54 protein-coding genes, 7 tRNA genes and 2 pseudogenes (2 of these 63 cut by a window edge) are annotated in these 55125 nt (G+C 72.5%); 22 read left to right on the top strand and 41 right to left on the bottom strand.

Features of this window, described 5'->3' with window-relative positions; translation table 11 throughout:
* The 3 genes from thrS to QHG49_RS28545 form a co-directional block, all read right to left on the bottom strand.
* Positions 1–450, bottom strand: partial view of a threonine--tRNA ligase gene (gene thrS, locus QHG49_RS28555; RefSeq protein WP_301491738.1) — the 5' portion only. It extends 1527 nt beyond the left edge of the window; only the first 450 of its 1977 coding nucleotides appear in the window; the start codon lies at positions 448–450; its stop codon lies beyond the left edge, outside the window.
* Positions 451–563: 113 nt separating this feature from the next.
* Entirely contained in the window at positions 564–1778 is a 1215-nt protein-coding gene (locus QHG49_RS28550) for a hypothetical protein (RefSeq protein ID WP_159699732.1), read from the bottom strand.
* Entirely contained in the window at positions 1775–2341 is a 567-nt protein-coding gene (locus QHG49_RS28545; protein ID WP_037651085.1) for a DUF4365 domain-containing protein, read from the bottom strand. Before QHG49_RS28545 ends, QHG49_RS28550 begins: the two co-directional genes overlap by 4 nt.
* 168 nt (positions 2342–2509) lie before the next feature.
* On the opposite strand from QHG49_RS28545, the gene QHG49_RS28540 reads away from it, so the two are divergent.
* Positions 2510–3235 (top strand): 3'-5' exonuclease, encoded by a 726-nt coding sequence (locus QHG49_RS28540; protein ID WP_145483928.1) that lies wholly within the window; start codon positions 2510–2512, stop codon positions 3233–3235.
* 213 nt (positions 3236–3448) lie between these two features.
* Here QHG49_RS28540 and QHG49_RS28535 read toward each other — a convergent pair.
* The 4 genes from QHG49_RS28535 to QHG49_RS28520 form a co-directional block, all read right to left on the bottom strand.
* A tRNA-Val gene (locus QHG49_RS28535) sits at positions 3449–3520 on the bottom strand.
* Positions 3521–3559: 39 nt separating this feature from the next.
* Entirely contained in the window at positions 3560–4006 is a 447-nt protein-coding gene (locus QHG49_RS28530) for an SRPBCC family protein (RefSeq protein ID WP_301491737.1), read from the bottom strand.
* 267 nt (positions 4007–4273) lie between these two features.
* Positions 4274–4345: transfer RNA gene (locus QHG49_RS28525), tRNA-Val, on the bottom strand.
* Positions 4346–4429: 84 nt separating this feature from the next.
* Complete coding sequence (locus QHG49_RS28520; protein ID WP_145483923.1) at positions 4430–4825, bottom strand: TIGR02611 family protein; 396 nt, start codon at positions 4823–4825, stop codon at positions 4430–4432.
* A 190-nt stretch (positions 4826–5015) separates the two neighbouring features.
* Here QHG49_RS28520 and QHG49_RS28515 point away from each other — a divergent pair, with 190 nt between their 5' ends.
* Together QHG49_RS28515 and QHG49_RS28510 are read left to right on the top strand one after the other, a co-directional pair.
* Entirely contained in the window at positions 5016–5429 is a 414-nt protein-coding gene (locus tag QHG49_RS28515; protein WP_004002642.1) for an SsgA family sporulation/cell division regulator, read from the top strand.
* Positions 5430–5738: 309 nt separating this feature from the next.
* Entirely contained in the window at positions 5739–6299 is a 561-nt protein-coding gene (locus tag QHG49_RS28510) for a CGNR zinc finger domain-containing protein (RefSeq protein ID WP_159699735.1), read from the top strand.
* A gap of 115 nt (positions 6300–6414) precedes the next feature.
* Here QHG49_RS28510 and QHG49_RS28505 read toward each other — a convergent pair whose 3' ends face one another.
* Together QHG49_RS28505 and QHG49_RS28500 are read right to left on the bottom strand one after the other, a co-directional pair.
* The gene (locus QHG49_RS28505; RefSeq protein ID WP_164932512.1) at positions 6415–6567 is read right to left on the bottom strand and encodes a hypothetical protein; all 153 of its coding nucleotides are present in this window, start codon (positions 6565–6567) and stop codon (positions 6415–6417) included.
* 164 nt (positions 6568–6731) lie between these two features.
* A complete protein-coding gene (locus tag QHG49_RS28500; RefSeq protein ID WP_301491736.1) occupies positions 6732–7199 on the bottom strand; it encodes a hypothetical protein in 468 nt (155 codons plus the stop codon).
* Positions 7200–7495: 296 nt separating this feature from the next.
* Between QHG49_RS28500 and QHG49_RS28495 the strand changes: the two genes are divergently transcribed.
* Positions 7496–8020, top strand: coding sequence for a DsbA family protein (locus QHG49_RS28495; RefSeq protein WP_301491735.1), 525 nt, complete (start codon positions 7496–7498; stop codon positions 8018–8020).
* A gap of 228 nt (positions 8021–8248) precedes the next feature.
* Here QHG49_RS28495 and QHG49_RS28490 read toward each other — a convergent pair whose 3' ends face one another.
* The 3 genes from QHG49_RS28490 to QHG49_RS28480 form a co-directional block, all read right to left on the bottom strand.
* Positions 8249–9076, bottom strand: a complete 828-nt coding sequence (locus QHG49_RS28490) for a GNAT family N-acetyltransferase (protein ID WP_301491734.1) — start codon at positions 9074–9076, stop codon at positions 8249–8251.
* Positions 9077–9341: 265 nt separating this feature from the next.
* Positions 9342–10166: an aminotransferase class IV gene (locus QHG49_RS28485; protein WP_145483909.1), complete on the bottom strand. Its 825-nt coding sequence runs from the start codon at positions 10164–10166 to the stop codon at positions 9342–9344.
* Entirely contained in the window at positions 10163–11218 is a 1056-nt protein-coding gene (locus tag QHG49_RS28480; protein WP_301491733.1) for a chorismate-binding protein, read from the bottom strand. The genes QHG49_RS28485 and QHG49_RS28480 overlap by 4 nt, the downstream gene beginning before the upstream one ends.
* Positions 11219–11395: 177 nt before the next feature.
* On the opposite strand from QHG49_RS28480, the gene QHG49_RS28475 reads away from it, so the two are divergent.
* The 5 genes from QHG49_RS28475 (at position 11396) to QHG49_RS28455 (ending at position 11877) form a co-directional block, all read left to right on the top strand.
* A tRNA-Gly gene (locus QHG49_RS28475) sits at positions 11396–11468 on the top strand.
* Between the two features lie 38 nt (positions 11469–11506).
* A tRNA-Cys gene (locus tag QHG49_RS28470) sits at positions 11507–11580 on the top strand.
* Position 11581: 1 nt separating this feature from the next.
* Positions 11582–11653: transfer RNA gene (locus tag QHG49_RS28465), tRNA-Val, on the top strand.
* Between the two features lie 51 nt (positions 11654–11704).
* Positions 11705–11776, top strand: a tRNA-Val gene (locus tag QHG49_RS28460).
* A gap of 29 nt (positions 11777–11805) precedes the next feature.
* Positions 11806–11877, top strand: a tRNA-Val gene (locus tag QHG49_RS28455).
* Positions 11878–11929: 52 nt separating this feature from the next.
* Here the strand turns inward: QHG49_RS28455 and QHG49_RS28450 are convergent.
* Both QHG49_RS28450 and QHG49_RS28445 read right to left on the bottom strand, forming a co-directional pair.
* Positions 11930–12262 carry a zf-TFIIB domain-containing protein gene (locus QHG49_RS28450; protein WP_301491732.1) on the bottom strand — a complete coding sequence of 111 codons (333 nt, stop codon included), beginning with the start codon at positions 12260–12262 and terminating at the stop codon, positions 11930–11932.
* Positions 12263–12364: 102 nt separating this feature from the next.
* Entirely contained in the window at positions 12365–13240 is an 876-nt protein-coding gene (locus QHG49_RS28445) for a phosphotransferase family protein (protein ID WP_301491731.1), read from the bottom strand.
* A gap of 1138 nt (positions 13241–14378) precedes the next feature.
* Between QHG49_RS28445 and QHG49_RS28440 the strand changes: the two genes are divergently transcribed.
* Positions 14379–15833: a protein kinase gene (locus QHG49_RS28440; protein ID WP_301491730.1), complete on the top strand. Its 1455-nt coding sequence runs from the start codon at positions 14379–14381 to the stop codon at positions 15831–15833.
* Here QHG49_RS28440 and QHG49_RS28435 read toward each other — a convergent pair.
* The 9 genes from QHG49_RS28435 to QHG49_RS28395 all read right to left on the bottom strand — a co-directional run bounded on the left by QHG49_RS28435 (position 15800) and on the right by QHG49_RS28395 (position 28418).
* Positions 15800–16618, bottom strand: a complete 819-nt coding sequence (locus QHG49_RS28435; protein ID WP_301491729.1) for an RNA methyltransferase — start codon at positions 16616–16618, stop codon at positions 15800–15802. The two genes, QHG49_RS28440 and QHG49_RS28435, sit on opposite strands and share 34 nt — an antisense overlap.
* Positions 16619–16706: 88 nt before the next feature.
* Complete coding sequence (cobA, locus tag QHG49_RS28430) at positions 16707–17939, bottom strand: uroporphyrinogen-III C-methyltransferase (RefSeq protein ID WP_145483892.1); 1233 nt, start codon at positions 17937–17939, stop codon at positions 16707–16709.
* 224 nt (positions 17940–18163) lie between these two features.
* The gene (gene cobT / locus QHG49_RS28425; protein WP_301491728.1) at positions 18164–22222 is read right to left on the bottom strand and encodes a nicotinate-nucleotide--dimethylbenzimidazole phosphoribosyltransferase; all 4059 of its coding nucleotides are present in this window, start codon (positions 22220–22222) and stop codon (positions 18164–18166) included.
* A 335-nt stretch (positions 22223–22557) separates the two neighbouring features.
* Positions 22558–23781 carry a precorrin-6y C5,15-methyltransferase (decarboxylating) subunit CbiE gene (gene cbiE, locus QHG49_RS28420; protein ID WP_159699759.1) on the bottom strand — a complete coding sequence of 408 codons (1224 nt, stop codon included), beginning with the start codon at positions 23779–23781 and terminating at the stop codon, positions 22558–22560.
* Positions 23782–23887: 106 nt separating this feature from the next.
* Positions 23888–24526 (bottom strand): GNAT family N-acetyltransferase, encoded by a 639-nt coding sequence (locus QHG49_RS28415; protein WP_159699762.1) that lies wholly within the window; start codon positions 24524–24526, stop codon positions 23888–23890.
* Positions 24527–24666: 140 nt separating this feature from the next.
* Complete coding sequence (locus tag QHG49_RS28410; RefSeq protein ID WP_145483879.1) at positions 24667–25497, bottom strand: MetQ/NlpA family ABC transporter substrate-binding protein; 831 nt, start codon at positions 25495–25497, stop codon at positions 24667–24669.
* Positions 25498–25600: 103 nt separating this feature from the next.
* Positions 25601–26347, bottom strand: coding sequence for a methionine ABC transporter permease (locus QHG49_RS28405; protein ID WP_167532151.1), 747 nt, complete (start codon positions 26345–26347; stop codon positions 25601–25603).
* On the bottom strand, positions 26344–27378 hold the full coding sequence (locus tag QHG49_RS28400; protein WP_159699765.1) for a methionine ABC transporter ATP-binding protein: 1035 nt from the start codon (positions 27376–27378) through the stop codon (positions 26344–26346). The genes QHG49_RS28405 and QHG49_RS28400 overlap by 4 nt, the downstream gene beginning before the upstream one ends.
* Positions 27379–27773: 395 nt before the next feature.
* Positions 27774–28418: an HAD-IA family hydrolase gene (locus QHG49_RS28395; protein WP_301491727.1), complete on the bottom strand. Its 645-nt coding sequence runs from the start codon at positions 28416–28418 to the stop codon at positions 27774–27776.
* Positions 28419–28488: 70 nt separating this feature from the next.
* Here QHG49_RS28395 and QHG49_RS28390 point away from each other — a divergent pair, with 70 nt between their 5' ends.
* Together QHG49_RS28390 and QHG49_RS28385 are read left to right on the top strand one after the other, a co-directional pair.
* Entirely contained in the window at positions 28489–28848 is a 360-nt protein-coding gene (locus tag QHG49_RS28390; RefSeq protein ID WP_145483871.1) for a hypothetical protein, read from the top strand.
* Positions 28849–28850: 2 nt separating this feature from the next.
* On the top strand, positions 28851–29270 hold the full coding sequence (locus tag QHG49_RS28385) for a hypothetical protein (protein ID WP_301491726.1): 420 nt from the start codon (positions 28851–28853) through the stop codon (positions 29268–29270).
* Positions 29271–29340: 70 nt separating this feature from the next.
* On the opposite strand, the gene QHG49_RS28380 is transcribed toward QHG49_RS28385, so the two are convergent.
* Together QHG49_RS28380 and QHG49_RS28375 are read right to left on the bottom strand one after the other, a co-directional pair.
* Positions 29341–29838, bottom strand: a complete 498-nt coding sequence (locus QHG49_RS28380) for a GNAT family N-acetyltransferase (RefSeq protein WP_301492950.1) — start codon at positions 29836–29838, stop codon at positions 29341–29343.
* Positions 29839–30016: 178 nt separating this feature from the next.
* On the bottom strand, positions 30017–31198 hold the full coding sequence (locus QHG49_RS28375) for a glycerophosphodiester phosphodiesterase (RefSeq protein WP_301492948.1): 1182 nt from the start codon (positions 31196–31198) through the stop codon (positions 30017–30019).
* Positions 31199–31617: 419 nt separating this feature from the next.
* Here QHG49_RS28375 and QHG49_RS28370 point away from each other — a divergent pair, with 419 nt between their 5' ends.
* Both QHG49_RS28370 and QHG49_RS28365 read left to right on the top strand, forming a co-directional pair.
* Entirely contained in the window at positions 31618–32247 is a 630-nt protein-coding gene (locus QHG49_RS28370) for a 1-acyl-sn-glycerol-3-phosphate acyltransferase (RefSeq protein WP_145484128.1), read from the top strand.
* Between the two features lie 147 nt (positions 32248–32394).
* Positions 32395–34062, top strand: coding sequence for a multicopper oxidase family protein (locus QHG49_RS28365; protein ID WP_159699774.1), 1668 nt, complete (start codon positions 32395–32397; stop codon positions 34060–34062).
* A 22-nt stretch (positions 34063–34084) separates the two neighbouring features.
* Here QHG49_RS28365 and QHG49_RS28360 read toward each other — a convergent pair whose 3' ends face one another.
* The 5 genes from QHG49_RS28360 to QHG49_RS28340 form a co-directional block, all read right to left on the bottom strand.
* Positions 34085–35608: an MFS transporter gene (locus QHG49_RS28360; protein WP_159699777.1), complete on the bottom strand. Its 1524-nt coding sequence runs from the start codon at positions 35606–35608 to the stop codon at positions 34085–34087.
* Positions 35605–36156, bottom strand: coding sequence for a TetR/AcrR family transcriptional regulator (locus QHG49_RS28355; protein WP_301491725.1), 552 nt, complete (start codon positions 36154–36156; stop codon positions 35605–35607). Before QHG49_RS28355 ends, QHG49_RS28360 begins: the two co-directional genes overlap by 4 nt.
* 162 nt (positions 36157–36318) lie before the next feature.
* On the bottom strand, positions 36319–37290 hold the full coding sequence (locus tag QHG49_RS28350) for an aldo/keto reductase (RefSeq protein WP_301491724.1): 972 nt from the start codon (positions 37288–37290) through the stop codon (positions 36319–36321).
* A gap of 196 nt (positions 37291–37486) precedes the next feature.
* Positions 37487–38914, bottom strand: a complete 1428-nt coding sequence (argH, locus tag QHG49_RS28345) for an argininosuccinate lyase (protein ID WP_301491723.1) — start codon at positions 38912–38914, stop codon at positions 37487–37489.
* A gap of 116 nt (positions 38915–39030) precedes the next feature.
* Positions 39031–40233, bottom strand: coding sequence for an argininosuccinate synthase (locus QHG49_RS28340; RefSeq protein WP_145483854.1), 1203 nt, complete (start codon positions 40231–40233; stop codon positions 39031–39033).
* 233 nt (positions 40234–40466) lie between these two features.
* On the opposite strand from QHG49_RS28340, the gene QHG49_RS28335 reads away from it, so the two are divergent.
* Positions 40467–41180 carry a L,D-transpeptidase gene (locus QHG49_RS28335; protein ID WP_301491722.1) on the top strand — a complete coding sequence of 238 codons (714 nt, stop codon included), beginning with the start codon at positions 40467–40469 and terminating at the stop codon, positions 41178–41180.
* Between the two features lie 53 nt (positions 41181–41233).
* Here the strand turns inward: QHG49_RS28335 and QHG49_RS28330 are convergent, their stop codons facing one another.
* Positions 41234–41416, bottom strand: a complete 183-nt coding sequence (locus QHG49_RS28330) for a sensor histidine kinase (protein ID WP_370530590.1) — start codon at positions 41414–41416, stop codon at positions 41234–41236.
* A gap of 32 nt (positions 41417–41448) precedes the next feature.
* Between QHG49_RS28330 and QHG49_RS28325 the strand changes: the two are divergent.
* The 3 genes and pseudogenes from QHG49_RS28325 to QHG49_RS28315 all read left to right on the top strand — a co-directional run bounded on the left by QHG49_RS28325 (position 41449) and on the right by QHG49_RS28315 (position 44380).
* Positions 41449–42157: pseudogene (locus tag QHG49_RS28325) on the top strand (FAD:protein FMN transferase).
* Positions 42158–42252: 95 nt separating this feature from the next.
* A complete protein-coding gene (locus tag QHG49_RS28320) occupies positions 42253–42459 on the top strand; it encodes a hypothetical protein (RefSeq protein WP_301491721.1) in 207 nt (68 codons plus the stop codon).
* A gap of 76 nt (positions 42460–42535) precedes the next feature.
* Entirely contained in the window at positions 42536–44380 is a 1845-nt protein-coding gene (locus QHG49_RS28315; protein ID WP_301491720.1) for an ABC transporter ATP-binding protein, read from the top strand.
* Between the two features lie 22 nt (positions 44381–44402).
* On the opposite strand, the gene QHG49_RS28310 is transcribed toward QHG49_RS28315, so the two are convergent.
* From QHG49_RS28310 to argC, 7 genes are all read right to left on the bottom strand, one after another.
* Complete coding sequence (locus tag QHG49_RS28310; protein ID WP_145483832.1) at positions 44403–45188, bottom strand: zf-HC2 domain-containing protein; 786 nt, start codon at positions 45186–45188, stop codon at positions 44403–44405.
* A complete protein-coding gene (locus QHG49_RS28305; RefSeq protein ID WP_145483829.1) occupies positions 45178–45765 on the bottom strand; it encodes an RNA polymerase sigma factor in 588 nt (195 codons plus the stop codon). The genes QHG49_RS28310 and QHG49_RS28305 overlap by 11 nt, the downstream gene beginning before the upstream one ends.
* An 89-nt stretch (positions 45766–45854) precedes the next feature.
* A complete protein-coding gene (locus tag QHG49_RS28300) occupies positions 45855–46400 on the bottom strand; it encodes an arginine repressor (RefSeq protein ID WP_037651166.1) in 546 nt (181 codons plus the stop codon).
* A gap of 7 nt (positions 46401–46407) precedes the next feature.
* A complete protein-coding gene (locus QHG49_RS28295; protein ID WP_145483825.1) occupies positions 46408–47616 on the bottom strand; it encodes an acetylornithine transaminase in 1209 nt (402 codons plus the stop codon).
* Positions 47613–48521, bottom strand: a complete 909-nt coding sequence (gene argB, locus QHG49_RS28290) for an acetylglutamate kinase (RefSeq protein WP_301491719.1) — start codon at positions 48519–48521, stop codon at positions 47613–47615. Before argB ends, QHG49_RS28295 begins: the two co-directional genes overlap by 4 nt.
* Entirely contained in the window at positions 48518–49669 is a 1152-nt protein-coding gene (gene argJ / locus QHG49_RS28285; RefSeq protein WP_301491718.1) for a bifunctional glutamate N-acetyltransferase/amino-acid acetyltransferase ArgJ, read from the bottom strand. The genes argB and argJ overlap by 4 nt, the downstream gene beginning before the upstream one ends.
* Positions 49666–50694: an N-acetyl-gamma-glutamyl-phosphate reductase gene (argC, locus tag QHG49_RS28280; protein ID WP_145483817.1), complete on the bottom strand. Its 1029-nt coding sequence runs from the start codon at positions 50692–50694 to the stop codon at positions 49666–49668. Before argC ends, argJ begins: the two co-directional genes overlap by 4 nt.
* Positions 50695–50830: 136 nt before the next feature.
* On the opposite strand from argC, the gene QHG49_RS28275 reads away from it, so the two are divergent.
* The 4 genes and pseudogenes from QHG49_RS28275 (at position 50831) to QHG49_RS34190 (ending at position 53572) form a co-directional block, all read left to right on the top strand.
* Complete coding sequence (locus tag QHG49_RS28275) at positions 50831–51985, top strand: epoxide hydrolase family protein (protein ID WP_370530516.1); 1155 nt, start codon at positions 50831–50833, stop codon at positions 51983–51985.
* A gap of 431 nt (positions 51986–52416) precedes the next feature.
* Positions 52417–52794, top strand: coding sequence for a DUF4232 domain-containing protein (locus tag QHG49_RS28270; RefSeq protein ID WP_370530589.1), 378 nt, complete (start codon positions 52417–52419; stop codon positions 52792–52794).
* A gap of 127 nt (positions 52795–52921) precedes the next feature.
* A pseudogene (locus QHG49_RS34195) lies at positions 52922–53128 on the top strand (VOC family protein); the annotation flags it as partial.
* Positions 53129–53260: 132 nt separating this feature from the next.
* Positions 53261–53572 carry a VOC family protein gene (locus tag QHG49_RS34190; protein WP_370530588.1) on the top strand — a complete coding sequence of 104 codons (312 nt, stop codon included), beginning with the start codon at positions 53261–53263 and terminating at the stop codon, positions 53570–53572.
* An 8-nt stretch (positions 53573–53580) separates the two neighbouring features.
* Here QHG49_RS34190 and QHG49_RS28260 read toward each other — a convergent pair whose 3' ends face one another.
* The 3 genes in view from QHG49_RS28260 to QHG49_RS28250 are tightly spaced (at most 35 nt apart) and all read right to left on the bottom strand, a layout consistent with a single transcriptional unit that may run on beyond the window.
* Entirely contained in the window at positions 53581–53973 is a 393-nt protein-coding gene (locus QHG49_RS28260) for a GtrA family protein (protein WP_145483811.1), read from the bottom strand.
* Positions 53970–54920, bottom strand: a complete 951-nt coding sequence (locus QHG49_RS28255; RefSeq protein WP_159699804.1) for a glycosyltransferase family 2 protein — start codon at positions 54918–54920, stop codon at positions 53970–53972. Before QHG49_RS28255 ends, QHG49_RS28260 begins: the two co-directional genes overlap by 4 nt.
* Before the next feature lie 35 nt (positions 54921–54955).
* Positions 54956–55125 carry the 3' end of a YfhO family protein gene (locus tag QHG49_RS28250; RefSeq protein ID WP_301491716.1) on the bottom strand. It continues 2398 nt past the right edge of the window, so only the last 170 of its 2568 coding nucleotides appear in the window; the start codon falls outside the window, past its right edge — the gene reads right to left on this strand; its stop codon occupies positions 54956–54958.

Genomic DNA, 55125 nt, shown 5'->3' with positions numbered 1-55125 from the left:
GTCGGCCAGCTCCTCGCGGGCGGCCTCGTCGGTGACGACGCGACGGGCGAACTTCTGCCCGCGCTTCTGGATCTCCTGCATCTTCTTCTCGATGGCCTTGAGATCCTCGGGCGTGAACGGCTTCTCGACGTCGAAGTCGTAGTAGAAGCCGTCCTTGACCGGCGGGCCGATGCCCAGCTTGGCCTCGGGGAACAGCTCCTGCACGGCCTGCGCCATGACGTGCGCGGTGGAGTGGCGCAGGATGTTCAGGCCGTCCTCGGAGGTGATCTCGACGGCCTCGACCTCGTCGCCGTCGGACAGTTCGTACGCGAGGTCCTTCAGCTCGCCGGCCACGCGCGCGGCGATGATCGAGCGCTCGCCCGCGAAGAGGTCGGCGGCCGTAGTGCCCGTCGTCACCACGCGTTCTTCCCGCTCGGAATCGCGTTGGATGATCACACGGACGTCTGACACCGGTCTCTCCTGACTGAAGGTGGGTGCGGCGCCATACCAGGAGCGCGCGCACAGGCGATCGTACCGACCCGGGGGCACCGACCGCGAAACGGTTACGGTCGGTCCCCGGCCGCTCACGCCTCCCCGCAGGCCTCCTCGAAGAAGTCCAGGTTCTCCTGGAGGGACTTCATCAGCCGGTCCCGCTCGGCGTCGTCCACCTGCACGGGTACGACCCCGGAGGCGCCGGTGAGCCTGCGGAAGCCGCCGCGCCGCTCCAGCCGGCCGTGCACCCGCACCGGGAGGCCGACGAGGTGGGCGTGGCCCGCGATGCGGTAGTCCTCCTCGTCCAGGGTGACGCGGACGTGCGGCACCTCGGCGCCCGCGAGGACGCGCAGCCGTACGGTGCCCTCGCCGCACGGGCCCGAGCGGCGCAGGCGGACCACCGCGCCGGTGATCCGTACGGGCACGGAGGGTTCCTCGTGCAGATAGCGGGCCGCGGCCTCGCGCAGCGCGGGCAGGTCGCCCGGGGAGAACTCGACGGGTTCGGCGCCCGGGGCGCAGCCCTCGGGGACGCCGGCGGCGGGTGCCCAGGCGACGGCGACCCCGGCGCCCTCGGTGCCCCGCACCAGCGCGCCGATCGCCTCGGTCAGCTCGCGGCTGACGCCTGCTTCGACGGCGCCGTCGAAGGCGTCCATGCCGCCGGTGGCGCGCCGGTAGTCGATGGCCTCGCGGGCGGCGTACAGGGCCTGGTGGAGGCGGACGGCGAGGGGGCGGGCGACGGCCACGGGCGCGAAAGCGGTCAGCCGGCCGTCGTCGGCGGCGGGGCCGACGAGGACGTCGTCGAGGAGGGCGGTTGCGGCGCGGCGGTGGCGGGCGCCGTGGTAGCCGGCCCGGGCGCGGGTGGCGAGGGCGGCGGCGAGCAGCAACTGGCGTCCGGCGTCGCGCAGTTGCTCCTCGTGGCCCCAGGAGGCGGCGCCGGCCGGGCCGCTCGGGATGTCGCGCCACCAGCGGATCTCGTCGCTGGGTACGGCGAGGCCGATCAGCACCTCGCGGGCGGCGGGGGTATCGGCGCGGGTGAGGGCGTCCAGGGCCTCGGCGAGGAGATCGTCGCTGTCGGGCCAGGCGCGGCTCTCGGGGACGAGCAGGCTGGTGCCGGCGCCGCCCGGCGCGGGCGGGGTCCAGCGGCCGTAGCGTCCGGCGGCCCCGCCGCGGCGCTGCCAGCCGTGCCGGCGCAGCAGGGCGGCGAGGACGGCGGGGTCGACGTCGGCGGGGTTCGGCGGGCGGTGCCACGGGAGGGGGTCGGGGTGCGGCCGCGGCGGCACCGGCTCCTCGTGGGGACGGATCCTCATGGTCTGCCTCCCGTCCCGACGCGGGTCATGATCTCGCACAGCGCCCGGTCGTCGAAGATGCGTGTGGTCGGTATCCGCACGGTGGTCCGGGTCCGGCCGGTGAGCGGGTGGCCGGCCAGGTTGACCCAGTAGCAGCAGTGCCTCAGGTCGAGCCGGTCGTGGCCGGCGCGCAGCCAGTCGTCCTGGGCGCGCGGTACCAGCATCACGACGAGGATCTTGTGCACCGAGACGGGTGTGCGGGCGAGCTTGCGCAGGTGGTCGTTGTCGAGGGTGAAGGAGAAGGTACGGCCCGGGGGGTGGGGCGGTATCTGGTACGTGGCCTTCAGCTGGACCTTGATGGTGACCTCGTCGTCGACGGTGTGGCCGGGCGCGCTGTGGCTGACGTGCCAGTCGATGCCGTTGTCCGGGAAGGGCTGGGACAGCGAGCAGCCCGCCGCGGCGGCGACGGCGTGCAGATAGCCGACCTGGAGTGTCTCCATGCAGGCGGTGGTGGCGAGCGAGCCGCGGACGGTGCCCGTGCGCTCGGGCAGCAGCCCACCGCGCTCGGGCTGCAGAGTGGCCATGACCAACAGCCTTCCGAGCCAAGAGTTTCCTTGCTGCGGGCTGCTGAACTGCAAAGACCCGTACTCCTGTTGTCTCCGCCCGGCGTACGGCGCAAACGGCCCGGGTATCACCAAACGGGCAGGAGACGGGACGTCATCTGCCGTGGGTGAACGAGGAGTTGGGTTGGCATGACGTACTGGTACGAGGGGCCGCTGGCCGCCTTCGACACGGAGACCACGGGTGTGGACGTCGAGACCGACCGGATCGTGTCGGCCGCCGTCGTCGTCCAGGACGCGCCGGAGACCCTGCCCCGCGTCTCGCGCTGGCTGGTGAACCCGGGGGTCCCGGTGCCGGCGGGGGCGACGGCGGTGCACGGTCTGACGGAGGAGCACCTGCAGCGCAACGGGCGCTGGCCGGCGCCGGTGATGTTCGAGATAGCCGAGCAGCTGGCGGAGCACGCGGCGCGGGGGCGCCCGCTGGTGGTGATGAACGCGCCGTTCGATCTGACGCTGCTGGACCGGGAGTTGCGCCGGCACCGGGCGTCGTCGCTGGAGCGGTGGTTCCCGTCGGTGCCGCTGCGGGTGCTGGATCCGCGGGTGCTGGACAAGCATCTGGACCGCTATCGCAAGGGGCGCCGCACGCTGACGGATCTGTGCGCGCATTACGGCGTGGAGCTGGAGGGTGCGCACGACGCGGCGGCGGACGCGCTGGCCTCGCTGGAGGTGGTGCGCGCGCTGGGCCGCCGCTTCGCCACCCGCCTGGAACGCCTCTCCCCCGCCGAGCTGCACACCCTCCAGGCCAACTGGCATGCCGCCCAGGCCCGCGGCCTCCAGTCCTGGTTCGCGCGCAACGGCTCGGACGAGACCGTCAGCACGGAGTGGCCGCTGCGGCCGGAGATGCCGGCGGCGGCGTAGGGGCGTCGGTGCCTCGACGAGTGCGGCTCTGCGGCTCGCCTGCGCGTCGGCACCGTGGGCGTCGAGTGATCACCGCGGGGGCCGTGCCGCGTCCCGTGCGCGAGGCACCCGGACGAGCGGCCGGACGACGACCCGGCCGGTGCGGAGCGCCCTGCGTCCATGCCCTCGGACAGCAGAAGAGCCGGTCCGCTGTGCGGACCGGCTCTTTCCCGGTGGGCGATACTGGGTTCGAACCAGTGACCTCTTCGGTGTGAACGAAGCGCTCTCCCACTGAGCTAATCGCCCGGGAACGCACTGAACAATACAGGTCCCGACGCCGATCCTTCAAACCGCTTCCAGCCGCCGCCGCAGTCCGCGCCGTCCGGCGCGCATCATCAGGCGGTGGTTGGCGCGGAAGACCGCGCGGCCGGGCACGGCCAGGCGCCGGAGCAGGGGCTTGCGGACGTCGACCTCCTGCTCGTAGACGGCGAGCGTGCCGGGGCCCGCGGCGGTGACCGTCCAGCGGGCCCAGCCCTCGATGTCGCCGCTCATGGCGATCTCCAGGATCCCGGCGGCCGGATCGCGGCGCCGCTCGTGCGCGGTGAAGGTCATGGCGTACGGCAGCGCGGAGCGGATGGTGAGGATGCCGGTGGTGTCGTCGAGCCGGGTCACCGAACGCACCTGGGGCCACCAGTGGGGGTAGTCCTCGGGGCGTTCCAGCACGGCGAAGACGGCGGCCGGTGGCACGGGCAGGCGCCAGGGGCTGTGGAAGCGGTAGTGGTTCCAGTCCATGCGCCGAGTCTGCCCGCACCCGGGCGGCCGTCCCCGCCGGACGCCGAGCGGGGCTCAGATTGCTTACCGTTCACCGGTGTTGGCGCGACGTGGAATTCCCCGTTCCCGGCGCGGCGTGCGGGAAAGTCCGCGGTTTTCCGGAAAACCCGGATGGTTTCGGCCAGTTGCGCGTGACCGGAACTTCTTCCGCCGGGTGACGGTTCGTCACGGCTCATGAATACGACGACGGCCCATCCGCTCTTTCGCGGATGGGCCGTCGGTCCGGGGTGGGCGATACTGGGTTCGAACCAGTGACCTCTTCGGTGTGAACGAAGCGCTCTCCCACTGAGCTAATCGCCCGGGCGCAGGAAGAACATTACCCCATGTCAGGCGGTGCCTTCGACCAGCGGCCCGCCGGTGCGCGCGCGGAGCCGTACGGACGGCTCACCGGCCCTTGACGTTCCAGGGCGCCACGAGCCCGAACCGCCACAGGTAGATCGCGCCCAGCACCGCGATGATCACCGCCCCGGTCACGGTCAACGCGATGTTGCGGCGGCGCACCCGGGGGTCCAGGGCACGCTGTGCCGCCTCGGTGACCTTGCGTTTGGTCCAGCGGAGCACAAGCTGGGCCCAGACGAACTCGGTCGCCCAGATCGCCATGCCCGCGAAGATCACCACCCAGCCCGGTCCGGGCAGCGGGAGCATGGCCACGCCGGCGATCACGACCGCGAGGCCGATCACGAAGACGCCGACCTGCCAGCCGCGGTGCAGCAGCCGGCGCGCCTTGATGAATTCGGGCGCGCGTGATCCGAGCCCAGGTTCGTCACTCCCCGTATTCATAGGGACAACGCTACCCGAGTGATTCACATCACCGGAATGGTCGTAGATCCGGTACGAGTTCTCGGCCGGAAGAGTGCCGTAAAGGCACGCAAAACCCTCAGAGGGGTTTACAACGGCACCGTAGGTGGCATGTCGATTTCGCCGACGTGCGAATCCCCGAGCGCACACTGAGCGAAAGGCCCTGGCGCTTATGAACACCACGGTCAGCTGCGAGCTGCACCTGCGCCTCGTTGTGTCGAGCGAGTCCTCCCTGCCTGTCCCCGCAGGCCTGCGGTACGACACGGCCGACCCCTACGCCGTGCACGCCACCTTCCACACCGGAGCCGAGGAGACCGTCGAGTGGGTGTTCGCCCGCGACCTCCTCGCCGAGGGGCTGCATCGGCCCACCGGAACCGGAGACGTCCGCGTCTGGCCGTCCCGCAGCCATGGTCAGGGCGTTGTCTGCATCGCCCTCAGCTCCCCTGAGGGGGAGGCCCTGCTCGAGGCGCCCGCACGGGCCCTCGAGTCCTTCCTGAAGCGAACCGACGCCGCCGTGCCGCCCGGCACGGAGCACCGGCACTTCGATCTGGACCAGGAGCTCTCCCACATCCTGGCGGAAAGCTAGCCCGCCCCTTGAGCAGCCCGGCGCCGTCCACTCGGGGAGACGGCTCGGGCCAGGACAACCGCATACGGCACGGGCCGGCGCCGTCACCGTGAGCGCTCACGGAACGGCGTCGGTCCGTCCGTGCGCGCGGCCCCGTGTCGCCGTGGCGGCCCGGGGCGGGCGTACGGCGGCTTCCAGGCAGCCCCCGGGGCTCCGGCGGCGTCCCACCGGCGGCTGGGGCCGGATGCGGCCCGTGCGGCGGGCGCGTTGTCGCTACCATCGGCCAGCATCGGCGGGCGCCTGCCCGACCCCCAGGCCAGGGAGCGAAACGTGCTGATCACCCATGACACCCGGTGCGCCCTCGACACCGTGGTGGACCTGGTGAACACCGCGCCGGAGGACGAGACGGCGCCGGAGGGGCTGCCCGACGTCCCGGCCCTCGCGGAGTTCGTACGGAACCACGAGATCAGCGATGTCGGCGTGGTCTCCTCGGCCGACCTCTCGGCCGTGCGGGCGGTGCGGGCGCGGTTCGCGGCGATCTTCGCGGCCCCGGACGCCAGGAGCGCCGCCGGGTTGATCAACGAGCTGGTCGCGGCGGCGAGCACCACCCCGCGGCTGACCGATCACGACGGCTACGACTGGCACGTCCACTACTACGCCCCGGGTTCCTCCGTGGCCGACCACCTCGCCGCCGACTGCGGCATGGCGCTGGCCTTCTTCGTCGTCGCCGGCGAGGAGGAGCGCCTGCGCCGCTGCGAGGCCCCGGACTGCCGCCGCGCCTTCGTGGACCTCTCCCGCAACCGCTCCCGCCGCTACTGCGACAGCCGTACCTGCGGCAACCGTCTGCATGTGGCCGCGTACCGGGCGCGCCGCAAGGAAGCGACCGGCTGACCTGGTCCGGTCCGAGCGGGTGAATCCGAACGGCGCCTCCGTCGACGGTGGTGGTGGCGTTGGTCCTCGGGCGACGTCGGTCCCGGCGGGTGGCGCCGGGACGGACGTGTACGGCTCACAGCAACAGCAGATCGTGCAGCGCAGCCATGAGGATCAGACACCCGATCACCGCAAGGAAGATCATCAGCGGTGGCTGGGAAAGGGCGAAGAGGCACCCGCGCGGCTCGTCCTTCGGCGGCGCGGCCTCGCTCTGTGTCGTATCCAGCATCTCGCGGCCGATGATGGCCTACGCGGAACCCCGTGAGCGATCACGGCGCACGATCTTGCGGGAGTTCGCCGAATCCCATGATCTTGCTTCCGGCTCGCTTCGGCTGGTGAACGATTCCGGACGTCCGCGGACGCACTGTGACGTACCGGCGAGTTATGTGACTGTCATATGCCGTGTTTCTTGAGGATCGCCTCGATGTCGCTGAAGTCGTCGCCGGTCGCCGGGCTCTTGCCCTGGTTCCGGCCCTGCGGCTGTCCCTGCGCCGGTCCGTTGCCCCGGCCCTGGCGCAGGGCCGGGGTGGAGGAGGCGGGCGCCGTGGTGCCCGGGTGTATCGACCCGGTGCCGGCCGCCGCGCCGCGTTCCGTGCTCGCGCCGCTCCTGCGGCGCTCCACCGCGCGGGTGGTGGCGAACAGCAGCCAGGCCGCGCCCAGCACGCCGAAGCCGGCCCAGGCGGTGGGGCTGAGGGCGGTGTCCGAGAGCCAGCCCACGACGCCGGTCATCACCAGGCCGACCGGCACCAGCGAGTAGGCCGCGATGCGGGCCGCCGCCAGGAAACGTCTGCGGTAGGCCGTGACCACCGCGATCCCCAGGCCCGCCGCGGACACGGCGGAGCAGACTGTCTCGGCGATCATCCGGTCCTCCAGGCGGGCTCGGTCGGGTGGCAGGCGGGTTCGGCGGAAGCGGCACCACGGCAACACCATCGCCGGGGACGTGCGCTTCGTCCCTTCCATCCTGCACCGCCGGACCCGTGCGGGGCCACGGTCCCGGTCACAGATCAGGGTGATCTCCGGGTCCCCTCCTCCTCGGGTGCCGGTGGGCGGGGAGGCGGGAGAAGTGGCGGTGCCGGGCCCCTGGGGGGCGCCGCGGGTCCCGGCCCGGTTCAGGTCCGGATTGGGGTGGTCGTGGCCGGCCTGGAAGACTGGGGGGTATGAGCGACTCCTCTCCCGCGCGCACCGAAGCCGTCGTCCTCGACGTCTGGTGCGAACTCCAGTGCCCCGACTGCCGTACCGCCCTCGACGACGTGCGCGCCCTGCGTGCCCGGTACGGCGACCGGCTGGACGTGCGGCTGCGGCACTTCCCGCTGGAGCGGCACAAGCACGCCTTCGCCGCCGCGCAGGCCGCCGAGGAGGCGCTGGCGCAGGGCGACGGCTGGCCGTACGTGGAGGCCGTCCTGGCGCGGGTCGACGAGCTGGGCAGTGCGGGAGAACCCCTCCTGGTCGAGGTGGCCCGTGAACTCGGCCTGGACGCGGAGGAGTTCGACACCGCGCTGATCGACGGCCGGCACATCCTGATCGTCGACGCCGACCAGGCCGAGGGCAAGGCGATCGGCGTGACCGGCACCCCGACGTACGTCATCGGCGGCGAGCGGCTGGACGGCGGCAAGAGCCAGGAGGGGCTGCGCGCCCGGATCGAGGAGATCGCGGACCGGCTGCTGGGCGAGCAGGAGGGCTGAGGGTTTTCCCGAGTCCGGGAAGTCGTCCCGCCCCCACGATCGAGACCGCGAGCGGCATCGGGAGCGGGCGCCGGATGCCGGGCCGGGCGCCGGGGCGCCGGGGCGCCGGGGCGCCGGGGCGCCGGGGCGCCGGGGCGCCGGGGCGCCGGGGCGCCGGGGCGCCGGGGCGCCGGGGCGCCGGACACCCAGGATTCCGAGGCGGGGCGGCACCACTCGGCGCCGTCCCGCCTACAGCAGCGGCTTCGACAAGGAGTACGTCACCGTCTCGTAGCCGAGCGACTCGTACAGCCGCTCCGCCGGGGTGTTGCCCGCGAACACGTTGAGGCCGAGGAGCGGGCGGCCGGACGCAAGCGTCTGGCGTTCCGCGAGGAGCATCAGGGCACGGCCGTACCCCCGGCCGCGTTCGGCCGCGGCGGTCTCGACGTCGTACACATACGCCCTGTCCGCCCGCAGGGCCAGCCACAGGGTGCCGACCCGGGTTCCCGCGCGCTCCAGGACGCTGAGGAGCATGCCGTCGGTCGCGAGGCCGTGCGGCAGCAGCCGGGCCTGGTCGTCGAGGGCCTTGGCGCGGGCGACGGCCTCGGGGACGCCCCGCTCGGCCCAGTTGCGGGCGTAGCGCTCGTGCTCGCGGGCCTGCCATTTCGTGAACTCGGCCTCGGTCATGGGCCGTTCGCCGATCTCCGGCGGCAGCGCGGGCGGGGCGGCGCCGAGGCGTTTCTCCATGCCGCGGTTGCGCAGGGTGTAGCCGAGGGCGTCGAACAGCCGTAGCGCGCCGTCCGCCGAGGCCGCCGGTACGACGGTCTCGATCTGGCGGCAGCCCCAGCCGCGCGCCACCTCCTCGGCGGCGAGCGCGGCGACCGTCCCCCGGCCGCGGCGGCGGTCCCCCTCGGCGATCCGCAGCTCGTCGACGCGGGCCACCGTGTCCCCGAGGGTCGGCGAGGTGCCGAGGCGGATCTCGCCGACGGGACGGCTGTTCACGCACACCTGGTAGCGGCGTGAGCGCGTGCCGTCGGGATGCTGCTGAAGCGGCTCGGCCGGCCGCAGGGTCGTGGTCATCACACCAGTTCTACCCACGCGTTCCGCCCACGGCACGGGCCGGGTCGGCCGGGTCAGCCGGTTCGCCGGGAGCCGGCCCGGGCGGCGAAGCGCGGGGCGCGGCGGAGTACGGCCCGGGCGGCGGAGTGCGCCCCCGGACGACGCGGTGCGCACCGGGGCGGCGACCGGTCTCCGCCCCGGTGCGGCCCGCGACGGCGCGGTGCGGCCCGGCGGCGAACCGGTCGCCGTCGCGGCGCGGCCCGAGGGCGGCGAACCGGTTTCCGCGTCAGCGCGGGTCGAGATCCTCCCCCGACCGCTCCTCGAAGATCCGCATCGCCTTGGTGGTCACCGGGCCCGGCGCGCCCGCGAGTTCGCGGTCGTCCACCCGGTGCACCGCCTGGATGTCGCGCAGGGTGGAGGTCAGGAAGATCTCGTCGGCGCGGTCCAGCACGTCGAGCGGGAGGTCGGTCTCCTGGGCACCGGTCCACTCGACGGCGAGGGCGCGGGTGATGCCGGGGAGGCAGCCCGAGGAGACCGGCGGGGTGTGGATCTCGCCGTTCAGGACGACGAAGACGTTCGAGCCGGTGCCCTCGCACAGCTGGTCGACCGTGTTGGCGAACAGGGCCTCGGAGGCACCCCGTTCGTGGGCGCGGGCGAGGGCGACGACGTTCTCGGCGTACGAGGTGGTCTTCAGGCCGGTCAGCGCGCCGCGCTCGTTGCGGGTCCAGGGGACGGTGATCACGGCCGTGCTGTCCGGGCGGCGGGCGGTCTCGCCGAGGGCGACCACCAGGGTCGGGCCGTGCTCGCCGCGGTCGGAGCCGAGCGGGCCGTGGCCGCCGGTGTAGGTGATCCGCAGCCGGCCGAGCGGCATCGGGTTGGCCGCGAGCACGGCGGCGCACGCCTCGCGGATCTCGTCGTGGTCGGGGTCGGGCAGCCCGAGGCCCCGGGCCGAGCGGGTCAGCCGGTCCAGATGCCGGGTGAGCGCGAACGTGCGCCCCTCGACCGCCTTCACCGTCTCGAAGATGCCGTCGCCGACGGTCAGCCCGTGATCGAACACGGAGACCCGGGCGGCATCCGCGTCCCGCAGCCCGCCGTCCAGCCAGATCCTCATGCGCACGCCTCTCCACTCGCCTCGTACGACCCCGACGCTACCGCGAGCAGCCGGGACGCCTTCAGTTCGGTCTCCCGCCATTCCCCGTCCGGGTCCGACCCCCAGGTGATCCCGGCGCCGGAACCGAAACGCAGCACTCCCTCGGCGCGGTCGATCCAGAAGGTACGGATGCCCACGGCCAGCTCGGCGGTGCCACGGTCGGCGTCCACCCAGCCGATGCCGCCGCAGTAGGGGCCGCGCGGCACAGGTTCCAGGGCCTCGATGATCCGCAGGGCACTGGACTTGGGAGCGCCGGTGACGGAGCCGGGCGGGAAGGCGGCGCCGAGCAGTTCGGGCCAGCCGGTGCCGGCGCGCAGTTCGCCGCGGACGGTGGAGACGAGGTGCACCAGACCGGGGTGCTTCTCCACGACGCACAGGTCGGGGACGGTGACGCTGCCGGTGGCGCAGACGCGGCCGATGTCGTTGCGGACCAGGTCCACGATCATCACGTTCTCGGCGTAGTCCTTCTCCAGCAGGTCCGCCTCGGTGCGGCCGGTGCCCTTGATGGGGCCTGACTCCACGGTGCGGCCGGCACGGCGCAGGAACAGTTCCGGGGAGGCGGTGGCGATCTCCACGCCGTGCGCGGGCAGCCGGATCGTTCCCGCGTACGGCGCCGGGTTGCCGCGGGCCAGCAGGGCGGTCAGGGCGTCCACGTCGGCGTCGGGGGCGATCGGCGCGCTGAGCACCCGGCAGAGGTTGGCCTGGTAGACCTCGCCGGCCGCTATGTGGGCGCGGACGCGGCGGACGGCCGCGGTGTAGGCGGCGCGGTCCAGGGAGGTGGTCCAGTCCCCCACCGCGGGGCCGTGCCAGGCGCCGGGCGCCGGGGCGGGCACCGGGGCGGGCCGTACGTCCGCGAAGCGCGCGCAGGTCAGACGGCCCTCGAAGTCCGCGCACACGGCCCAGAAGCCGGTGGACTCCAGGGCGGCGGGATCGCTGGTGACATCGAGGAGGCCGGTGGCGAGACGGTCGCCGAAGCGGGCCAGCGGGGGAAGGCCGGGAGCATGGTGGAGCACGTGCCCGAGTCTAGGTGGGTGTCCCGGAGGTGACCCGGGGATGTCCCGGCGGGGCCCCTGGCCACCGGGTCCGCCGGGTGCACCGCAGCACGCTGCGCAAACGCGTTTTTGTACTGGCCCGGGAATCCGCTAGAGTTCAACACGTCGCCGGGACGCGGAAGCGGACCGAAACGACAAGCGGACGTAGCTCAGTTGGTAGAGCGCAACCTTGCCAAGGTTGAGGTCGCGAGTTCGAGCCTCGTCGTCCGCTCGAAGGAAGAAGGGGTCGTCCCGATCCCCTACACTCCTGGTGGAGTGGCCGAGAGGCGAGGCAACGGCCTGCAAAGCCGTCTACACGGGTTCAAATCCCGTCTCCACCTCCAAGGACGATTAGCTCAGCGGGAGAGCGCTTCCCTGACACGGAAGAGGTCACTGGTTCAATCCCAGTATCGTCCACTGGATCCCCGGTCCGTCCGGAGATCCCGGGTCTCTCGAAGATCCGACCCCGCGCGATTAGCTCAGCGGGAGAGCGCTTCCCTGACACGGAAGAGGTCACTGGTTCAATCCCAGTATCGCGCACTGACCGTGATCCCCGGATCACTGCCCGCGGACGATTAGCTCAGCGGGAGAGCGCTTCCCTGACACGGAAGAGGTCACTGGTTCAATCCCAGTATCGTCCACACACCGAGAAGCCCCCGGCCGTTTCCACGGCCGGGGGCTTTCCCGTGGGCCTCAGCTGGAGAACAGCATGTGCGTGAAGCTGCGGTGGTGGCGATCGTGGTGGCCGTGATGACCGTGGTGCCCGTGCTCGTAGTGACCACCGCCGTGACCGCCGCCATGGCCGCCGTACGGGGCGCCCCAGGCGGGCGCGGACGGGGCCGGGTAGCCCCCCGGGGCGGCGGGCGGGGCCGGCGGGACGGGCTTGGACCACTGGGACTCGACCTGGGTCAGCGCCTCCAGCTCGCCGTAGTCGAGGAAGATGCCGCGGCACCCGCCGCACTGCTCGATCTGGACGCCGCTGCGGTTGTACGTCTGCATGGGTGCGTGGCACTTCGGACACTGCATCGTCGGCTCAACTCCTCGCCGGTCGGTACTGCTTGGTGTTTCCCCTGCACAGACTCCGTTCCGCCGCGCGTGGTTGCAGCGACTTCGCGGAAGTCCCCGGGGTCACAGGGCGGACATGCGGGCGCAGGCGTCGACGACGGCCTGTTCGATCTCGTCCGGCGGGCGGTGGGCGGCGAGCGCCTTGGTGATCGCCAGGGCGGCCGTCTGGACGGTGAGGGCGCGGGCCGGGACGTCCAGGGCGGGCCAGGGGTCGCCGGTCGCGGGCACGGCCGGGCCGTCCGCCTCCTGGTAGGCGGTCAAAAAGCGGGTCCAGTCGTCGGGCGGCAGGAGTCCGCAGGCGTACCAGGCGGCGGGCCGGGCGAGGTCCCAGGCGGGGACGCCGAGTCCCAGGTCGTCCACGTCGATCAGCCGCCAGGGGCCGTCGGGGGCGGGGTGCCGCACGAGCTGGCCGAGGTGGAGGTCGCCGTGGCACAGGGCGACGGGCCCGGGCATCGGGGCCTCGGCGCGGGCCCAGGCGGGGAGGGCGGCCCAGGCGTCGAGAACGGGGCGGGCGGCGGGGTGCGGGTCCGTGCCGAGGGCGGCGCGGAGCCGGGTGACGGCGCGGGCGGCCTTGGCGGGGCCGCGCATCGGGGGCAGGTCGGGGTCGGGGGTGCTGCTGTGCAGCCGGGCCAGGAGACCGGCCACGGCTTCCCAGGGGGCGGCGGCGGGGGTCTCGGGGTCCACGGGGGTGCCGTACGGCCAGGAGGTGATCAGGCGGTCGTGCAGTTCTTCCGTGGACGCCGTGAGCGGGGGCAGGAGGACGCCGGGGAGTCCGGCCGCCGTTCCGAGGCGGCGGCCCAGGTGGGCGGGGTCGGTGCCGGGGGCATGGGCCTTGACGACGGTGTCCCCGAGGCGGAGGACGGTGGCGTCGGGGCGGTCGGCGAGGGTGGTGGGGGCGGCGGCGCGGAAGTGTGCCGTGAGCGCGGCGAGGATGGTCACGGGGCCTCGGTCGGTCAGGGGTGGGGTGAGGGTTACGACGGTGGGGTGGGGGGTGCTGGTTGCGGTGCGGGAGCGCCCTGAAGGGGCGCGCGGAACGGCGCGACAAGCCACGGCGCACCCGCAGCCGCCCGGCGGCCGTGGCGACAACGGCGGGGCGGCGTCCTCGGCCGAGGCCCCGCAGGGAACGGCGATGCCGGCGCAGCTCCCCAGCTGCGCCGGCATATGTGCCGTCCGCCGCACCCCCGTCCCCACGGGGTTTCATGGATGGATGTCCCCGCCCGAACCGCTCTTTCGGGCCTGGGGTCGCCGCTCAGCGCCCCAGCATCGCACCCACGGACGACGCCTGTGTGGCCACCGTCTCCCAGCCGTCGAAGACGAGCAGGAGCAGGGCCGCCAGGGGAAGGGCCATGAGCGTCGCCACCAAGGGGTGGCGGCGACCCGCGCGGCGGGGTGCGAACGTGGGACGTCGCGGTGCCGGGTGGGTCATGGTCCCTCTCCTGACCGTCTCGTGTTGTCTTGCGGCTTGTTCTTCACAACCGGCTTGTTCTTCACAGCCGGCTTGCTCTTCACAGCGGCGGGTGTCCGACCTCGGGGGACGAGCGCTGCACCCGCCGCTTGACCTCAAATCTAGGCGCGGGCCCCGAACCGGGCGTCATGCCCTCGTACCGATTGGCGGGCCTCCCGGAGGATGAGCCCCCGGCCGCGGTGTACTCCCCAGGGTGGAGAGCCGGTCCTAGGTCTCGGGGTCTTCCCTGAGGGGTCGCCCGCCGTGTCGGGCATGTCGGATGCGGGCGTCGCCCCGCGGCGCGTGACTTCGATCACTCGGGACGGTCATGGTGCGGGGGCCGGGCGCGGTGCGGGCGGCGGTCGCCGACGGGTGGGGCGGGGCGTCCGCGGCGGGGCGCGGGACGGGCGGAGAGGGCGGTGGTCCCTGGTCGCGACGGGGTCAACCTCCCATCGGGACAACCCGGTTGACGGTGACGGCCCATCAAGAGAGCAGCGGGGACTGCTCTCCTGATCATGTCTCACCACACCGGCGCGGCGCGCACAATCCGTCGCGCCGAGAGGGCGCGGCCTCTGCGCGCGGGCGGCCCGGTAAACGTAAGCTGTGCCACGTCAGAGGGACCGGGCAGCGGGGATGAACATGGCGATGATGCGCCTGAGGCGCGAGGACCCGCGCGTCGTCGGCTCGTTCAGGCTTCACCGACGGCTCGGCGCGGGCGGGATGGGCGTGGTCTACCTCGGCTCCGACAAGAAGGGCCAGCGGGTCGCGCTGAAGGTGATCCGGCCCGATCTCGCCGAGGACCAGGAGTTCCGCTCGCGTTTCGCGCGCGAGGTCTCCGCGGCCCGTCGTATCCGGGGTGGCTGCACGGCCCGGCTGGTCGCCGCCGACCTGGAGGCCGAGCGCCCCTGGTTCGCCACCCAGTACGTCCCCGGGCCCTCGCTGCACGACCGGGTCGCCGACGAGGGCGCGCTGCTCGCGGCCGACGCGGCGGCGATCGGCGCGGCGCTGTCCGAGGGCCTGGTCGCGGTGCACGAGGCGGGGGTGGTCCACCGGGACCTGAAGCCCTCCAACATCCTGCTGTCCCCCAAGGGGCCCCGGATCATCGACTTCGGCATCGCCTGGTCCACCGGCGCCTCCACCCTCACCCATGTGGGTACCGCCGTGGGCTCCCCTGGCTTCCTCGCGCCCGAGCAGGTGCGCGGCGCGGCCGTCACCCCGGCCACCGACGTCTTCTCGCTGGGCGCCACGCTCGCCTACGCCTCGACCGGCGACTCCCCCTTCGGACACGGCAGTTCGGAGGTGATGCTGTACCGGGTGGTGCACGAGGAGCCGCATCTGCAGGGCGTGCCCGACGCGCTCGCCCCGCTGATCCGGGCCTGTCTCGCCAAGGACCCGGAGGACCGGCCCAGCACGCTCCAACTGTCGCTGCGGCTCAAGGAGATCGCGGCCCGCGAGGCCCACGGCCTGAACGATGTACGGCCGCCGTCCCCGCGCGCGGCGGAGACGGACCGCCCCACCGGGCGGCTCGTCGACACCTACCCCGAGCCGCAGCGCGCCGCGCGCCGTCAGGCCCCCGGCACCCCGCCGCCGCGCGGCACCGCGCCCCGGGGCGGGGTGCCCTCGCGGGGCGGTGCACGCGTCGGCGGCACTCCCTCGCGTCCGGCGCGGCCCGCTCCTGAACAGCGGGGCACCCGTTCCACCGGTGGCGGCCGTCCCGGTGCCCGCGGCGGCGCCCGGCGCCCGGCGCCGCGCACCACGAAGACCGGGCTGCGTCCCGCCAACCTCCGCCTGCTGCGCCAGCGCCTCACCGTGTTCTTCGTGGTGACCCTGCTCGTGGCCCTCGGGATCGCCCTGGCCCAGGGCTGCCAGGGCCCGGCCCGGGGTCTGGGCGGCGGTTTCGGGGGCGCGCCCGGCGGGGGCGCGGGGAACGGCGTACGGCAGTCGCAGCTGATGCCGGCCCACGGCTGGCGGACGGCCCGGGACGCGAGGTCGTACGACGACCCGTACGGGTCCTCCCCCACGCACCCCGGTGCCGGGGTGCGGGAGAGTGCCGGTCAGGACCGCGGTCGTCCCGTGGCCACCGCGTAGAAGGCGACCGCGGCGGCCGCGCCCACGTTGAGCGAGTCGACGCCGTGGGACATCGGGATGCGGACCCATTCGTCGGCGGCGACCAGGGCCTGCGTGGACAGGCCGCCGCCCTCGGCGCCCAGCATCAGCGCGACCCTGTCCATCGTGTGCGGGGCGGCCTCGTCCAGGCTGCGGGCCTTCTCGTCCGGGGTGAGGGCGAGCAGGGTGAAGCCGGCCTCGCGGACCTGCTCCAGGCCCTTCGGCCAGTTCTCCAGCCGGGCGTACGGCACCGAGAACACCGCGCCCATCGACACCTTGACGCTGCGCCGGTACAGCGGGTCGGCGCAGTCCGGCGAGAGCAGGACCGCGTCCATGCCGAGGGCGGCGGCGGAGCGGAAGATGGCGCCGGTGTTGGTGTGGTCGTTGACCGACTCCATGACCACCACGCGGCGGGCGGAGCCGAGCAGCTCGGCGGCGGTCGGCAGCGGCTTGCGCTGCATGGAGGCGAGGGCGCCGCGGTGCACGTGGTAGCCGGTGACGCGCTCGGCGAGTTCCGGGCTCACGGCGTAGACGGGGGCGGGAAGTTCGTCGATGACGTCGCGCATGACGTCGATCCATTTGGCCGAGAGCAGCATGGAGCGCATCTCGTAGCCGGCTTCCTTGGCCCGGCGGATGACCTTCTCGCCCTCCGCGATGAACAGACCCTCGGCGGGCTCGCGCTTGCGGCGCAGCTCGACGTCGGTCAGGTCCGTGTAGTCGGAGAGGCGCGGGTCGTCGGGGTCCTCGACGGTGATGAGATCGGCCACAGGGTGATACTGCCTTGTCCTGGGTGTGGTGCCAACGGCTGGGCGGGGTGCGTTACCCGAGGTTACGCGAGATCAAGGGGGTATTCGGTCAGACGGCCGACGCGGGGCCCTCGGTCACGACCGCGCCGATCACGATGACCGCCGGGGGCTTCACGTCCTCGGTGCGGACGGTCTCGGCGACCGTGGCGAGGGTGGCGTCGACCCGGCGCTGCGCGGCCGTCGTACCTTCCTGGACCAGGGCGACCGGGGTCTCGGGGGACTTGCCGTGCGCGACGAGCGTCTCGGCGATCTTCCCGATCTTGTCGACGCCCATCAGGATCACCAGGGTGCCGGTGAGCCGGGCCAGCGCGGGCCAGTCGACCAGCGAACGCGCGTCGTCGGGGGCGACATGCCCGCTGACGACCGTGAACTCATGGGCGACGCCCCGGTGGGTGACCGGGATGCCGGCCGCGCCCGGCACCGAGATGGAGCTGGAGATGCCCGGGACGACGGTGCAGGGGATGCCGGCCTCGGCGAGCGCCTGGACCTCCTCCATGCCCCGGCCGAAGACGAAGGGGTCGCCGCCCTTGAGCCGGACGACCGACTTGCCCTGCTCGGCGTGCTCGATCAGCGCCTTGTTGATGGCCTCCTGGGCCATGTAGCGGCCGTACGGGATCTTCGCCGCGTCGATCACCTCGACGTGCGGCGGGAGTTCGGCGAGCAGGTCGCGGGGGCCGAGCCGGTCGGCGATGACGACGTCCGCCTCGGCGAGCAGCCGGCGGCCGCGGACCGTGATCAGGTCGGGGTCGCCGGGGCCGCCGCCGACCAGGGCGACGCCCCGGGCCCGGGTGCGGTGGTGCGGGGCGACGAGGGTGCCGTCGCGCAGGCCCTCGACGACCGCGTCGCGGATGGCGGCGGTGTGCCGGGGGTCGCGGCCGCGGGCGTCCGTGGTGAGGACGGCGACCGTGACGCCCTCGCTGGTGCCGGTGGCGGGGGTCCAGGCGGTGGCCCGGTCGGCGTCGTCGGAGCGGACGCACCAGACGCGGTGGCGCTCGGCCTCGGCGGAGGCGGCGGTGTTGGCGTCGGGGTCGCTGGTGGCGATGAGGGCGTACCAGGCGTCGGCGAGGTCGCCGTCCTGGTAGCGCCGCCGGTGCCAGGTGAGCTCGCCCGCGTCCGCCATCGCCTCGACCGAGGGGGTCGCCTCCGGGGAGACGAGGACGAGGTCCGCGCCGGCCGCGATCAGGGCGGGCAGGCGGCGCTGGGCGACCTGCCCGGCGCCGAGGACGACCACGCGGCGGCCGGACAGGCGCAGACCTACGGGGTAGGCGGGGTGTTCGGCCATGGCTCCTCCGGGGGCGTTGTGATGGCCCTGACGTGCGGATTTTACGTGGGCGTCGGTGAGGACGGCACGGGTGGTCGAGGGGTGGGACACATGGCCGGGCGCACAGCGGTGGGTGGTCGTGCCCACCCGTTCCGCCCCGGCGGAACGACTGTCCACAACCACCCACGGTGTCGGTACGGCGCCGATGCCCTCGGACGCCTGCCTCTCCTGCTTCTTTGTGACGCTTACTTCTCCGTGACGCCCGCCGAGTCGAACGTCGCCACCTCGTGCATCGCTCTCGCCGCGCTCTGCACCAGCGGCAGGGCGAGCAGGGCGCCGGTGCCCTCGCCGAGGCGGAGGTCGAGGTCGACCAGGGGGCGCAGGCCGAGCTTGTTGAGGGCCGCGACATGGCCCGGCTCGGCGCTGCGGTGGCCGGCGATGCAGGCCGCGAGGACCTCGGGCGCGATGGCGCGGGCCACCAGGGCCGCGGCACCGGCGCTGACGCCGTCCAGGATGACCGGGGTGCGCAAGGACGCGCCGCCGAGCAGCAGGCCGACCAGCGCCGCGTGCTCGAAGCCGCCGAGGGCCGCGAGGACGCCGATGGGGTCGGCCGGGTCCGGCTGGTGCAGGTCCAGGGCACGCCGGACCACCTCGGTCTTGCGGGCCAGCGTCTCGTCGTTGATGCCGGTGCCGCGGCCGGTGACCTCGGCCGGGTCGGTGTCGGTGAAGACGGAGATCAGCGCGGCGGACGCGGTGGTGTTGGCGATGCCCATCTCACCGGTGAGCAGCGCCTTGTTGCCGGCCGCGACCAGGTCGCGGGCGGTCTCGATGCCGACCTCGATGGCGGCCTTGGTCTCCTCGCGGCTCATCGCGGGCCCGGCGGTCATGTCGGAGGTGCCGCCGCGGATCTTGCGGGGCAGCAGGCCGGGGGTGGCGGGCAGGTCGGCGGCGACGCCGACGTCCACGACGCACACCTCGGCGCCGACCTGGGCGGCGAAGGCGTTGCAGACCGCGCCCCCGCCCAGGAAGTTGGCCACCATCTGGCCGGTGACCTCCTGGGGCCAGGGGGTGACGCCCTGGGCGTGCACGCCGTGGTCGCCCGCGAAGATGGCGACGGCGGCGGGCTCCGGGATCGGCGGCGGGCACTGCCGGGACAGGCCCGACAGCTGCGCGGAGATGATCTCCAGCATGCCGAGCGCGCCGGCCGGCTTGGTCATGCGCTTCTGCCGCTCCCAGGCCTCACCGAGGGCCTTGGCGTCGAGCGGGCGGATCTGGGCGACGGTCTCGGCAAGCAGGTCGTGGGGTTCCTCTCCGGGCAGGGCGCGGCGGCCGTACGTCTCTTCGTGCACCACCCAGGACAGGGGGCGCCGCTTGGACCAGCCGGCCTGCATCAGCTCGGGCTCGTCCGGGAATTCGTCGACGTACCCGACGCACAGGTAGGCGATGACCTCCAGGTGCTCGGGCAGGCCGAGGGCCCGCACCATCTCGCGCTCGTCGAAGAAGCTGACCCAGCCTACGCCCAGGCCCTCGGCGCGGGCGGCGAGCCAGAGGTTCTCGACGGCGAGCGCGGCGGAGTACGGCGCCATCTGGGGCTGGGTGTGACGGCCCAGGGTGTGCCGGCCGCCGCGGGTCGGGTCGGCGGTGACGACGATGTTCACCGGGGTGTCGAGGATGGCCTCGATCTTCAGTTCCTTGAACTGCTTCGCCCGGCCCTTGGGCAGCGACTTCGCGTACGCCTCCCGCTGGCGCACGGCCAGTTCGTGCATGGTGGTGCGGGTCTCGGCGGACCGGATGACGACGAAGTCCCAGGGCTGCGAGTGGCCGACGGAGGGCGCGGTGTGCGCGGCCTCCAGGACGCGGAGCAGCACCTCGTGCGGGATGGGGTCATCGCGGAAGCCGTTGCGGATGTCGCGGCGCTCGCGCATCACCTTGAGCACGGCCTCGCGCTCGGCGTCGTCGTATCCGGGCGCGGCGGGGCCGGTGGACCGCGGCGCGGGCGCCGGTGCCTCCCCGGCCGGGATCTCCCCCTGCTCGGCGGCGGGCTCCGGGGCCTCGGGATGCGGTACGGCCTCGGCCTCGCGGGGCGCGGGCACGGTGGCCTGCGGCGCGGGGCCCTGGGCGGGCAGGACGAGGGGGTGCGGCGGGGTCGGCGCGAGATGCGGCGCGCTCGGCACCTGCCCCTCGACCGGCACGAACTCCCCGAGCGGCGGCTCGGGGGCCTGCTCCGGGGGGATCCCGGGCAGCTGCTCGGCGGGAGCGGGTTGCACGGGGGCGTCCACCGGCACGGGGCCCTGCTGGACGGGGGCGTCCACCGGCTCGGAGCCCTGCTGGACGGGGATTTCGGCGGGCGGCGCGGCCTCGACGGGCGCCGGGGCTTCGACGGGCGCCGGGGCTTCGGCGGGCATCGGAGTTCCAGCGGGTGCAGCGGCCTCTACGGGCATCGGAACTCCGGCGGGCGCGGGGGCTTCGGCGGGTGCCGGGGCGGCCTGCGGCTGCTCGGGAGCGACGGGGAAGACGGGTGCGGCGGGTGCCGGTTCGGCGACGGCCTGCGGCTGCGGCTGTGCGGCCTCGGCTTCGACGGCGGCGACGGCTGCCTGCGGCTCCGGGGCTACGGCGGCGACCGGCGCCGGGGTGGCGTCGGCGGGCTGCTGGGGAGCGGGTACGGCGGGGTCGGTCTCGGCCGGAAGGGGCTCCGCGACGGGAGCCGCCTGGACCGCCGGGTCCTGAGCCACCGGCTGCGCCGGCGCCTCGGCCCGGGGCTCCGGGTGTGCGGGCTGCTGCGGGACCCCGGGCGCGGCCGGGGCGTCCTGGGCGACGGGCTCCACCGTCTGCGGGCCCTGGACCTGGTGGGCGTCCGGGGCGGGGGCGGCGGGGACCTCGGCCGCCTCGGCTGCCTGGGCCTGCTCGACCGGGGCGGCCACGGGCTCGGCGGGCTGAACAGGCTGGGGAGCGGCGACGGGCTCGGTCGGCTGGATCACCTGAACGGCGTCGACGGCGACGGGCTCGACGGCGACGGGCTCGACCGGTTTGGTGGCCGTCGGCACGGCCTCGACCGCTTCGACGGGCTCGACGGGCTCAGCCGCGACCGGCTCGACCGGCTGGGGTGCCTGAACGGCCGCGACCGGCTCGGTCACCCGCACGGGCTCGGCGGCGACCGGCTCGACCGGCTGAGCGGCCTCGGCGCCCGGCACCGCGGCACCGGGCACCTGGGTCTCGGCCTGCACGGGCGCAGCGGCCTCCGGCGCGCCCGCCACGGGAGCCGCCGCCTCGACGGCCTGCGCCTCCGGGACCGGCTGCACGGGAACGGCCGCGTCCGCGACCTCGACCGCCGGGGCGTCCGGCATCTGCACGGGCTCCGGGGCGACCGGCACGCTCTCCTCGGCCTGCGGCGCCACCGCGCCCTCGGCCACCGCCTGCGGGGGAACCTCGGCTCCCTGCGGAACCTGCGGCGGCCGGGCACCGTCCTGACCGTCGACGGGCTGCGGGCCATCCTGGCCCGGTACGGCCTGCGCGGCGGCGGCACCGGCGGCTTCCGGCGTCCCGGCGAGCGCCGGGTCAACCGTTTCCGCACCCGGCACCTGCTCGGCGACCGGCACCTGGGGCGCCTCCCCGGCGGGCGGCACGGCGACCGCCGGGGCCTCGGCGACCGGTGCCTCGGGAACGACGGCCGCGTCCGGAGCCGTACCCGGCGCCTCGGCCTCGTCGGCGACGTCGGCGGCCGGTTCCGGCGCCTCCGCCGCGGCCACCGGCACACCGATCACCTGGACGGCGACCTGTCCGGTCTCCGCCACGCTCGGCACCGGGTCCGCGGCCGGGTCGGTCTCCCCCGCGCCCGGTACCTGGCCGACGACCGGCGCCGTCACGGCCGTACCCGCCGCCGCGCCCCAGGGGGCCGCGCTCTGCGGGCCCATCTCCCGCAGGGGCTGGGCGTCGAGGTACTCGGGACCGCGGTCGGCGAGGGTGCGGACCGGTCCCGCGGAGATGTCGGGGATGGGCGGGCCGAGGTGCAGCGGGCGGCGCGGCGCCGACGTCTCCTGCGCGGAGGGGAGGCGGACACCGCTCAGGTCCACGGAGCCCGTGTCGCGGCCCGATGCCTCGTGGAGGGTCTCGACCACCGGCTCCGGAGCGGGCGGCGGCACCTCGTTGCCCCATGCGCCCTGGGCGCCCGGCAGCAGCAGGTCTTCGTCCTCGGCGGGAGCCTCGGAGAGGTAGGTGTACGCGCCGTGCGCGGTGACGCCCGGCTGCTCCACCATGCCTGCGCTCTCCGGCTGTCCCTCGCCCGGGACCTGGCCGGTGTCGGTCATGCGTACCCCTCGCCCAATCGGTTAGTGCTCCTACGACCAGCTCACCCGGAACGGCACACCGACCGCCCCATGGTGAAGAACGAGCGTCCGTGCCCAGCGGCACGAACGACCCGCCGGAAAAGGCGACAAAGCCATTCAGTGGCATTGTCCCGGTCGTTGCGCCGTCGCGACAGCATGATCCGCGACTGGCCGCTGTGGACTACGCCACGTTGCGCGTCCACGGGTTCGCCGTACCACCCCGACCCAAAACGGGCGTGCGTTCCGGACATTGGCGAACGAAGTTCCGGGCCACCGGTGCGGTACAACGATCGGCCAGCCTACCGCGCGCGGTACGACTACCGGATCACGGGGCGATCGGACAGTATGCCGCTGAGCAGGAACGCGACGTTCCGCTCGGTCTCCCGCCAGGCGCGGGTGTCGAGTTCGACGGACTGGAGCAGGGCGCACTCGACGCGGTATCCGTGCTCGCTCAGGTCGCGGCCGACGCGTTCGGCCGCGTCGCGGGTCGCGGCGTGGGCGACGATGCGCTGCGGGCGCCGGTCGGCGACCGCCGAGACCACGGCCGCTCCCCCGCCGCCGACCCGGACCACATCGGGTTCGGGCAGGTCCTCCAGGACGTGCGGGGCATGGCCGTGCACCAGTTGGAGCTGGACGCCGTAGTGGCGGGCGGCGGCGTCGGTGCGGGCGCAGGCGGCCGGGTCGCGGTCGACGGCGATGACGGCGGCGCCGGCGCGCGCCGCCTCGACGGCGAACGCGCCGGAGCCGCAGCCGATGTCCCAGACGAGGTCGCCGACCCGGGGCCCGAGACGGGCGAGTTGGGCGGCGCGCAGCAGCTCGGTCTCGCCCTCGCCGAGCGGGGCGCCCTCGCCGTACGTCTCGTCGGGCTGGACCCAGCCGCGCGGGCCGGTGCCCGGGTCGCGGCCGGCGATCCAGCCGCCGTCCTCGGCCGCGTTCACCGGGCCGCCGATGACGATGACGACGTTGGGGTCGCGCCAGGTGTGGTCGGGGGCCTTGTCGGAGGTGACGACGGAGACCTGTTCGCGATCGGTGCCCAGTTCCTCGCAGATGACGAAGGTGCGGTGGACGTCGGCGAGGAGCAGGCCGAGTTCGGCGGGGCCCGCGCCCGGTGAGGTGAGGACGGCCACCTTGGCGTGGGCGCGGCAGACGTTCACGGCCCGGCGCAGGGTGCGCGGGTGGGCGACGACGACCTGGGCGTCGTCCCAGGGCATCCCGGCCCGGGCGAAGGCGGCGGCGACGGAGGAGACGCCGGGGACGACCTCCACCTCCAGGCCGAACTCCGGTGCGCGCAGGGTGCGTACGACGCCGAAGAAGCCGGGGTCGCCGTCGGCGAGCACGACCGCGGTGCCGCGGTGGCCGGCGATGCGGCGGGCGGCGAGCGCGACGCTGCCGAGACGGATGCGTTCGGCGAAGGGCGGGATCTCGGGCAGTGCCAGGTGGTGGGCCGCGCCTGCCACGAGGGTGGCGGCGCCGAGAGCGGAGCGTGCCGCGTCGGTCAGCGGCGAGCCGTCCCAGCCGATCACCGTGACCCGGTCGGCCATCGTCGTCCATCTCCAGGTTTTCGCAGGTCGTCAGGGGTACAGGGCCCATGGGCGGGCTCCGTGAGGGTACCCGGTCGGGCGGCGGCGCGGGCGTCCGTGGCGGGGATCAGTTCCAGTCGGCGTACGACGTGAAGCCGCTGGTGTCGGCGAGCTGCTCGTCGGCGCCCTCCAGGTCCTCGGGCAGCAGGCTCCACACGATGAAGTCGGTGCGCAGATCGGCCCAGCCGCCGTCCTCGGTGCGCACATGGACTATGCACGCGTTGCGCAGCACACCCTCGCTGATGCAGCCGATCTTCTGGGCGACCTGCTGGGAGGCGGCGTTGTCGGCGGCGGTGCGCAGTTCGATGCGCTCGAAGCGCTGGTCGTCGAAGAGCCAGCGGGCGGTGGCGAGCGCGGCCTCGCTGGCGTAGCCCTCGCCGCGGGCCCAGGGGGCGACGATGTACGACAGCTCGGTGGCGCGGATGTGCCAGTCGGTCCTGGTCAGCTGGACGACGCCGACCAGGCGCTGGGTGAGGAACTCGGTGACGGCGAGGTCGAGTCCGCGGCCCGCGGCGCGCTCGGCGGGCGCGTGCTCGGTGATCCAGCGCCGGGCGCCGGCCCCGGTGAACGGCTGGGGCACGTCGGTCCAGGCGGCGACCTGCTCGTCGTTCATCATCTCGGCCAGGGCGGGCACGTCGTCCTCGTCGAGGGGGCGCAGCACCAACCGCTCCGTGCTGATGGAGATGTTGGGGAAGGTGCTCGTCATGCGCCGCTCCGTAACCTTCGGAAGTTCCTGCTGAACTGCCCAGCATGCAGCATGAAACCACTGAACCGCACGACGGGGTCCACTCCCGGTGAGGGAGTGGACCCCGTGCGTCGCGATGCCGTGCGGTGCCGGTGGCCGGATCAGAAGGACGGGATGACCGAGCCCTGGTACTTGTCCTCGATGAACTTCTTGACCTCGGGCGAGGTGAGGAGCTTGGCGAGCTTCTTGACCCGGGGGTCGTTCTCGTTGCCCTTCTTCACCGCGAGGAAGTTGCCGTAGGGGTTGTTCTTCGCGGACTCCAGGACGAGGGCGTCCTTGGCGGGCTTGAGGCCCGCGGAGATGGCGTAGTTGCCGTTGACGACCGCCGCGTCCACGTCGTCCAGGGAGCGCGGGGTCTGGGCCGCCTCGACCTCCTTGAACTGGAGGTGCTTGGGGTTCTTGGCGATGTCCTCGGGGGTGGCCTCGTTGCCGGCGCCGGACTTGAGGGTGATGAGCCCGTTGTCGGCGAGCAGCTTCAGGGCGCGGCCCTCGTTGACGGCGTCGTTGGGGACGGCGACGGTCGCACCGCTCTTCAGCTCGTCCGCCTTCTTGACCTTGTGGGAGTACAGGCCGAGGGGCTCCAGGTGGACCGTGACGACGGGCACGATGTGGGTGCCGCGCTTCTTGTTGAAGTCGTCCAGGTACGGCTGGTTCTGGAAGTAGTTGGCGTCCACCGAGCCGTCCTCGGTCGCCGTGTTCGGCGTGATGTAGTCGGTGAACTCCTTGACCTGGAGGTCGAGCCCGGCCTTCTTCGCGAGGTTCTTCTCGACGAAGTTCAGGATCTCCGCGTGCGGCACCGGGCTGGCGGCGACGACCAGCGGGCCGCTGTAGTCGTGGGCGGCGGAGGACTTGCCGGAGCCGCAGGCGGTCAGCCCGAAGGTGAGGGCTCCGGCGGCGAGGACGGCGGTGGTGAGCTTGGCGGTGTTACGCACGAAAAGTGCCTTTCCTTATGGGTGGTGCGACCCCGTGTGGGTGACGGGGAGTCTGAGGGGGCGGCCGCTCGGGAGAAACGTTTCCACACGGCCCGGCCGGTGCTTACGCGGCCTCGGTGACCTCGGCCGTGTCCGGGTCCTTGGTCTGCTTGGCCTTCAGCAGCCGCAGCTTGGGCGCGGGGCCCGAGCGGCCGCCGCGGCGGTGCAGGGCGCGGGCCGCGAAGTCGCCGGCGAACTGGATGAGGGAGATGACGACGGCGAGGATGCCGACGGTGATCCACATCAGCTCGGTCTCGAAGCGCTGGTAGCCGTAGCGGACGGCGAGGTCGCCGAGGCCGCCGCCGCCGACCGTGCCGGCCATGGCGGAGTAGCCGATGAGGGCGATGACCGTGGTGGTGGTGCTGGCGATCAGGGAGGGCAGGGACTCGGGGACGAGCACCTTGCGGACGATGGTCCAGGTGTTGCCGCCCATGGACTGCACGGCCTCCACGAGCCCGCCGTCCACCTCGCGCACGGCCGTCTCGACCAGGCGGGCGAAGAACGGGATGCCGCCGATGGCGAGCGGTACGACCGCGGCCGCGGTGCCGATCGTCGTCCCGGTGACCCAGCGGGTGAAGCTCATCAGGGCGACCATCAGGATGATGAACGGCAGCGAGCGGCCGACGTTCACGATCTGGCCGGTCACCTTGTTGGCGACCACGTTCTGGAGCAGGCCACCGCGGTCCGTGAGGACGAGGAGGAGGCCGAGCGGGAGGCCCACGACGATGGCGATCAGGGTGGACCAGAGCACCATGTCGAATGTCTGGGAACACGCGTCCGACAGCAGCGGCTGCATCTCGGACCAGGTCACTTGGCACCTTCCTTCACCAGTGCGGCCTCCTGGCCCACGACGTCGATCTGGAGTCCCTGCTCGCGCAGGAAGCCGATGGGCACCACGTTGTCCTCGTAGTGGCCGGGCAGCTCGATGCGCATCCGGCCGATCTGGAGGCCGCCGACGGTGTCGATGGCGGCGCCGAGGATCGAGATGTCGATGTTGTAGGTGCGCGACAGCTGGGAGATGACCGGCTGGGTCGCGGCCTCACCGTGGAAGGTGACGTCGAGGACGGTGCGCTCCGTGCCGGTGCGCTCGCCGCTCACCGGGAACAGCGCGGCGGCCAGCTGGGAGCCGGGGGTCGCCAGCAGCTCGCTGACCGTGCCGGACTCCACGATCCGGCCCCTCTCCATCAGGGCGGCGGAGTCGCAGATCGACTTGACCACGTCCATCTCATGGGTGATGAGCAGGACGGTGAGCCCGAGCTGCCGGTTCAGATCGCGCAGCAGCTGGAGGATGGAGCGGGTGGTCTCCGGGTCGAGGGCGCTGGTGGCCTCGTCGGAGAGCAGCACCTTGGGGTCGCCGGCCAGGGCGCGGGCGATGCCGACACGCTGCTTCTGGCCGCCGGAGAGCTGGGCGGGGTAGCTCTTGGCCTTGTCGGCGAGGCCGACCAGGTCGAGCAGTTCGAGCGCCTTGCGGGAGCGTTCCTTCCCGGACGTGCCGAGGATTTCCAGCGGCAGCTCGACGTTGTCCTGCACGGTCCGCGAGGACAGCAGGTTGAAGTGCTGGAAGACCATGCCGATCCGGCTGCGCGCCCGGCGCAGTTCCTTGCCCGCGCGCGGGCCGCGCCCGGCCAGGGCGGTGAGGTCCTGCCCGGCGACGGTCACCGTGCCGGAGGTGGGGCGCTCCAGCAGGTTGACGCAGCGGATGAGCGAGGACTTGCCGGCGCCGGACTGGCCGATGACGCCGTAGACCTCGCCTTCGCGGACGTGGAGATCGACGCCGTCGAGGGCGGTGACCTCGCGGCCGCGGGAGCGGTAGACCTTGGTCAGGCCCGATGTGGTGATCACAGGATTTCCGTCACTGTCGAGTGCGCGGGCTCGGGTGTGCCCGGGCACGGGTGCGTTGCGTGCGTTCGTGGGGTACGCGGCACGGTTCTCGGGTGGCGGTGAAGCGGGGAGAACGTCGTGTGCGCGGTACGGCCCTCGGGTCCCGCTCGCCCGGGTGGGGGCGCGGGACGGGCCGCGGCTCTCGCTTCGGGGCGCGAGGCTCAGGTGGTGCGGGGGCCCTCTAGAAGGCGCACATTCGACACGGACACAGACAAACAGCACCGGGCGTCATGGTCGCCTCGGTCGCAGGGATGCGGCTGTTCGTCGTGGTCATGCGGCCCAGTAAAGCAGAAGCCCGCCGGGGAGCGGTGGCCGCTGTCCGCATAGTGGACAACGGCGGACACCTCGGGGCGGGCTCAGTCGCGGACGGAGATCGCCACTCCCCCGTCGGTGACCAGTGCGCGCAGGGCCGCGAGGTCGTCCACGACGAGGTCGGCGTCGAGTTCCTCGGCGCGGTGGGTTGTGGCCAACGCCACGGTCCGCATGCCGGCCGCGCGGGCCGCGCGCAGTCCGGCGGGGGCGTCCTCGAAGACCACGCAGTCGGCCGGGTCCGCGCCGAGCTGCCGGGCGGCCAGCAGATAGGGCTCCGGGTCGGGCTTGCCGCGGGTGACGTCGTCGGCGCTGACCAGGCACTTCGGGGTGACGCCCACGGCCGTGAGGCGGGCCTCGGCGAGCCGGTGGGTGGCGGAGGTGACCACGGCCCAGCGGTCGGCGGGCAGGGAGTTAAGGAACTCCCGGGTGCCGGGCAGCAGCCGTACGCCGGAGACGTCCGCCACCTCCAGCCGCTCGACCCGGGCGACGGCCTCCGGCACCCGGTGGGCGGGCAGCAGGTCGGCGACTATCTCCGCCGCGGTACGGCCGTGCAGCTCGACCTGTGCGAACTGCTCGGCCGTGACCCCGTACTCATGGGCCCAGAGGGTCCAGCAGCGCACGACGGAGTCGTAGGAGGAGACCAGGGTGCCGTCGTTGTCGAACAGGAGAGCGTGCGCGTGGATCGTCATGGTCCCGACCCTACGGCGTACGGCGGGGTCGGCGGCGTTGCCCCGATTCCGCCGTAATAAGGTCGACCGCATGCTCACTGTCCTGACGCTGGTGACCGGGGTCGCCGCGCTGCTGCTCGCCGCGTGGTGCGGCTGGGCCGCCTATCGTGACCAGCCGACGAAGGACTGGCACTTCATCGGCATGGCCGTGGTGTCGCTGCTGGCCGTCATCCAGCTGGTGATCGGGATCGTGCAGCTGGCGCGGGGCGAGAAGCCGGAACAGGGCACCGCGATCTTCGTGGCGTATCTGCTGGGCGCGTTCGCGTGTGTGCCGGCCGCGGGCTTCATGTCGCTGGCCGAGCGGACCCGGTGGGGTTCGGTGACGGCCGCGGCGGGCGGCGTGGTGCTGGCCGTGCTTCAGGTCCGGCTCTTTGACATCTGGGGAGGCTGAGGATGACGACGGTCGAGGAGAAGCCGGCCCGGTTGATCAGCGGGCCGGGAATGCTGCTCGTGTGGTTCTACGGCGTGATGGTCGTCGGCGCGGTGTCGCGTTCCGTCTACCAGATCGCGACGGACTTCGGGCGGGCGCCGCTGGCGTACACGCTGTCCGCGGTCGCCGGGCTGATCTACGCGTTCATCACGTACACCCTGGTGCGGGGCGGGGACGTGGCCCGGCGGGCGGCGCTGCTGTGCTGCGGGGTCGAGTTGGCCGGTGTGCTGCTCGTGGGGACGTGGACGGTGGTCGACCCCTCGGCGTTCCCCGACTCCACCGTGTGGTCCGACTACGGGATGGGGTACGTGTTCATTCCCGTGCTGCTGCCCGTCTCCGCGATGTACTGGCTGCGGAAGGCGCGGTCGCAGCGGGCTGGTTGAGGTCAGTCGGCGGCTCACCGTCCGCTGTGGTTGATCGCGCGGTTCCCCGCGCTCCTTCGGGGCGCGTTGATCACGCCGTGGCTACATAAGTGGCCGCGGGCTTCTCCAGCACGATCAGGTCCACCCCGTCCGTTCCCTTCGACCTGCCCACCGGCTCGTAGCCGACGCGGCGGTACAGGCGGAGGTTGCCCTCGCTGCGGTGGCCGGTCTGGAGGCGGAAGAGGGTGGCGCCGCGCTCACCGGCCAGGTCGGCCTCGGCGGCGCGCAGCAGGCGGGCGCCGATGCCGTGGCCCTGGAGGCGGGGGTGGACGCAGAGGCGGACGATGGCGGCCGAGCCGTCCTCGCCGATCCTGCCGCGGACGGCGCCGATCACCTCGTCGCCGAGCCGGGCGACGAAGACGCAGTCGACGCCGATCTCGCGGCGGACGGCGTCGAGGGTCTCGACGAGCGGGTCGATGCGGTAGTTGCCGTACAGCCGCGCCTCGCTCTGGAAGCACAGGTACTGGAGGCGGAAGATGTCCTCCGCGTCCTCCTCGGTCGCCACCGAGATGGTCACGCTCATGCCCATGTGCGCATGCCTCCCGCTCACCTGATCACCTGTCGTCCCCCACACTCCTATCCCCGCGCCCGGCGGGAAGCAACCTTCGTCGCGCGGGGACGCCCTGTGACATAGCCAACTCCCCCCGTTCTCCCGGCGGACCGGGGCCTTCCGGGAGATCGCGGGGGCGTCGGCGGGGGCGTGCGGGTCAGGCCAGGAAGTCGGCGCGGGCCAGGACGCCGGTGTCGGCGTTGTCGGTGAAGACGCCGTCGATGCCGGTCGCGAAGTACGCCTTGAAGGCGCCGAAGGGGTCGCCGTAGCCGTCGGCCGCGCCGCCCTTGCGGAACTCCGTGGGCAGGAAGGGGTTCTCGTTGCGCATCGTGTAGGGGTGCAGGATCAGGCCGACCCGGTGCGCGTCGGAGACCAGGGTGGAGGGCTCGGCGAGGGAGCCGTCCGCCTTCTTGGGGATGACCAGGTCCAGGGTCGGGCCGATGCCCTGGGCGTAACCGGCGATCTCCCGCAGGCCCTTGGGGGTGATCAGGTCGGCGACCGTGCGCGGGTCGCCCGCCTCCGCGAAGTCCCAGGGGCGGCTGTCGGCCGTGGACAGCAGCACCACGAGCGGGTTGTCGACCAGCTGGTTCAGCCTCTGGATGCTGGTGGGCTCGAACGACTGGATGACCACCGGGGAGTTGCGGGTGTCCTTGCCGTGCCTGCGCAGCAGCTTGGCCACCCGCTCCTCCAGGGCGAGGCCCAGCTTGCGGAAGTAGGTGGGGTGCTTGGTCTCGGGGTAGATCCAGACCTGCTTGCCGCGCTTGCGGGTCTGCTCGTCCTGCCACTTCAGGACTTCCTCGAAGGTGGGGATCTCCCAGCGGCCGTTGTAGAGCTTGTTGTGCGGCCGGTTGTCCGGGATCCGCTCGATCGCGCGCAGCGTCTTCAGCTCGGCGAGGGTGAAGTCCTCGGTGAACCAGCCGGTGGTGGCGACGCCGTCGAGCACCTTGGTGGTCTTGCGGCCGGCGAACTCGGGGTGGTCCGCGACATCGGTGGTGCCGCCGATCTCCGGTTCGTGCCGGCACACCAGATGGCCGTCCTTGGTGGGGCACAGGTCGCCGGCCTCCACGATGTCGGCGCCGAGGTCGAGGGCCAGCTCGTAGGAGCCGAAGGTGTGCTCGGGGCGGTAGCCGCTGGCGCCGCGGTGGCCGACGATGGTCGGCACCGGCAGTCCCTTGAGCCCGCGCGCGGTGCGCTTCGCCGCCGGGGCCTCGGCGGCCCGGGCGGTGCCGGACAGCCCGAGGACCGCGCCGCCCGCGCCCAGCATCGCGGCGCCGAGGAGCGCCCGCCGTCCCGTGACCTGCGTCTGTGGCTGCGTCTCGTGCGTACGCTCGGTTCCCATGGCGGCCTCCTGCCGTCTTCTGTCTTCGTCGCTCATCAGTCCGATGTTCATCAGTCCGGGAGATCGTAGGGGGGCGCGTATGACAGCAGGGCGGCTTCGCGTCGAACTCGCGGGTGCGGGCGTATGGCCCCTGTGTGCGGGCAGGTGACGGGGTGTCGCGTACGGGGACGGGACGAGCGATGTCCGTCACATCGGCACAAGGGCGTTACACGCCGTCCGCCGGGCGTCACCGCAGGTAAACCCATGTCAACACTTCGTAAGACCTCGGTGAACCGCCCGTCCCCGATGTGCGTTCGCGGCGGAGCCGCGAGTAATGTCCTCACCTGCACAGACCCAACCGCACAGATTCATATCGCCCCCTGACATCGGAGGACCCGTTGTCCCGCTTCCGCCTCATCAAGGCAGTGCTCGGCCCGATCATGCGCCTGATGTTCCGCCCACAGGTGGAAGGCGCGGAGAACATCCCGGGGGACGGTCCGGTGATTCTGGCCGGAAACCATCTCACCTTCATCGACTCGATCGTGCTTCCGGTCGTCACGAAGCGTCAGGTGCTCTTCATCGGCAAGGACGAGTACGTCACCGGCAAGGGCTTCAAGGGCCGGCTGATGGCGTGGTTCTTCACCGGGGTCGGCATGATCCCGGTGGACCGGGACGGCGCGAACGGCGGTGTGGCGGCGCTGATGACGGGGCGCCGGGTCCTGGAGGAGGGCAAGGTCTTCGGGATCTACCCGGAGGGCACCCGCTCCCCCGACGGCCGCCTGTACCGGGGTCGTACGGGCATCGCCCGGCTGACCCTGATGACCGGCGCGCCGGTGGTGCCGTTCGCGATGATCGGCACCGACAAGCTCCAGCCCGGTGGCAACGGCATCCCGCGGCCCGGCAAGGTCACCGTCCGGTTCGGCCCGGCGATGGAGTTCTCCCGCTACGACGGCATGGACCGCGACCGCTATGTGCTGCGCGCCGTCACCGACTCCGTGATGACCGAGGTCATGCGGCTGTCCGGGCAGGAGTACGTCGACATGTACGCCACCAAGGCGAAGGCCGCCTGAGTCCGGCGCAGCAGATGGCCGCGGGCCGTTCCGGTTGTACCGGGGCGGCCCGCGTTCGTCCGTCTGCCGGTGTGAATCTGCCCTGGGGCGGGGTCATTCGGCCTACGCCCCCGAGCGCATGATCCACCGAACATGTCTGATGCAGACATGGATACACCTTCGCGGCGAACCCTCCTCCGTGTCCCGATCGCAGCCGTCGGCGCGGGATTCCTGGCGGCCTGCGGCTCCGGTTCGGGGCCCGGGACCCGCTCCGGTCCGCACCACCCGGACACCGGGCCCCTCGGGGCGGCGCTTGAGGGGAACTTCGTACCGGCGGGGCCCAAGGGGTACGTCAACCCGTCGGACCCGGAGGTGCTCGCCACCGAGCGGAAGCGCGGGGCGGGGCGCGTGCGCACGTACCGGTTCACCGCCGCGGAGACCAAGCTCGACCTGGGCGGGCGCTCGGTGCGCACCTGGGCGTACGACGACACCGTGCCGGGGCCGCTGGTCCGGGTGACCGCGGGCGACGTCCTGGATCTGACGCTCGCCAACCGGCTGCCGACCACCACCACCCTGCACTCCCACGGGGTGCGGCTGCGCTGCGACATGGACGGCGTCCCGGATCTGACGCAGCGCCCGATCCCGGCGGGCACGGACTTCCGCTACCGGTTCACCGTGAAACACCCCGGCACGTATCTGCTCCACTCCCACGTCGGGATGCAGCCCGACCGCGCCCTGTACGCGCCGCTGGTCGTGGACGATCCCAAGGAGACGCTCGGCTACGACAAGGAGTGGGTCGTCGTCCTGGACGACTGGCTCGACGGCGTGGACGGCTCCACCCCCGAGGGCGTGCTCGAACAGCTCAAGCCGGGCGGCTCCGGGATGGCCGGCATGGGCATGGGCCCGGAGCACCCGCACGCGAGCGGGAGCCCCTCCCCGCGTCCGAGCGGATCGGCCGGGGCGAAGTCGTCACCGCCCGCGAAGGCCGGGGGCGGTCCGAACCGGGTGCTGCACGACTCGCACAGCCGGATGCTGGACGGCGACGGCGGCAGCGTCGCCTACCCGTACTACCTCGCCAACGGGCGGCTGCCGCACCGGCCCCAGGAGTTCCGCTGCCGTCCCGGCGACCGCATCCGGGTGCGCTTCGTCAACGCGGGCTCGGAGACGGCCTTCCGGGTCTCGCTCGGCGGCCACACCATGACGGTCACGCACACCGACGGCTACCCCGTGCGGCACAAGGACACCGACGCCCTGCTCATCGGGATGTCCGAGCGGTACGACGTGCTGGTGACCGCCAAGGACGGCTGCTTCCCGCTCGTCGCGCTCGCCGAGGGCAAGAAGGGCAGCGCGCTCGCCGTCCTGCGCACCGACAAGGGGAAGAACCTTCCCGCGCCGGATGTCCGCCCCGACGAGCTGGACGGCGAGTGCGTGCCCGCGCGGCGGCTGGTGCCGGCCGACTCGGTGGCCCTGCCCGAGCGGCAGCCGGACCGCCAGATGCGCATCAAGATCACCGGCAGCATGCAGAAGTTCGACTGGGGCTTCGACCACAAGCCGTACGACGTCCGCCAGCGGCACGAGATCCACGCCGGGGAGCGGGTACGGCTCACCCTCATCAACGCGACGGACATGTGGCACCCCATGCATCTGCACGGGCACACCTTCGCGATGACGGGACTGGACGCGGTGGGAGCGCGCAAGGACACCGCGATGGTGCTGCCGCACCGCAAGCTCGTGGTGGAGTTCGACGCGGACAACCCCGGGCTGTGGATGGTGCACTGCCACAACCAGTACCACTCGGAGAGCGGGATGATGACGGTGCTCGGCTACAAGCGGTGAGGGGCCGCCGGGTGGGACGCGCTCACCCGGCGTTCTCCAGCCGCTGCCCCTTCAGCAGGAACCACGCCGCGACCGCCGTGCCCAGCAGGACCGCCGCACCCGCGCCCGAGGCCAGGTGGAGGCCGTGGACGAAGGCGTCCCGGGCCGCGTCCAGGAGGGACTCGGCGGTCCGCGGCGGCAGCTGGGCCGACGCCTCCACGGCCGCGCCCAGCGACTCGTGGGCGCCCGGCGGGGTGCCGGCCGGGCCCTGGAAGCCGCTGTAGACGGCGGTCACGATGGAGCCGAGGAGGGCGATGCCCAGGGCGGCACCCAGCTCGTAGGCCGTCTCGGAGACCGCGGAGGCCGCGCCCGCCTGCTCCTTGGGGACGCTGGAGAGGATGACGTCGGCGGTGACCGTGAAGGACAGGCCCGCGCCGACGCCCACCACCAGCAGGGCGGCGCCGAGCACCGGGTAGCCCGTGGACCGGCCGAGGCAGGTCAGTACGGCCAGGGACAGGCCGACGGCGGCGAGGCCGGCCGAGACCACCGAGCGGACCGAGAAGCGCCGGGCGGCGCTGCCCGCGGCCAGTCCGGCCGCCACCGCGCCGACGGCGGCGGGCAGTTCGGCGAGACCCGCCTCGAACGGGCGCCTGTCCTGGACGAGTTGGAGGTACTGGGAGAGGAAGAAGACCAGCCCGGACATGCCGAGCACGGTCAGCAGGTCGGCGAGCACCGCGCCGCTGAAGCCGCGGTGCCGGAACAGCCGCATGTCCAGCAGCGGGGCCGGCATGGTCAGCTGGCGGCGCACGAAGCCGTACAGCGCGCCCGCGCCCAGCAGGCCCGCGGCGAGCGTCAGCCAGGAGAAGCCGTGGGTGGCCGCCTCCTTGACGGCGTAGACCACGCCGATCATGCCGACGAGCGAGAGCAGCACGCTGGCCAGGTCCCAGGGGCCCGGGTGCGGGTTACGGGACTCGGGCAGGGTGCGGAGGCCGACCAGGACGAGGACCGCCATCACCGGCAGGTTGATCAGGAAGACCGAGCCCCACCAGAAGTGCTCCAGCAGGAAGCCGCCGACGATGGGACCGACCGCCGTACCGGCCGAGGCCGTCGCGCCCCAGATGCCGACGGCGAGGCTGCGCTCGCGCGGGTCGTGGAAGAGGTTGCGGATCAGGGCGAGGGTGGCGGGCATCAGGGTCGCGCCCGCGACACCGAGCAGCGCCCGCGCCAGGATCATCAGCTCGGGTGTCGTGGCATAGGCGTTGAGCACGGATATCGCGCCGAACGCAGTGGCGCCGCAGAGCAGGATCCGCTTGCGGCCGATGCGGTCGCCGAGGCTGCCCATGGAGACCAGCAGACCGGCGATGACGAAGGAGTAGACGTCACCGATCCACAGCAGCTGGGTGCCGGAGGGGTGCAGGTCCTCGCTGATGTAGGGGGTCGCCAGGCCGAGCACGGTGGCGTCGACGGCCACCAGCAGCACGGCCAGGACCAGGACGCAGAGCGCGAGCCAGCGGCCCGGACGCGCCGGGGGCTGCGCCGTCCTGGCGGGCTGCACTGTGCTGGTCATGATTCCTCTCTCCGTAGAGCGCCGCCGAGCAGGAGTTCGGCGACCATGGTCGGGAAGTCGCGGGCGGCCACGCGGCCGTCCAGGGTGGCCCAGGCGCAGGAGGCGGTCAGGCCGTACAGCGCCTCGGTGAGCCAGACGGGTGTCAGGTCGATGCGGAACTCGCCGTCCTGCTGTCCGCGCTGGAACAGGGCGCCGATCCGGCCGTCGAGCCGCTGCCAGCCGTCGTTCTGCCGCTCGCCCTCCCACAGCTGGCTCTCGCCGTACAGGAAGGCGAGCAGTCCCGCGGCCGGCTGGATCTCGCGGACCAGCCGGCGTACGGCGTCGGTCGCGGTCCCCTCCTCCGGGCGGGCCCGGTCCAGCGCCGCCTCGCACTCGGCGATGCCGAGCGCCTCCAGCGCCCGGACGAGCGCGTCGCGTCCGGCGAAGTGCCGGTGCAGCGTCGCCCGGCTGATCCCGGCGGCCTTGGCGACCTCGTCCATGGTCGCGGTGGATTTACGGGTCAGCAGGGCGGCGGCGCTGCGCAGCACATGGTCTCGATCCAGGGCCATGAGACAAGGGTAACCCACATGAGACACGAATGTCTCACAGTGGGCGTACATGGCTCATCGCCGCTGGTCAGCGGGGGTCAGCGGAGCTTTTCGATCAGTGGGGGTGTCCGGTCGACGGGGGTGCCCGGTCGATGGGGGCGCCCGGTCGATGGGGGCGCCCGGTCAGTGCCAGGGCAGCTGTCCGCGCCGCTCCCAGTACACGCGGGGCTCCTCCGTGAGCGTGGCGAGGCGGGTCATCCGGTCCGCGTCCAGGTCGACGGCGGGGGCGTGCAGATTGGAGGAGAGCTGGGTGAGGGTCGCGGCGCCGGAGAGGACGACACCCGCCCAGGGCCGGCGCAGGATCCAGGCGAGGGCGACGGCGTCGCAGCCGAGTCCCTCCTCGGCGGCGATCGACTTCAGGGCCCCGGGGGCGTTCGGCTCGGCGAGCCGGCCGTTGGCCATGCCCTCCTTGACGATCACGGTCAGCCCGGCGTCATGGGCCTCGGCGAGGGCGGCGCCGGCCGAGTGCTCCAGGACGTTGTACGTCGACTGCACGGTACGGAAGAGGGGCTCACCGTCGACCGTCACCGCGAGGGCGGCGCGTACGGTGTCCGCCTGCCGGGGTCCGCTGGTGGAGAAGCCGATGGTCAGGCCCCCGGCGGCGGCCTCCGCGAGCCTCGCGTGGAGTTCCTTGTCGGTGAGGGCGGGGCTGTCCGGGGTGAGCGAGTGGATCTGGTAGAGGTCGAGCCGGTCGCCGAGCAGGGCGTCGGACTCGGCGCGCTGACGCTCGTACGTCGCCGGGGAGTGGTCCTTGACCTCGTGCCGCTCGGCGTCGGTGGACCAGTCGGCGGTGTAGGTGTAGCCCCACTTGCTGCCGATGACCACGTCGTCGATGCCGGGGTTGGCCGCCAGCCACTGGGCGAGGAACTCCTCCGAACGGCCGTAGGAGCGGGCGACGTCGATGTAGCGGACGCCCTGCGCGTAGGCCGCGTCGAGGAGTTCATGGGTGCGGGTGCGCAGGGCGTCGACGCTGCGGTCGGCGCCGAGGTCGCCGTCCCGGCCGAGGTTGATGTAGCCGGGGCGGCCGACGGCGGCGAGACCGAGGCCGATGTGGCAGGTCGGCGTGGTCGCGGTGGCGAGACGGGCGAAGGGCATCGCGGGCTCCGGTTCGGTCGGTTCCGGTTCGGTTCCGGTTCGCGACCAACGTAACCCGCGGGGGGCTCCGCCCAAGAGCGCCTGGCTCGTGCGGTGGTTGCGCCCGTGCGGGTGGGGCGTGGTCGCTCGCGTCCACGCGGCGGCAACCGCAGGTCGGCACGGCCCCGCGCCCCTTTCCGGGGCGCCTACCGCACCGTCACTTCTTGGCCGCCGCCCATGCGTGCTGTGCCGCCACGTCCGTCTTCACCTCGGCCAGCTGTACCGCGACCGCGCTCGGGGCGGTGCCGCCGCGGCCGTTGCGGGAGGCCAGGGCGCCGGGCACGTTCAGGACGGTGCGCACCTCGGGGGTGAGGTGGGCGGAGATCTTGGCGAACTGCTCGTCCGTCAGCTCGTCCAGCTCCTTGCCCTCGGCCTCGGCGGCCTTGACGCACTCCCCCGCGACCTCGTGCGCCACCCGGAACGGGACGCCCTGGCGGACCAGCCACTCGGCGATGTCGGTCGCGAGGGAGAAACCGGCCGGGGCCAGTTCCGCCATGCGCTCCCGGTGGACGGTGAGGGTCGCCATCATGCCGGTGAAGGCGGGCAGCAGGATCTCCAGTTGGTCGCAGGAGTCGAAGACCGGCTCCTTGTCCTCCTGGATGTCGCGGTTGTAGGCGAGGGGCAGCGCCTTGAGCGTGGCCAGCAGACCGGTCAGATTGCCGATCAGGCGGCCGGACTTGCCCCGGGCCAGCTCCGCGATGTCCGGGTTCTTCTTCTGCGGCATGATCGAGGAGCCGGTGGAGAACGCGTCGTGGAGGGTGACGAAGGAGAACTCCTTCGTGTTCCAGATGATGATCTCCTCGGCGATCCGGGAGAGGTTCACACCGATCATCGCGGTGATGAAGGCGAACTCCGCGACGAAGTCCCGGGAGGCCGTGCCGTCGATGGAGTTGGCGACGCTGCCGTGCTCGAAGCCGAGGTCCGCGGCCACCGCCTCCGGGTCCAGGCCGAGCGAGGAGCCCGCGAGGGCGCCCGAGCCGTACGGCGACACCGCCGTGCGCGTGTCCCACTGGCGCAGCCGCTCCGCGTCCCGGGACAGGGACTGGACATGGGCGAGGACATGGTGGGCGAAGAGCACCGGCTGGGCGTGCTGGAGGTGGGTGCGGCCGGGCATCGCCACGTCCGGGTGGGCCTCGGCCAGGCCGATCAGGGCGTCCTGGAGGTCGGCGATCAGGCCGCCGATGATCCGGGCGTGGTCCCTGAGGTACATCCGGAAGAGGGTGGCCACCTGGTCGTTGCGGGAGCGGCCGGCGCGGAGTTTGCCGCCGAGATCGGGGCCGAGGCGCTCCAGCAGGCCGCGCTCCAGGGCGGTGTGCACGTCCTCGTCGGCGATGGTGCCGGTGAAGGAGCCGTCGGCGACGTCCGCCTCCAGCCGGTCGAGCCCGGCGATCATGCGGGTCAGCTCGTCCTCGGTGAGGAGTCCGGCCTTGTGCAGCACGCGGGCGTGGGCGCGCGAGCCGGCGATGTCGTAGGGCGCGAGCCGCCAGTCGAAGTGGACGGACGCGGACAGCTTCGCCAGGGCCTCGGCGGGACCGTCGGCGAAACGGCCGCCCCAGAGCCGTACGTCACCGCTGTTGCTGCTCACTGCGTTGCTCCTCGGAAGTGTGTCTGTGCGACCGCCTCCTCACCCTTGCAGGTGAGGAGGCGGCTGTCAGGCTGGTGCGTGCGGGCGGACCTGTGAGAGGTCGGGCCGGGTCCTCGTCAGGCTTGGCCCGTGAGATCACGCCGCGCGGCGATCTTCGACGACAGGCTGTAGATGTCGATGAAGCCCTTGGCCGCCGCCTGGTCGAAGCTGTCGCCGGTGTCGTAGGTGGCGAGGTTGAAGTCGTACAGGGACGACTCGGAGCGCCGGCCGGTGACCACCGCGCGGCCGCCGTGCAGGGTCATCCGGATGTCGCCGTTGACCTGCTGGCTGGCCTCGTCGATGAAGCCGTCCAGGGCGCGCTTGAGCGGGGAGAACCACTGGCCGTCGTAGACCAGCTCGCCCCAGCGCTGCTCGACCTGGCGCTTGTAGCGGGCCAGCTCGCGCTCGACCGTGACGTTCTCCAGCTCCTGGTGGGCGGTGATCAGGGCGATCGCGCCGGGGGCCTCGTAGACCTCGCGGGACTTGATGCCGACCAGGCGGTCCTCGACCATGTCGATCCGGCCGATGCCCTGGCCGCCCGCGCGCTCGTTGAGCTGCTGGATGGCCTGGAGGACGGTGACGGGCCTGCCGTCGATCGCGACCGGGACGCCCTGCTTGAAGCTGATGACGACCTCGTCGGCCTCGCGCGCGGTGGCCGGGTTGGAGGTGTACTCGTAGATGTCCTCGATCGGGGCGTTCCAGATGTCCTCCAGGAAGCCCGTCTCGACGGCGCGTCCGAAGACGTTCTGGTCGATGGAGTACGGGGACTTCTTGGTGGTGGCGATCGGGAGCTGCTTGGCCTCGCAGAAGGCGATCGCCTTGTCCCGGGTCATCGCGTAGTCGCGGACCGGGGCGATGCACTTCAGGTCGGGGGCGAGGGCGACGATGCCGGCCTCGAAGCGGACCTGGTCGTTGCCCTTGCCGGTGCAGCCGTGGGCGACCGTGGTGGCGCCGTGCTTCTGGGCGGCGGCGACGAGGTGCTTGACGATCGTCGGCCGGGAGAGGGCGGAGACCAGCGGGTAGCGGTCCATGTACAGGGCGTTGGCCTTGATCGCCGGGAGGCAGTACTCGTCGGCGAACTCGTCCTTGGCGTCGGCGACCTCGGCCTCGACCGCACCGCACGCGAGGGCGCGCTTGCGGATGACGTCCAGGTCCTCGCCGCCCTGGCCGACGTCGACCGCAACGGCGATGACCTCGGCGCCCGTCTCCTCGGCGATCCAGCCGATGGCGACGGAGGTGTCCAGACCGCCTGAGTAGGCGAGTACGACGCGCTCGGTCACGGGGTTTCTCCTCACAGTGCATTCGCTGATATGCATGAGTATGCAGTGTGCCGCATGATTCGTCAATCACCCCTGCGAGTGATGCCGCGACCGCGCTGTTGTCCGGCGACGGCCGACGCCGCCCAGAGCGGCTGCTGCACCGAGAAGAAGCACATCGCTCATCGCCCATCGCCCGGCAGCCCGGACGGACCGCCCGGGCTGCCGTGGCCGCCGCCTCCGTCTAGCGTCTGAGCATGCGCCCCGGTGTCGTCGCCAGCCTCCTGTCCGTCTGCGTGCTCGGCCTGCTCGGGGCCGCGCCCGCGCCGCGCGCGCCGGTGCCGGTTCCGCTGCCCGCGCGCCTCGCGGACACCGGTGGCGGCACCCAGTTGCTCATCGCGCAGGCACCGGACACGTCGTCCACGACGGGCACGGTCACCTGGTGGGACCTGCGCGACGGCACCTGGACCCAGGCCGGTTCCGCGCCGGCGCGGTTCGGGGCGAAGGGGCTGGTCGAGGGGAACGCGCGCACGCAGGGGTCGGACACGACGCCGACCGGGTTGTACGACCTTCCGTTCGCCTTCGGCATCGAGGCGGCGCCGGCCGGGACGGGGATCTCCTACCGGGCGGTGAAGGAGAGTTCCTGGTGGTGCGAGGACAACGCGTCCTCGTCGTACAACCGCTGGACGGATCCGCTGCCGGGCGACTGCCGGGCTTCGGAGGCGGAGCATCTGAGCGCGTACGGCACGCAGTACGCGTACGCGCTCGTCGTGGGGTTCAACTACCACCGGCCGGTGCGGGGGCGGGGGGCCGGGATCTTCCTGCATGTCGACGGGGCGGGGGCGACGGCCGGTTGTGTGTCGGTGCCGAGGGATGCCATGCGGCGGATTCTCCGGTGGGTGGTGCCGGGGGCGGCGCCGCATATTGCCATGGGGACGTCGAGCGGGGTCACAGGGCTCAGCCGGTACTGACGCGCCGTGCGCCCGCGCGGCGGAGCCGCATATCGACGCGGCCCCGCGCCCCTTCAGGCGGGCAAGGTGACCCGGAACGTCGTGGAGCCCGGCCGGCTCTCGGCCTCCACCGTCCCGCCGTGTGCCTCCACCACCGCCGAGACGATCGACAGGCCGAGGCCCGCGCCCATGGCGGGGGTGTCGCCGTGGCGGCGGTGGCCGGCGCGGGCGAAGCGTTCGAAGACGGCGGAGCGCAGGTCCTCGGGTATGCCGGGGCTTCTTCTTCGATGTGCGGGGCGGGGAGAGCCGTGCCGTGCGGGCGGCGCTCGGGGAGGTGGTGGCCCAACTGCACGGCGTGGACGCGGTGTTCAGCACTTGTCGCACGGACAGCGCGGTGTCGCGGCCGGCCCGGGGTGAGCTGGCCGTGGAGCGGTGCCCGCCGGAGGTCGCGCGGGTGCTGGGGCTCGCGGCGGAGGCGGAGCGGGTGAGCGAGGGGTGGTTCAGCGCGCGGTACCGAGGAGCGCCGGATCCCACCGGCATCGTCAAGGGCTGGTCGGCGGAGCGGGCGGCGCGGCGGCCGGCCGGGGTGACCGGGGTCGCCGTCAACGGTGGCGGCGATATGCAGGCGCTGGGCGCGCCGGAGCCGGGGCGGCGCTGGCGGGTGGGGGTCGCGGATCCCCTGCTCCTGGGCGGGCTCACCGCGGTGGTGTCGACGGCGGGGGGCGGGTGAGCCGGCCGGCGCCACCTCGGGCACGGCCGAGCGGGGGGCACACGTCGTGGACCCGCGCGCCGGGCGGCCCGCGGTCACCGATCTGGTGGCGGCGACCGTGGTGGCCCCCTGCCTGACCTGGGCGGACTGCTGGGCCACGGCCGCTTTCGCGCGGGGGTCGCGGTCGGGCCTCGCCTGGCTGGAGTCGCTGCCCGGTGCCGAGGGACTGCTGCTCACGGCGGACGGCGAGGTGCTCCACACCACGGGACTGGCCGCGTACATAGCGTGAAAAAGGGGTTGAAAGGGAAATTTTTTCGCCGAGGAGCCATCCCTGTGCCGTCCTCGGACGTATCCCAGGTGCAGCGATTTTCCAGGAGGAACGTGATGGCTATCTTCAGCAGTCTGCTGCCCAAGGGTGGCGGCGGCCACGGCCACGGACACGGCCACGACCGCTACGACGACGACCGCTTCGACGCTTTCGACCGCTTCCACCGCCACGGACACCGGCATGGCGACCGTCACGGTCACGGCCATGACCACGGACGCGGTGGCCACGGTCACGGCGGACACGGCGGACACGGCGGCTACTGACCGACCACCCACAGGCTGAGCGGACCGGGGCCCCAGGGACCCGGTCCGCCCGGCCGCTGTCCGAGGAACGGATCCCATGGCGCGAGTCCTGCGGCGTCTGCTGTCCTGGGGAGACCCCGACGACCCTCCCTACGACACCCCCGAGGCATCCGGCGAGGTCGTCGCGGCCGCGCCCACGGTCTCACCGCGCGCGGTCTTCCGCCGGTTCTGGCCCTACACGCGCGGCAACCGGCGCTGGCTGATCCCGCTGCTGCTGCTCAGCCTGACCGGACCGGTCATCGACGCCGGGGAGCTGTGGCTGTTCAAGAGCGTCGTGGACCAGGTGCTGGTCCCCCGGGACCTGCACCCCTTTCTGTGGATCGCCCCGGCCTACCTGGGGCTGATCCTGTGCTCCGGCGTCTTCGGCTTCGCCGACGAGATGACCTCCACCTGGGTCGGCGAACGCTTCCTGCTCTCACTGCGCTGCGACGTCTTCCGGCATGTGCAGGGCCTGTCCCTCGGCTTCTTCGAACGCCGGCGGCTCGGCGATGTGCTCTCCCGTGTCACGGGTGACGTGGACGCGGTCGAGACCTTCCTGCTCTCGGGTGTGGCCGACGCCCTGTACTACGTGCTCCAACTGGCCGTCTTCGTCGGCCTGCTGTTCTATCTGAGCTGGGATCTGACCCTGCTCGCGCTGGTCATCGTGCCGCTGTTCTGGGGCGCCGCCCGGCACTTCTCGCGGCTGATCAAGGACGCCTCCCGGGAGCGCAGACGGCGCACCGGCTCGCTCAGCGCGATCGCCGAGGAGGTGCTCGGCAATGTCGCGCTCGTGCAGGCGTACAACCGGCAGGGCTGGGAGGCGCGCCGGTTCGAGCGGGAGAGCGTGGGCCGGTTCCGGGCGGTGATGGCCTCGACGCGGATCCGGTCCCTGTACGCCCCTCTCGTGGAGATCATCGAGGTGGCGGGCGGCCTCGCGGTGCTGGGCCTCGGCACCTGGAAGCTGTCCCAGGGCCAGCTGACCCTCGGCGGACTGCTGGTCTTCCTCGCCCTGATCGGCAAGATGTACAGCCCGGTCCACGGCCTGTCCGGGCTCGGCACCACCTTCTACTCCGCCGCCGCCTCGGCCGAGCGGATCATCGAACTGCTGGACCAGCGGCCGCAGGTCACCGAGCGCGCCGATGCCCGCCCCCTCGGCCGGGCGCGCGGGGCGGTGGAGTTCGACGGCGTCTGGTTCCGCTATCCCGGCGCCGGTCCCTGGGCCCTCGCGGACGTGTCGTTCCGGGTGGCGCCCGGCGAGACGCTGGCGCTGGTCGGGGCGAGCGGCGCGGGCAAGTCCACCGCCGCGCGGCTCCAGCTGCGGTTCTACGACCCCGACCGGGGGGCGGTCCGGCTCGACGGCACCGATCTGCGCGAACTGCGTCTGGCCGACGTACGCGAGAGCGTCGCGGTGGTGCTCCAGGAGACCCTGGTCTTCCACGGCACGGTGCGGGAGAACATCGCCTACGGCCGCCCGGAGGCGTCCGAGGCGGAGATCGTCGCGGCGGCGCGCGCGGCGGACGCGCACGAGTTCGTCGAACGGCTCCCGGACGGCTACGACACCCTCGTGGGCCAGCGCGGCCGCACCCTGTCCGGGGGTCAGTGCCAGCGCCTCGCCATCGCCCGCGCGATGGTCAGGGACGCGCCGGTGCTGCTGCTGGACGAGCCGACCACCGGGATCGACGCCGACTCCGGCCATCGGATCATGGAGCCGCTGCGCCGGCTGATGGCGGGGCGGACCACCATCGTCATCTCGCACAACCTGCTCACCGTGCGCGACGCCACCCGGATCGTGGTGCTGGACCGGGGCCGGGTCGTGGAGGACGGCGCCCACGGCGATCTGCTGGTGCGCGACGGGACGTACGCCCGGCTGCACCGGCTGAACACCGGCACCGTGCTGTCGTAACCCGCTGGCTGTCGTCGCGCCCTCATGTCTGCTGGGACGGCACATGCGTCTCCCGGGTCAGTACGTGCCCGGTCTGGAGGTGGGCGCGGGCGAGGACCGTGCCGTCGGCGGAGGTCAGCCGGGCGCCGGAGACCGCGTCCGCGTCGACGGGCGTCTGGGCCCCCCAGTGGCCCTGCCCCCCGCGGACGGTGAAGTCGCCCACCCGCACGGTCGTACCGTCGGAGCGCTCCAGCACACAGCTGACCCGGCCGCTGTACGCGCTGCCGTGCCCGGCGAGGTCGACGGAGACGAAGATCCAGCCGGGGTTGCCGGGGTGGGCGTACACCTCGCCGATGGGTGAGCCGTCGGCCGAGTCCGCGGTCATGTCCCCGACCAGCATGGGTTCGGACTCCATGGTGTGCGGGGGCGAGGCGGTGACCGTCTCCACGGCGGTGCCGATGCCCCAGCCGGCGAACCCGGCGACCACCGCGAGGCCGGCCGCGGCCGCCCCGAGCCGGATCCGGGCCCGGCGGGCCCGCCCGCGCAGGGCCGGGAACGCGGAGGCGCGCCCGGCGGCGCGCCCGTCCGCGGCGGCCTGCTGGGCGAGGCTGCGGGCCACCCGGGTCTCGAAGCCCAGCGGCGGCTCCTGGCAGGGCAGCAGGCCGATCAGCCGGTCGCCGACCAGGGTCAGCTGCCGGACGAAATCCCGGCAGTCCGCGCAGCTGTCCAGGTGGGCGACCGCCTCCGCGCGCTCACGTCCGGGCAGCACGCCCAGCGCCAGCTCGGCGCCGATCTCGCGCATTTTCTCGCAGTTCGCGTCACTGGACATGGCCGCCTCGCTCCGGAGCCGACAAAGTGGTGCGCAGTTTGCCCATCGCCGCTCTGATGCGGGTCTTGGCGGTGCCCAGCGGGATCCGTTCCGTGTCGGCGACCTGCTGGGCGGTCATTCCGTAGATGCCGGCCATCATCAGGGCCCGCGCCTGTTCGCGGGGCAGCCGGGAGACGGCCGCCCGCAGCCGGGCGGACGCCTCGTCGGCCAGCGCCCAGCGCTCGGGGGTCTCGGTGACGGTGCCGAGGAGGGCGTCGAGGTCCTCGGGGGCCACCGGCTCGGTGCGCCGGGCGCGTACGGCGTCGATGGCCAGGTTGTGCGCGATGGTGGTCAGCCAGGTGGTGACCGAACCACGGCGCGAGTCGTAGATCTGCGCGTGCCGCCACGCGCGTTCGAACGTCTGCTGGGCGACGTCCTCGGCGAGCTGGCGGTCCCCGGTGACGGCCATGGCGACACCGAAGACCCGGTGCTGGAAACGTCGTACGAAGACGACGGCCAGCTCCTGGTCTCCGGTGGCCAGCCCGGACAGCAGAGCCTCGTCCGGGAGGCGACCCACGGGAAACCGCAAACCCGACACACCTCTTTATACGGCCGACGGCCACAGGGAGATTGCCGCTCCCATTCTCCGCCGCGGGGCGGGGACCCGCATGCCGGTCGGGGCGCGGCTCAGTGGCCGTTCTGCGCGAGCTTGAGCAGATGGTCGGCGAGGGCCTGGCCGCCGGTCGGGTTGCGGCTGATCAGCAGCAGGGTGTCGTCGCCCGCGATGGTGCCGAGGATGTCGTGCAGCTCGGCCTGGTCGATGGCCGAGGCGAGGAACTGGGCGGCGCCGGGCGGGGTGCGCAGCACGACCAGGTTGGCCGAGGCCTCCGCGGAGATCAGCAGCTCCTGGGACAGGCGCCGCATCCGCTCCTCCTTGGCGGACTCGCCGAGCGGTGCGCGCGGGGTGCGGAAGCCGCCCTCGCTGGGCACGGCGTAGATGAGGTCGCCGTCGTTGTTGCGGATCTTGACCGCGTTCAGCTCGTCGAGGTCCCGGCTCAGCGTCGCCTGGGTGACGCTGAGCCCGTCGTCGGCGAGCAGCTTGGCCAGCTGGCTCTGCGAGCGCACCGGCTCCCGGTTGAGGATGTCCACGATCCGGCGGTGCCGTGCGGTGCGCGTCTGCGGCACGGCGGGCCCGGCACCTGTCTGTTGCTCGTGCTCCTGCGCCTGGCTCATCGTCGTCTCATTCTCCGGATCGTCCGTCCCCGCCTGCGTCGAGGATGCCGGGCAGCGCCTGGAGCAGGGCGCCCGCCTCGTCGTCGCGCAGGTTCAGCGGGGGCATGAGCCGTACGACGTCGGGGGCGGGGGCGTTCACCAGGAAACCGGCCTCCTGGGCCGCCTGCTGCACCTCGTGCGCGCGCGGCCCGGTGAGCACGATACCCAGGAGCAGGCCCGCACCCCGGACATGGCCGACCAGCGGGTGGCCCAGCGCCTCGATGCCCGCGCGCAGCTTCTCGCCCTGCCGCTTCACGTTCTCCAGCAGTCCCTCGCCCTCGATGGTGTCGAGGACGGCGAGCCCCGCCGCGCAGGCGACCGGGTTGCCGCCGAAGGTCGTACCGTGCTGCCCCGGCCGGAGCAGTTCGGCGGCGCGGCCGAAGGCGACGGTGGCGCCGAGCGGGAGGCCGCCGCCGAGCTGCTTGGCGAGGGTGACCACATCGGGCAGCACGCCCTCGTGGGCCTGGTAGGCGAACCAGGTGCCGGTGCGGCCGACGCCGGTCTGCACCTCGTCCAGGACCAGCAGGGCGCCGGTGGCCGCGGTGATGGCGCGGGCGGCCTTGAGATAGCCGGCCGGGGGCACGACGACGCCGTTCTCGCCCTGGATCGGCTCGATGATCACCATGGCGGTCTCGTCGGTGACGGCCGCGGCCAGGGCCTGGGCGTCGCCGTAGGGGACGTGGGTGACATCGCCGGGCAGCGGCCGGAAGGGGTCCTGCTTGGCGGGCTGCCCGGTGAGCGCGAGGGCGCCCATCGTACGGCCGTGGAAGCCGCCCTCGGTGGCGACGACATGGGTGCGCCCCGTGAGCCGGCCGATCTTGAAGGCGGCCTCGTTGGCCTCGGCGCCGGAGTTGCAGAAGAACACCCGGCCCTCGCGGCCGAAGAGCTGGAGCAGCCGTTCGGCGAGCGCGACGGGCGGCTCGGCCACGAACAGGTTGGAGACATGGCCGAGGGAGGCGATCTGCTTGCTGACGGCGTCCACGATCGCCGGGTGGGCGTGGCCGAGCGCGTTGGTGGCGATGCCGCCGACGAAGTCGGTGTAGGCGCGGCCCTCGGCGTCCCACACGGTGGCGCCCGCGCCGCGCACCAGCGGCAGGCGGGGGGTGCCGTAGTTGTTCATGAGCGCGCCCTGCCAGCGCCGGGTCAGGTCCTCGTTGCCGCTGTGGTGCCCCGTCACTGTGCGTCCCCTTCGGGCTCGTCGGGCACGACCATGGTGCCGATGCCCTCGTCGGTGAAGATCTCCAGCAGGATGGAGTGCTGCACCCGGCCGTCGATGACCCGGGCGGTCTGCACACCATGGCGCACGGCGTGCAGGCAGCCCCGCATCTTGGGCACCATGCCGGAGCTCAACTCCGGAAGCAGCTTCTCCAGTTGGGTGGCGGTGAGGCGACTGATCACCTCGTCGGAGTGCGGCCAGTCCTCGTAGAGGCCCTCGACATCGGTGAGGACCATGAGAGTTTCGGCGCCAAGGGCCGCAGCGAGTGCCGCAGCCGCCGTATCAGCATTGACGTTGTAGACATGACCGTCGTCCTGACTGCGGGCGATGGAGGAGACGACCGGGATGCGGCCGTCGGCGAGCAGGGCCTCGATGGCGCCGGTGTCGATCGCGGTGATCTCGCCGACGCGCCCGATGTCGACCAACTCCCCGTCGATCTCGGGCAGATGCTTGGTAGCGGTGATGGTGTGGGCGTCCTCGCCGGTGAGGCCGACGGCGAGCGGGCCGTGCTGGTTGAGCAGGCCGACCAGTTCGCGCTGCACCTGTCCGGCGAGCACCATCCGTACGACGTCCATGGCGTCCTCGGTGGTGACCCGCAGGCCCGCCTTGAACTCGCTGACGATGCCGTGCCGGTCGAGGGCGGCGCTGATCTGGGGGCCGCCGCCGTGCACCACGACCGGCCTGAGCCCGGCGTGCCGCAGGAAGACGACGTCCTGGGCGAAGGCGGCCTTCAGTTCCTCGTCGACCATGGCGTTGCCGCCGAACTTGACGACGACAGTCTTTCCGTGGTGCCGGGTCAGCCAGGGCAGCGCCTCGATGAGGGTCTGCGCCTTGGGCAGGGCCGTGTGCTTACGGGTCGTCGTCATGAGGAGTAGGCGCTGTTCTCGTGGACGTAGTCGGCGGTCAGGTCGTTGGTCCAGATCGTCGCGGTCTCGGCGCCGGCGGCGAGGTCGGCCACGATGTGCACCTCGCGGTAGCGCATGTCGACCAGGTCGCGGTCCTCGCCGACGGAGCCGTTCTTGCACACCCAGACGCCGTTGATGGCGACGTTGAGCTGGTCCGGCTCGAAGACGGCGCCGGTGGTGCCGATCGCGGACAGGACGCGGCCCCAGTTGGGGTCCTCGCCGTGGATGGCGCACTTCAGGAGGTTGTTGCGGGCGATGGAGCGGCCCACCTCGACGGCGTCGGCCTCGCTGGCCGCGCCCACGACCTCGACCTTGATGTCCTTGCTGGCGCCCTCGGCGTCGCCGATGAGCTGGCGGCCGAGGTCGTCGCAGACCTGCCGTACGGCCTCGGCGAAGGCGTCGTGGCCGGGGGTGATGCCGGAGGCCCCGGAGGAGAGCAGCAGCACGGTGTCGTTGGTGGACATGCAGCCGTCGGAGTCGACGCGGTCGAAGGTGACCTTGGTGGCGGCGCGCAGGGCCTTGTCCAGGGTGGCGTCGTCCACGTCGGCGTCGGTGGTGATCACGACCAGCATGGTGGCGAGGCCGGGGGCGAGCATGCCGGCGCCCTTGGCCATGCCGCCGACCGTCCAGCCGTCCCCGGTGGCGACCGAGGTCTTGTGCACGGTGTCGGTGGTCTTGATGGCGATGGCGGCCTTCTCGCCGCCGTGCTCGGAGAGCTGGGCCGCGGCGGTGTCGATACCGGGGAGCAGCTTGTCCATGGGCAGCAGGACGCCGATGAGGCCGGTGGAGCAGACGGCGACCTCGATGGCGCCGCGGCCGAGGGCCTCGCCCGCCTTCTCGGCCGTCGCGTGGGTGTCCTGGAAACCCTTGGGCCCCGTACAGGCGTTGGCGCCGCCGGAGTTGAGGACCACGGCGGAGACCTGGCCGCTCTTCACGACCTGCTCGGACCACAGGACCGGCGCGGCCTTGACACGGTTGGCGGTGAAGACGCCGGCGGCGGCACGACGGGGCCCGTCGTTGACCACGAGGGCCAGGTCGGGGTTGCCGTTCTGCTTGATCCCGGCGGCGATACCGGCCGCCCGGAATCCCTTGGCTGCCGTGACGCTCACGGTGCGACTCCGATCGTGGAAAGCCCGGTGGTCTCGGCGAGACCCAGGGCGAGGTTCATGCTCTGGACGGCACCGCCGGCGGTGCCCTTGGTCAGGTTGTCGATGGCGCTGATCGCGATGATGCGGCCCGCGGCCGCGTCGTACGCGACCTGCACCTGAACGGAGTTGGAACCGTGGACGGCGGCCGTCGCGGGCCACTGGCCCTCGGGCAGCAGGTGTACGAAGGGCTCGTCGGCGTACGCCTTCTCGTAGGCGGCACGCACGGCCTCGGCGCCCACCCCGGCGACGGCCTTCGCGCTGCACGTGGCGAGGATGCCGCGGGGCATCGGGGCGAGGGTCGGCGTGAAGGAGACGGTGACCGGCTCCCCCGCGACCCCGCCCAGGTTTTGGATCATCTCGGGGGTGTGCCGGTGGCCGCCGCCGACGCCGTACGGCGACATGCTGCCCATCACCTCGCTGCCCAGCAGGTGCGGTTTGGGCGCCTTGCCCGCGCCGGAGGTGCCGGAGGCGGCGACGATCACGGCCTCGGGTTCGGCGATCCGCGCCGCGTACGCCGGGAGGAGGGCGAGGGTCGCGGCGGTGGGGTAGCAGCCGGGTACGGCGATCCGCTTGGTCCCGGTGAGCGCGGCGCGGGCGCCGGGCAGCTCGGGCAGGCCGTAGGGCCAGGTGCCGGCGTGCGGGGAGCCGTAGAACTTCTCCCAGTCGGCCGCGTCCTTCAGCCGGAAGTCGGCGCCCATGTCGATCACGAGCACGTCCGGGCCGAGTTGCTCGGCGACGGCGGCGGACTGTCCGTGCGGCAGCGCGAGGAAGACCACGTCATGCCCGGCTAGGCTGTCCGCAGTGGTCTCGGCCAGCACCCGGTCGGCCAGCGGCCACAGGTGCGGCTGGAGCGCCCCGAGCCGTTGCCCGGCGTTGGAGTTCCCGGTCAGAGCCCCGATCTCGACCTCGGGGTGCGCGAGGAGCAGGCGCAGAACCTCTCCCCCCGCGTACCCGCTCGCCCCGGCAACCGCCGCACGTACCGCCATGTCCGTCCTCCTCTGGATGGCATGACTATACGCATCTCTGCACTTTTATGCAATGAGTATGCGGGGAGGGGCGACGGGAATCGGGTGCCGGGGTCCCTTATGGCGATTCATCCGGAATGTTCTTAGATTGATGGTCATGTGCGCCGACATCAGCCCGTTCCGGATCGGGATTCCACAGGCCGACCTCGATGATCTGCGGGCGCGTCTGGCCCGTACCCGTTCGCCGTACCCGGTGCCCGGAGCCGCGTCGGAGTGGGATCACGGCATCCCATCCAGCTACCTTCACGGCCTGGCCGCCTATTGGGCGGACGGTTTCGACTGGCGGGCCCACGAGGCCCGGCTGAACACCTTCCCGCAGTTCCTGACCGAGATCGACGGGCAGACCATCCATTTCCTGCACCTGCGCTCCCCGGAACCGGACGCCACGCCGCTGTTGCTCAACCACAGTTATCCGACGTCGTTCGTGGAGTTCCTGGAAGCGAGCGGACCGCTGACCGACCCGCGCGCGCACGGCGGAGATCCGGCAGACGCGTTTCATCTCGTCATTCCCTCGCTGCCGGGCTTCGTCTTCTCCAGCCCGCTCTCGGCGCGCGGCTGGAACCTGGAGCGCACCGCCCTGGCCTTCGGGGAGCTGATGACCCGACTGGGCTATGAGCGCTTCGGTGTCGAGGGCGGCGATCTGGGGGCCGGTGTGACCGGACGAGCGGCCACGCTGATGCCCGAGCGGATCATCGGCGCTCACACCCATGGTGACCGGCTCCAGCTCGGCATGGCCGGCGAGGATCTGCCCGTGCCGGCGGGCCTGAGCCAGGAGGAGCAGGCCGGGCTCCAAGCGGCGCAGCGCAGATGGGCGCAGATGAAGGGCTACAAGGTGCTGCACTCGACCGCGCCCAACGCCCTCTCGGCGGGCCTGACCGACTCGCCGATCCTCCAGCTGGCCTGGATCGCCGAGAAGTTCGCGCAATGGGCCAACCCCGCCACACCGATCAGCCGCGATAACGTCCTGATCACCGCCAGCCTCTACTGGTTCACCCGGACCGGACCCGCGGCGGCCGACTTCTACTGGGAACTGGCCCACGCCGACAACCCCGGCTGGGACAGTCCTTCCGATGTCCCCATGGCCTCCTCCCTGTTCTACAGCGACCCGCTGGTCCGCAAGGTTCTCGGCCCCGGCGACGACAGTGCCGTCTTCTTCCGGGAACACACCGAAGGCGGGCACTTTCCGGCATTCGAGGTTCCCGACCTGTTCGTCGACGACATCCGCGCCTTCTTCCGAACCCTTCGCATCTGACACAACGTCCCTCTGCCATGGCCGCGATGGGTGCGGCCGTGATCCGTCCGAAGGCGGTCTGACAGAACGCGGAGAACGTGGAGAACCGCCTGTAACTGGCTGCGGGATACAGATATTTTCGACCACACGCATCGCACTGCTTCTGCTTCTGCTTCTGCTTCTGCTTCTGCTTCTGCTTCTGCTTCTGCTTCTGCTTCTGCTTGCACTGTTTCCGGGGGGGGGAAACACCGTGAAGACCACGCGTATCACCGCACTCGCCGCCATCGGCCTCGTCGTCGGCTTCCTCGTCCTCGGGCGGGGGCTCGCAGTCGCAGGGCGGCTCGGGGTCAGGCTCCGGCGGGTCGGCGGCCGGTGGGGCGGCGTCGTCCTCCGGTGGTGCGAACGGCGGGACGGCGTCCGGGGGCAACGTCACGTTCTGCAAGACGGCGAACCTGGCCATCGACGCCGCCGACGCCTCGCCCGACAAGACGTCCGGCAGGATCGACATCACCATGGTCAACCGGGGTTCGGTCACCTGCTCGGCGACGGGCTTCGCGGGCGTCGACATCAAGGACGCCGACCACACCTCCAGCCCCGTCGACCGCGGGTCCGCCCAGCCGCGTATCACCGTCCTGAAGCCCGGTGACGCCGCCGTCTTCGACATCGCCTACGACATCGACTCCAGCGGCAAGAGCCTCACGTCCCCGACCGGCATCCTGGTGACGCCCCCGAACGAGACCCACACCGTGGACCTGAAGTGGCCCGCGGGCGCGGGGCCGGTCAAGGGCTCCTCCATCGGTGTCCGGGTCTACCCGACGCACAACAAGTAGGGGCGGCCACCGTCGGGCCCCGCCCATAGGATCACCGGCATGGCGCTGCGACCCGTCCAGGTGAACATCAAGGCCCTCGGCGGTCGGCCGGTTCTGGGCGGCGGCGCTCGGGTGGAGCGCGTACCACTCCGGTGCGACCACCTACGTCGGGCCCGCGGGCGGCCTCGTCCGGCCGGACCCGGTCGTCGTCGGCATCGATGTCGTGCCCGTCCCGGAGCCCAAGCCGGCGGTGAAGAACCGCACGCACCTCGATCTCGCCACCACCTCCCCGGCCCATCAGGCGGACCTGGTCGCACGCCTGACAGAGCTTGGCGCGACACCCGTCGACGTGGGGCAGGGCGAGGTGCCGTGGCGGTGCCTCGCCGACCCGGAGGGCAATGAGTTCTGCGTGCTGGAGCCCCGGGAGGTCTACCGGGACACCGGGCCGGTCGCCGCGGTGGTGGTGGACTGCGCCGAGCCGCGCGCCATGGCCCGGTTCTGGGGCGCGGCGACGGACTGGACCGCGCACAGGGTGACCGGCGATCTCGCGGTGCTGCGCTCCCCCGAGGGCACCGGCCCCTACCTCGAATTCCTCCGCACGCCCGACGCGAGGACCGCCCCGGACCGCGTCCGCCTCGACCTGCTGCCGCGTCCCGGTGACGACAAGGAGGCGGAGGTGGCCCGGCTGCGGGCCCTCGGCGCCACCGGCATCGGCCTCGGCCTCGGCCAGGGCGACGTCCCGTGGATCTGTCTGACGGACCCGGAGGGTCACGAGTTCCGCGTGCTCGCCCGGCCCTGACCCGCCGATCACTCCCCGGCCGCCACCCGCGGCGACGCCCCCGGCAGCATGATCCAGCGGGACACCACGAAGGTGATCGGGATCGCCGCCGCGGAGGCGAGCAGGGGGGCGAAGCGGCTGCCGGCGTGCAGGACGTCCACGATCACGTACACGCCCACCGTGGTGATCACGAAATTCGCGGCGTTGGTCAGCGGGAACAGCAGGAATTTACGCCAGGTCGGGCGGATGCGGTAGGTGAACCGGGCGTTGAGGAAAAAGGAACCGACCATGCTGAGCGCGAAGGCGAGAACATGCGCGGCGAGATAGGGCAGCCAGGTGAGGAAGAGCAGGTAAAGGCCGTAGTAGACGGCCGTGTTGAGCACGCCGACCACGGCGAAGGTGATGATCTGTCGCGCTATCAAGGAATGAGATCTTTCGTCCGTTCCACATTGGTCGCCTTCACCAGGAAGTGCGGGCGGCCCTTCACCTCGTAGTAGATGCGGCCGGTGTACTCCCCGATCACTCCCAGCATGACCATCTGCACACCGGCGAGGGCGGTGACCGCGGTGATGATGGTGACATATCCGGGCGTCTGCACACCGTGCAGCAGCGCGGCGACCACGATCCAGGCGGTGTAGAGACCGGCGCACAGCAGCAGGCTGATGCCGAGCCAGAGGGCGGCGCGCAGCGGACGGTTGTTGAAGGAGAGGACGCCGTCGAGGCCGTAGTCGAGCAGTCCGCGCAGGTTCCAGGAGCTGCTGCCGGCCTCGCGCGCGGCGTTCTCGTACGCGAAAGTGGTGCTGGGGAAGCCGACCCAGGCGAACAGGCCCTTGGAGAAGCGGTTGTACTCGGTCAGGCCGAGCACCGCGTCGACCACCCGGCGGGAGAGCAGCCTGAAGTCCCCCACGCCGTCCAGGAGTTCGACGTCGACCAGACGGTTGACGAGGCGGTAGTAGAGGCGGGCGGTGAGGGTGCGGGTGAGGCGGTCGCCGGTGCGGGTGCGGCGGGCGATGACCTGGTCGTAGCCCTGTTCGCGCAGCCGGACCATGCGGGCGATCAGCTCGGGCGGGTGCTGGAGGTCGGCGTCCATGACGACGACCGAGTCCCCAGAGGCGTGCCGCAGCCCGGCCAACAGGGCTGCTTCCTTGCCGAAGTTGCGGCTGAAGGAGACGTAGCGCACCCGCTGGTCGCGGGTGGCGAGGCGTTCGAGGACGGCGAGGGTGCGGTCGCGGCTGCCGTCGTCGACGTACACGAACTCCATGTCGTGGCCGAGCGGCAGCAGTTCGTCGGCGATCCTCTGGACGGCCTCGTGGAAGCGTTCCAGGACGTCTTCCTCGTTGTAGCAGGGCGCGACGATCGATATCAGCATGGCGGATGTCCCCCAGGGGCGCGGTCGGATCGCGGTCAGGGTGCGGCTGTCACGCGCTCGCGCGGTGCCGGTGGTGTGGTCGGGGCGGGTGTCGGGGCACGTCGGCGGCGGACGGCGGTCGCGGCGGTGAGCAGCAGGAGCGCCGCGAGCGAGGCGAGGCCGACGGCCGTGCCCAGCCGGAGGCCGGGCGGGTGGAAGGTGCAGG

The sequence above is a fragment of the Streptomyces sp. WP-1 genome, from assembly GCF_030450125.1.
Taxonomy (GTDB): Bacteria; Actinomycetota; Actinomycetes; order Streptomycetales; family Streptomycetaceae; genus Streptomyces; species Streptomyces incarnatus.
The sequence above is the reverse complement of the archived record's forward strand: the minus strand, read 5'-3'. Positions and strand labels throughout refer to the sequence as shown.

Excerpts from the sequence above, each read along its gene's own strand:
- QHG49_RS28550 (WP_159699732.1), bottom strand. The coding sequence starts at position 1,778 with ATGAGGATCCGTCCCCACGAGGAGCCGGTGCCGCCGCGGCCGCACCCC.
- QHG49_RS28545 (WP_037651085.1), bottom strand. The coding sequence starts at position 2,341 with ATGGCCACTCTGCAGCCCGAGCGCGGTGGGCTGCTGCCCGAGCGCACG.
- QHG49_RS28540 (WP_145483928.1), top strand. The coding sequence starts at position 2,510 with ATGACGTACTGGTACGAGGGGCCGCTGGCCGCCTTCGACACGGAGACC.
- QHG49_RS28530 (WP_301491737.1), bottom strand. The coding sequence starts at position 4,006 with ATGGACTGGAACCACTACCGCTTCCACAGCCCCTGGCGCCTGCCCGTG.
- QHG49_RS28520 (WP_145483923.1), bottom strand. The coding sequence starts at position 4,825 with ATGAATACGGGGAGTGACGAACCTGGGCTCGGATCACGCGCGCCCGAA.
- QHG49_RS28515 (WP_004002642.1), top strand. The coding sequence starts at position 5,016 with ATGAACACCACGGTCAGCTGCGAGCTGCACCTGCGCCTCGTTGTGTCG.
- QHG49_RS28505 (WP_164932512.1), bottom strand. The coding sequence starts at position 6,567 with ATGCTGGATACGACACAGAGCGAGGCCGCGCCGCCGAAGGACGAGCCG.
- QHG49_RS28500 (WP_301491736.1), bottom strand. The coding sequence starts at position 7,199 with ATGATCGCCGAGACAGTCTGCTCCGCCGTGTCCGCGGCGGGCCTGGGG.
- QHG49_RS28495 (WP_301491735.1), top strand. The coding sequence starts at position 7,496 with ATGAGCGACTCCTCTCCCGCGCGCACCGAAGCCGTCGTCCTCGACGTC.
- QHG49_RS28490 (WP_301491734.1), bottom strand. The coding sequence starts at position 9,076 with ATGACCACGACCCTGCGGCCGGCCGAGCCGCTTCAGCAGCATCCCGAC.
- QHG49_RS28485 (WP_145483909.1), bottom strand. The coding sequence starts at position 10,166 with ATGAGGATCTGGCTGGACGGCGGGCTGCGGGACGCGGATGCCGCCCGG.
- QHG49_RS28450 (WP_301491732.1), bottom strand. The coding sequence starts at position 12,262 with ATGCAGTGTCCGAAGTGCCACGCACCCATGCAGACGTACAACCGCAGC.
- QHG49_RS28440 (WP_301491730.1), top strand. The coding sequence starts at position 14,379 with ATGAACATGGCGATGATGCGCCTGAGGCGCGAGGACCCGCGCGTCGTC.
- cobA (WP_145483892.1), bottom strand. The coding sequence starts at position 17,939 with ATGGCCGAACACCCCGCCTACCCCGTAGGTCTGCGCCTGTCCGGCCGC.
- cobT (WP_301491728.1), bottom strand. The coding sequence starts at position 22,222 with ATGACCGACACCGGCCAGGTCCCGGGCGAGGGACAGCCGGAGAGCGCA.
- cbiE (WP_159699759.1), bottom strand. The coding sequence starts at position 23,781 with ATGGCCGACCGGGTCACGGTGATCGGCTGGGACGGCTCGCCGCTGACC.
- QHG49_RS28415 (WP_159699762.1), bottom strand. The coding sequence starts at position 24,526 with ATGACGAGCACCTTCCCCAACATCTCCATCAGCACGGAGCGGTTGGTG.
- QHG49_RS28395 (WP_301491727.1), bottom strand. The coding sequence starts at position 28,418 with ATGACGATCCACGCGCACGCTCTCCTGTTCGACAACGACGGCACCCTG.
- QHG49_RS28390 (WP_145483871.1), top strand. The coding sequence starts at position 28,489 with ATGCTCACTGTCCTGACGCTGGTGACCGGGGTCGCCGCGCTGCTGCTC.
- QHG49_RS28385 (WP_301491726.1), top strand. The coding sequence starts at position 28,851 with ATGACGACGGTCGAGGAGAAGCCGGCCCGGTTGATCAGCGGGCCGGGA.
- QHG49_RS28380 (WP_301492950.1), bottom strand. The coding sequence starts at position 29,838 with ATGGGCATGAGCGTGACCATCTCGGTGGCGACCGAGGAGGACGCGGAG.
- QHG49_RS28375 (WP_301492948.1), bottom strand. The coding sequence starts at position 31,198 with ATGGGAACCGAGCGTACGCACGAGACGCAGCCACAGACGCAGGTCACG.
- QHG49_RS28370 (WP_145484128.1), top strand. The coding sequence starts at position 31,618 with ATGCGCCTGATGTTCCGCCCACAGGTGGAAGGCGCGGAGAACATCCCG.
- QHG49_RS28365 (WP_159699774.1), top strand. The coding sequence starts at position 32,395 with ATGGATACACCTTCGCGGCGAACCCTCCTCCGTGTCCCGATCGCAGCC.
- QHG49_RS28360 (WP_159699777.1), bottom strand. The coding sequence starts at position 35,608 with ATGACCAGCACAGTGCAGCCCGCCAGGACGGCGCAGCCCCCGGCGCGT.
- QHG49_RS28355 (WP_301491725.1), bottom strand. The coding sequence starts at position 36,156 with ATGGCCCTGGATCGAGACCATGTGCTGCGCAGCGCCGCCGCCCTGCTG.
- QHG49_RS28350 (WP_301491724.1), bottom strand. The coding sequence starts at position 37,290 with ATGCCCTTCGCCCGTCTCGCCACCGCGACCACGCCGACCTGCCACATC.
- QHG49_RS28335 (WP_301491722.1), top strand. The coding sequence starts at position 40,467 with ATGCGCCCCGGTGTCGTCGCCAGCCTCCTGTCCGTCTGCGTGCTCGGC.
- QHG49_RS28320 (WP_301491721.1), top strand. The coding sequence starts at position 42,253 with ATGGCTATCTTCAGCAGTCTGCTGCCCAAGGGTGGCGGCGGCCACGGC.
- QHG49_RS28315 (WP_301491720.1), top strand. The coding sequence starts at position 42,536 with ATGGCGCGAGTCCTGCGGCGTCTGCTGTCCTGGGGAGACCCCGACGAC.
- QHG49_RS28310 (WP_145483832.1), bottom strand. The coding sequence starts at position 45,188 with ATGTCCAGTGACGCGAACTGCGAGAAAATGCGCGAGATCGGCGCCGAG.
- QHG49_RS28300 (WP_037651166.1), bottom strand. The coding sequence starts at position 46,400 with ATGAGCCAGGCGCAGGAGCACGAGCAACAGACAGGTGCCGGGCCCGCC.
- argB (WP_301491719.1), bottom strand. The coding sequence starts at position 48,521 with ATGACGACGACCCGTAAGCACACGGCCCTGCCCAAGGCGCAGACCCTC.
- argC (WP_145483817.1), bottom strand. The coding sequence starts at position 50,694 with ATGGCGGTACGTGCGGCGGTTGCCGGGGCGAGCGGGTACGCGGGGGGA.
- QHG49_RS28275 (WP_370530516.1), top strand. The coding sequence starts at position 50,831 with ATGTGCGCCGACATCAGCCCGTTCCGGATCGGGATTCCACAGGCCGAC.
- QHG49_RS34190 (WP_370530588.1), top strand. The coding sequence starts at position 53,261 with ATGGCCCGGTTCTGGGGCGCGGCGACGGACTGGACCGCGCACAGGGTG.
- QHG49_RS28255 (WP_159699804.1), bottom strand. The coding sequence starts at position 54,920 with ATGCTGATATCGATCGTCGCGCCCTGCTACAACGAGGAAGACGTCCTG.